Origin of the sequence: Nocardia miyunensis NBRC 108239 (genome assembly GCF_001613065.1) — a bacterium.
GTDB classification, from domain to species: Bacteria; Actinomycetota; Actinomycetes; order Mycobacteriales; family Mycobacteriaceae; genus Nocardia; species Nocardia miyunensis.
This window is the reverse complement of the sequence record NZ_BDBQ01000001.1, coordinates 286907-344577: the sequence shown is the minus strand read 5'-3', so window position 1 is coordinate 344577 and position 57671 is coordinate 286907. Positions and strand designations below refer to the sequence as shown.

55 protein-coding genes (1 of these 55 cut by a window edge) are annotated in these 57671 nt (G+C 66.6%); 41 read left to right on the top strand and 14 right to left on the bottom strand.

Annotated elements, in window-relative coordinates:
• Positions 1–43: 43 nt before the first annotated feature.
• Both NM2_RS01570 and NM2_RS01565 read right to left on the bottom strand, forming a co-directional pair.
• The gene (locus NM2_RS01570) at positions 44–247 is read right to left on the bottom strand and encodes a hypothetical protein (RefSeq protein ID WP_067662780.1); all 204 of its coding nucleotides are present in this window, start codon (positions 245–247) and stop codon (positions 44–46) included.
• A 34-nt stretch (positions 248–281) separates the two neighbouring features.
• Positions 282–1436 (bottom strand): amidohydrolase family protein, encoded by a 1155-nt coding sequence (locus NM2_RS01565; protein ID WP_040831090.1) that lies wholly within the window; start codon positions 1434–1436, stop codon positions 282–284.
• A gap of 216 nt (positions 1437–1652) precedes the next feature.
• On the opposite strand from NM2_RS01565, the gene NM2_RS01560 reads away from it, so the two are divergent.
• On the top strand, positions 1653–2279 hold the full coding sequence (locus tag NM2_RS01560) for a TetR/AcrR family transcriptional regulator (RefSeq protein WP_067663273.1): 627 nt from the start codon (positions 1653–1655) through the stop codon (positions 2277–2279).
• Positions 2280–2342: 63 nt separating this feature from the next.
• On the opposite strand, the gene NM2_RS01555 is transcribed toward NM2_RS01560, so the two are convergent.
• Positions 2343–3413 (bottom strand): acyl-CoA dehydrogenase family protein, encoded by a 1071-nt coding sequence (locus NM2_RS01555; protein ID WP_067662776.1) that lies wholly within the window; start codon positions 3411–3413, stop codon positions 2343–2345.
• A 170-nt stretch (positions 3414–3583) separates the two neighbouring features.
• On the opposite strand from NM2_RS01555, the gene NM2_RS01550 reads away from it, so the two are divergent.
• The 4 genes from NM2_RS01550 to NM2_RS01535 are packed head-to-tail and all read left to right on the top strand — an operon-like array spanning position 3584 to position 8239.
• The gene (locus NM2_RS01550; RefSeq protein WP_067662774.1) at positions 3584–5128 is read left to right on the top strand and encodes a class I adenylate-forming enzyme family protein; all 1545 of its coding nucleotides are present in this window, start codon (positions 3584–3586) and stop codon (positions 5126–5128) included.
• 6 nt (positions 5129–5134) lie between these two features.
• The gene (locus NM2_RS01545) at positions 5135–6283 is read left to right on the top strand and encodes an acyl-CoA dehydrogenase family protein (protein WP_067662771.1); all 1149 of its coding nucleotides are present in this window, start codon (positions 5135–5137) and stop codon (positions 6281–6283) included.
• Between the two features lie 13 nt (positions 6284–6296).
• Complete coding sequence (locus tag NM2_RS01540; protein ID WP_067662768.1) at positions 6297–7442, top strand: thiolase family protein; 1146 nt, start codon at positions 6297–6299, stop codon at positions 7440–7442.
• Positions 7442–8239 carry a crotonase/enoyl-CoA hydratase family protein gene (locus tag NM2_RS01535; protein ID WP_040831096.1) on the top strand — a complete coding sequence of 266 codons (798 nt, stop codon included), beginning with the start codon at positions 7442–7444 and terminating at the stop codon, positions 8237–8239. Before NM2_RS01540 ends, NM2_RS01535 begins: the two co-directional genes overlap by 1 nt.
• A gap of 525 nt (positions 8240–8764) precedes the next feature.
• Here NM2_RS01535 and NM2_RS01525 read toward each other — a convergent pair.
• The 3 genes from NM2_RS01525 to NM2_RS01515 are packed head-to-tail and all read right to left on the bottom strand — an operon-like array spanning position 8765 to position 13531.
• A complete protein-coding gene (locus NM2_RS01525) occupies positions 8765–9490 on the bottom strand; it encodes an ABC transporter ATP-binding protein (RefSeq protein ID WP_067662762.1) in 726 nt (241 codons plus the stop codon).
• The gene (locus NM2_RS01520; RefSeq protein ID WP_067662759.1) at positions 9487–12243 is read right to left on the bottom strand and encodes a branched-chain amino acid ABC transporter permease/ATP-binding protein; all 2757 of its coding nucleotides are present in this window, start codon (positions 12241–12243) and stop codon (positions 9487–9489) included. Before NM2_RS01520 ends, NM2_RS01525 begins: the two co-directional genes overlap by 4 nt.
• A 43-nt stretch (positions 12244–12286) precedes the next feature.
• Positions 12287–13531: an ABC transporter substrate-binding protein gene (locus tag NM2_RS01515; RefSeq protein ID WP_067662757.1), complete on the bottom strand. Its 1245-nt coding sequence runs from the start codon at positions 13529–13531 to the stop codon at positions 12287–12289.
• A 367-nt stretch (positions 13532–13898) separates the two neighbouring features.
• Between NM2_RS01515 and NM2_RS01510 the strand changes: the two genes are divergently transcribed.
• From NM2_RS01510 to NM2_RS01445, 13 genes are all read left to right on the top strand, one after another.
• Positions 13899–14690 (top strand): enoyl-CoA hydratase/isomerase family protein, encoded by a 792-nt coding sequence (locus NM2_RS01510; protein WP_245717781.1) that lies wholly within the window; start codon positions 13899–13901, stop codon positions 14688–14690.
• A gap of 9 nt (positions 14691–14699) precedes the next feature.
• Positions 14700–15686 carry an NAD(P)H-dependent flavin oxidoreductase gene (locus NM2_RS01505; protein ID WP_040831102.1) on the top strand — a complete coding sequence of 329 codons (987 nt, stop codon included), beginning with the start codon at positions 14700–14702 and terminating at the stop codon, positions 15684–15686.
• A gap of 21 nt (positions 15687–15707) precedes the next feature.
• Positions 15708–16559, top strand: coding sequence for an alpha/beta fold hydrolase (locus NM2_RS01500; protein WP_067662754.1), 852 nt, complete (start codon positions 15708–15710; stop codon positions 16557–16559).
• Between the two features lie 18 nt (positions 16560–16577).
• Positions 16578–17357 (top strand): enoyl-CoA hydratase-related protein, encoded by a 780-nt coding sequence (locus tag NM2_RS01495; RefSeq protein WP_083896330.1) that lies wholly within the window; start codon positions 16578–16580, stop codon positions 17355–17357.
• A complete protein-coding gene (locus NM2_RS01490) occupies positions 17350–18186 on the top strand; it encodes an acyl-CoA thioesterase (protein ID WP_067662751.1) in 837 nt (278 codons plus the stop codon). Before NM2_RS01495 ends, NM2_RS01490 begins: the two co-directional genes overlap by 8 nt.
• Positions 18183–18851 (top strand): PaaI family thioesterase, encoded by a 669-nt coding sequence (locus tag NM2_RS01485; protein ID WP_067662748.1) that lies wholly within the window; start codon positions 18183–18185, stop codon positions 18849–18851. Before NM2_RS01490 ends, NM2_RS01485 begins: the two co-directional genes overlap by 4 nt.
• Positions 18848–19279 (top strand): acyl-CoA thioesterase, encoded by a 432-nt coding sequence (locus tag NM2_RS01480; RefSeq protein ID WP_067662745.1) that lies wholly within the window; start codon positions 18848–18850, stop codon positions 19277–19279. The genes NM2_RS01485 and NM2_RS01480 overlap by 4 nt, the downstream gene beginning before the upstream one ends.
• Before the next feature lie 121 nt (positions 19280–19400).
• Positions 19401–21704: an acyl-CoA dehydrogenase family protein gene (locus NM2_RS01475; RefSeq protein WP_439956821.1), complete on the top strand. Its 2304-nt coding sequence runs from the start codon at positions 19401–19403 to the stop codon at positions 21702–21704.
• Between the two features lie 22 nt (positions 21705–21726).
• The gene (locus tag NM2_RS01470) at positions 21727–22251 is read left to right on the top strand and encodes a DoxX family protein (protein WP_040831107.1); all 525 of its coding nucleotides are present in this window, start codon (positions 21727–21729) and stop codon (positions 22249–22251) included.
• 352 nt (positions 22252–22603) lie between these two features.
• Positions 22604–23653, top strand: a complete 1050-nt coding sequence (locus NM2_RS01460; protein WP_067663264.1) for an aldo/keto reductase — start codon at positions 22604–22606, stop codon at positions 23651–23653.
• Complete coding sequence (locus NM2_RS01455) at positions 23650–25269, top strand: class I adenylate-forming enzyme family protein (protein WP_067662739.1); 1620 nt, start codon at positions 23650–23652, stop codon at positions 25267–25269. The genes NM2_RS01460 and NM2_RS01455 overlap by 4 nt, the downstream gene beginning before the upstream one ends.
• Positions 25266–26231: an NAD(P)H-dependent flavin oxidoreductase gene (locus NM2_RS01450; protein WP_067662736.1), complete on the top strand. Its 966-nt coding sequence runs from the start codon at positions 25266–25268 to the stop codon at positions 26229–26231. Before NM2_RS01455 ends, NM2_RS01450 begins: the two co-directional genes overlap by 4 nt.
• Before the next feature lie 114 nt (positions 26232–26345).
• Positions 26346–27851, top strand: a complete 1506-nt coding sequence (locus NM2_RS01445; protein WP_439956825.1) for an acyl-CoA synthetase — start codon at positions 26346–26348, stop codon at positions 27849–27851.
• Between the two features lie 403 nt (positions 27852–28254).
• Here the strand turns inward: NM2_RS01445 and NM2_RS01440 are convergent, their stop codons facing one another.
• Complete coding sequence (locus NM2_RS01440; RefSeq protein WP_067662730.1) at positions 28255–29016, bottom strand: 3-hydroxyacyl-CoA dehydrogenase; 762 nt, start codon at positions 29014–29016, stop codon at positions 28255–28257.
• Between the two features lie 705 nt (positions 29017–29721).
• Here NM2_RS01440 and NM2_RS01435 point away from each other — a divergent pair.
• The gene (locus NM2_RS01435) at positions 29722–31233 is read left to right on the top strand and encodes a class I adenylate-forming enzyme family protein (RefSeq protein WP_245717780.1); all 1512 of its coding nucleotides are present in this window, start codon (positions 29722–29724) and stop codon (positions 31231–31233) included.
• A 43-nt stretch (positions 31234–31276) separates the two neighbouring features.
• Here NM2_RS01435 and NM2_RS01430 read toward each other — a convergent pair whose 3' ends face one another.
• Positions 31277–32155, bottom strand: coding sequence for an acyl-CoA thioesterase (locus NM2_RS01430; protein WP_067662724.1), 879 nt, complete (start codon positions 32153–32155; stop codon positions 31277–31279).
• A 245-nt stretch (positions 32156–32400) separates the two neighbouring features.
• Here NM2_RS01430 and NM2_RS01425 point away from each other — a divergent pair, with 245 nt between their 5' ends.
• The 8 genes from NM2_RS01425 to NM2_RS01390 all read left to right on the top strand — a co-directional run bounded on the left by NM2_RS01425 (position 32401) and on the right by NM2_RS01390 (position 39298).
• Positions 32401–33030: a TetR/AcrR family transcriptional regulator gene (locus tag NM2_RS01425; RefSeq protein WP_067662720.1), complete on the top strand. Its 630-nt coding sequence runs from the start codon at positions 32401–32403 to the stop codon at positions 33028–33030.
• A 112-nt stretch (positions 33031–33142) separates the two neighbouring features.
• The gene (locus NM2_RS01420; protein ID WP_067662717.1) at positions 33143–34477 is read left to right on the top strand and encodes an aromatic ring-hydroxylating oxygenase subunit alpha; all 1335 of its coding nucleotides are present in this window, start codon (positions 33143–33145) and stop codon (positions 34475–34477) included.
• A 15-nt stretch (positions 34478–34492) separates the two neighbouring features.
• A complete protein-coding gene (locus NM2_RS01415; protein ID WP_218025820.1) occupies positions 34493–34843 on the top strand; it encodes a 2Fe-2S iron-sulfur cluster-binding protein in 351 nt (116 codons plus the stop codon).
• Positions 34840–36486: an FAD-binding protein gene (locus NM2_RS01410; RefSeq protein ID WP_067662711.1), complete on the top strand. Its 1647-nt coding sequence runs from the start codon at positions 34840–34842 to the stop codon at positions 36484–36486. The genes NM2_RS01415 and NM2_RS01410 overlap by 4 nt, the downstream gene beginning before the upstream one ends.
• Entirely contained in the window at positions 36483–37472 is a 990-nt protein-coding gene (locus NM2_RS01405; RefSeq protein ID WP_067662708.1) for a thiamine pyrophosphate-dependent dehydrogenase E1 component subunit alpha, read from the top strand. Before NM2_RS01410 ends, NM2_RS01405 begins: the two co-directional genes overlap by 4 nt.
• A gap of 2 nt (positions 37473–37474) precedes the next feature.
• Entirely contained in the window at positions 37475–38473 is a 999-nt protein-coding gene (locus NM2_RS01400; protein WP_439956411.1) for an alpha-ketoacid dehydrogenase subunit beta, read from the top strand.
• 40 nt (positions 38474–38513) lie between these two features.
• Positions 38514–38744, top strand: coding sequence for a biotin/lipoyl-containing protein (locus NM2_RS01395; RefSeq protein WP_067662702.1), 231 nt, complete (start codon positions 38514–38516; stop codon positions 38742–38744).
• Between the two features lie 182 nt (positions 38745–38926).
• Positions 38927–39298, top strand: a complete 372-nt coding sequence (locus NM2_RS01390) for a hypothetical protein (RefSeq protein ID WP_067662699.1) — start codon at positions 38927–38929, stop codon at positions 39296–39298.
• A gap of 294 nt (positions 39299–39592) precedes the next feature.
• Here the strand turns inward: NM2_RS01390 and NM2_RS51255 are convergent, their stop codons facing one another.
• The 4 genes from NM2_RS51255 to NM2_RS01375 form a co-directional block, all read right to left on the bottom strand.
• Entirely contained in the window at positions 39593–39766 is a 174-nt protein-coding gene (locus NM2_RS51255) for an LLM class flavin-dependent oxidoreductase (protein ID WP_245717779.1), read from the bottom strand.
• 11 nt (positions 39767–39777) lie between these two features.
• Positions 39778–41313 (bottom strand): acyl-CoA synthetase, encoded by a 1536-nt coding sequence (locus tag NM2_RS01385; RefSeq protein WP_067662696.1) that lies wholly within the window; start codon positions 41311–41313, stop codon positions 39778–39780.
• A 49-nt stretch (positions 41314–41362) separates the two neighbouring features.
• Positions 41363–42415, bottom strand: coding sequence for an alpha/beta hydrolase (locus NM2_RS01380; RefSeq protein WP_084530363.1), 1053 nt, complete (start codon positions 42413–42415; stop codon positions 41363–41365).
• A gap of 88 nt (positions 42416–42503) precedes the next feature.
• The gene (locus tag NM2_RS01375; protein ID WP_067662690.1) at positions 42504–43736 is read right to left on the bottom strand and encodes an FAD-dependent oxidoreductase; all 1233 of its coding nucleotides are present in this window, start codon (positions 43734–43736) and stop codon (positions 42504–42506) included.
• A 101-nt stretch (positions 43737–43837) separates the two neighbouring features.
• On the opposite strand from NM2_RS01375, the gene NM2_RS01370 reads away from it, so the two are divergent.
• From NM2_RS01370 to NM2_RS01345, 6 genes are all read left to right on the top strand, one after another.
• Positions 43838–44485, top strand: coding sequence for a TetR/AcrR family transcriptional regulator (locus NM2_RS01370; RefSeq protein ID WP_218025819.1), 648 nt, complete (start codon positions 43838–43840; stop codon positions 44483–44485).
• Positions 44482–44823, top strand: coding sequence for a nuclear transport factor 2 family protein (locus tag NM2_RS01365; protein WP_067662684.1), 342 nt, complete (start codon positions 44482–44484; stop codon positions 44821–44823). The genes NM2_RS01370 and NM2_RS01365 overlap by 4 nt, the downstream gene beginning before the upstream one ends.
• A gap of 112 nt (positions 44824–44935) precedes the next feature.
• Positions 44936–46051, top strand: a complete 1116-nt coding sequence (locus tag NM2_RS01360; RefSeq protein ID WP_067662681.1) for an acyl-CoA dehydrogenase family protein — start codon at positions 44936–44938, stop codon at positions 46049–46051.
• A gap of 57 nt (positions 46052–46108) precedes the next feature.
• Positions 46109–47251 carry an acyl-CoA dehydrogenase family protein gene (locus tag NM2_RS01355; protein WP_067662678.1) on the top strand — a complete coding sequence of 381 codons (1143 nt, stop codon included), beginning with the start codon at positions 46109–46111 and terminating at the stop codon, positions 47249–47251.
• The gene (locus NM2_RS01350) at positions 47251–48387 is read left to right on the top strand and encodes an acyl-CoA dehydrogenase family protein (RefSeq protein ID WP_067662675.1); all 1137 of its coding nucleotides are present in this window, start codon (positions 47251–47253) and stop codon (positions 48385–48387) included. Before NM2_RS01355 ends, NM2_RS01350 begins: the two co-directional genes overlap by 1 nt.
• The gene (locus NM2_RS01345; RefSeq protein WP_067662672.1) at positions 48384–49577 is read left to right on the top strand and encodes an acetyl-CoA hydrolase/transferase C-terminal domain-containing protein; all 1194 of its coding nucleotides are present in this window, start codon (positions 48384–48386) and stop codon (positions 49575–49577) included. Before NM2_RS01350 ends, NM2_RS01345 begins: the two co-directional genes overlap by 4 nt.
• Before the next feature lie 39 nt (positions 49578–49616).
• On the opposite strand, the gene NM2_RS01340 is transcribed toward NM2_RS01345, so the two are convergent.
• Positions 49617–50789, bottom strand: a complete 1173-nt coding sequence (locus NM2_RS01340; RefSeq protein ID WP_067662669.1) for an acyl-CoA dehydrogenase family protein — start codon at positions 50787–50789, stop codon at positions 49617–49619.
• Positions 50790–50954: 165 nt separating this feature from the next.
• Here NM2_RS01340 and NM2_RS01335 point away from each other — a divergent pair, with 165 nt between their 5' ends.
• The 6 genes from NM2_RS01335 to NM2_RS01310 all read left to right on the top strand — a co-directional run bounded on the left by NM2_RS01335 (position 50955) and on the right by NM2_RS01310 (position 55729).
• Positions 50955–51725 (top strand): SDR family oxidoreductase, encoded by a 771-nt coding sequence (locus NM2_RS01335; RefSeq protein WP_067662666.1) that lies wholly within the window; start codon positions 50955–50957, stop codon positions 51723–51725.
• A gap of 20 nt (positions 51726–51745) precedes the next feature.
• Positions 51746–52171 carry a Zn-ribbon domain-containing OB-fold protein gene (locus tag NM2_RS01330; RefSeq protein ID WP_067662663.1) on the top strand — a complete coding sequence of 142 codons (426 nt, stop codon included), beginning with the start codon at positions 51746–51748 and terminating at the stop codon, positions 52169–52171.
• 11 nt (positions 52172–52182) lie between these two features.
• Positions 52183–53325 (top strand): thiolase family protein, encoded by a 1143-nt coding sequence (locus NM2_RS01325; protein WP_067662660.1) that lies wholly within the window; start codon positions 52183–52185, stop codon positions 53323–53325.
• A gap of 52 nt (positions 53326–53377) precedes the next feature.
• Entirely contained in the window at positions 53378–54556 is a 1179-nt protein-coding gene (locus NM2_RS01320) for an amidohydrolase family protein (protein ID WP_157120829.1), read from the top strand.
• A 7-nt stretch (positions 54557–54563) separates the two neighbouring features.
• Entirely contained in the window at positions 54564–54779 is a 216-nt protein-coding gene (locus NM2_RS01315; protein WP_067662654.1) for a hypothetical protein, read from the top strand.
• Positions 54780–55018: 239 nt separating this feature from the next.
• The gene (locus NM2_RS01310) at positions 55019–55729 is read left to right on the top strand and encodes a FadR/GntR family transcriptional regulator (protein WP_067663261.1); all 711 of its coding nucleotides are present in this window, start codon (positions 55019–55021) and stop codon (positions 55727–55729) included.
• Positions 55730–55733: 4 nt separating this feature from the next.
• Here the strand turns inward: NM2_RS01310 and NM2_RS01305 are convergent, their stop codons facing one another.
• Complete coding sequence (locus NM2_RS01305) at positions 55734–56555, bottom strand: enoyl-CoA hydratase/isomerase family protein (RefSeq protein WP_067662651.1); 822 nt, start codon at positions 56553–56555, stop codon at positions 55734–55736.
• A 106-nt stretch (positions 56556–56661) separates the two neighbouring features.
• On the opposite strand from NM2_RS01305, the gene NM2_RS01300 reads away from it, so the two are divergent.
• Positions 56662–57183, top strand: a complete 522-nt coding sequence (locus NM2_RS01300; RefSeq protein WP_067662648.1) for a MaoC family dehydratase — start codon at positions 56662–56664, stop codon at positions 57181–57183.
• Between the two features lie 133 nt (positions 57184–57316).
• On the top strand, positions 57317–57671 hold the beginning of the coding sequence (locus NM2_RS01295; protein ID WP_067662645.1) for an amidohydrolase family protein. Its footprint extends 860 nt past the window's final position; only the first 355 of its 1215 coding nucleotides appear in the window; its start codon is at positions 57317–57319; the stop codon falls past the right edge of the window.

The following is a 57671-nucleotide window of genomic DNA, read 5'->3' as shown; positions in this document are numbered from 1 at the left end:
CCGGCCCGGGGCCCGATGCGGATGCGCGTCGTATTCGGTTGTGCTACTGGGTTTCCGCGGTGTGGGCGCGGGCGAGGGTCAGGCCCTCGTCGCGGGTGGGGGCTTCGACGTCCCAGCGGCCACAGGTGCAGTGGCACAGGTACTTTCCATCGACGGGCAGGATGGACTGGGCATCGCAGTAGCCCGAGGCGGCGGCCATGTCGGCGAAGAACTCGGTCGGCAGGTCGTAGAGAACGCTGTCTTCCATGGGGTGTTCTCGATTCTGTCGGGGACGGCCGCCGTCAGGCCGTCGCTGCGGCCGGGTTGAGGGTGCCCGGGGCAGGCGGCAGCGGGGCGTCGGGGAACAGTTCCCGGAATGCGCCGAAGGTGATCCGGTCGCGGGTGGCCTGATCGACATTGTCGAACAGATGGTGGAGGGTCTTCTGGGTGTGGCCGTAGGTGCCCTCCATGTGCGGGTAGTCGCTGCCCCACATCACGTTGTTGAAGCCCATGGCGGTCATCGCGTGCACGGCCGATTCGTCGTGCTGGAACGACGCGTACACCTGGGAGTAGATGATCTCCTTCGGCGAGCGGTTCAGCTTCGGGCGCACCACCTGGGAATGCTGGCGGTAGCCCTCCTCCATCCGATCGGCGATGAACGGTACCCAGGTCGCACCGCCTTCGGAGACAAGGACTTTCAGGTTCGGGTGCCGGTCCAGCGCTCCGGAGGCGACCAGTTTCATCACCGCGCGCTGGCCGCCGAAGGTGGTCTCGGTGTAGTTCAGCACCGCGCCTCCGGGTCCCCGGTACATGACACCGGCCGCGCCGCCGCTGGCCATATCGATCGGCTCGGTGCCGATGTGGAACGAGATGACCATGCCGATGTCCTCGGCGAGCGCCCAGAACGGTTCCCACGCGTCGTGGTTGTAGTCCTTCTGCTGCGGGTGCGGGGCGACGGTCAGGAAGACGGCCTTGAAACCCAGTTCGCCGCAACGCTTCAGCTCGGCGCACGCGTCCTCGATGGACAGGGTCGAGACCTGAGCGGTGGGGAGCAGGCGTGGCGAGTAGTCCATGATGACCTCTTTGGCCCAGTCGTTGGACGCCCGGGTCGCCTCCCGCAGCACCTCGGGAGTGCGGAACGACGACGCCCACATGCCCAGCGACGGGAACACCAGCTCCGACCAGATGCCCTCTTCATCGAGGTCCGGCAGGCGCTTGGTCACATCGGCGGAGCCGGGCGCGCGGTGACTCGCGGCGAAGAACTCCTCCTGGGAGATCGTAGGCAGTCGGCGCCGGAAGGCCTGCCCGTCGACGAACACGGTCTCCCACTTGCCGTCGGGGTCCTTCTCCGACCGGGGGACGAGTTCGGCCAGCCGCTTGGGCAGCCGGCTGCGCCACAGATCCTCGGGCTCGAGGAAGTGCGAGTCCGCCGAGTTCGCCCACAGCTTGATTGTCATGTGATGCCTCCTGATCTCTCCACCGTGACGGTGAGAGGAAATGCGCGGCTGATGTGGGACGGATGCGTCCCCGGGTCGGCCACAACGATCCCGGTCGTCGGGAACCGCTCCGTCTGGCCAGAATCAGTTTCTAGAATGGTATTTTAGAATGTAAGGTGATTATCACCACGGAGAGTGGGAGAAGTCAAGGCGCGGATCTCGGGCGACGGAGGATCGATGACGGATACCAAGGGCCGCACCCGCGGCTGGACGAGTTCGCCGGAAACCAAGGACCGGGTACTCGATGCCGCCGCGGAGATCTTCGGCGAACGTGGATTCACCGCGGCGACCATGGCCGATATCGTCGACAAATCCGGAGTCAGTGTCGGCAGCATCTATCACCACTTCGGCGGTAAGGCCGAGGTCTTCCTGGCGATCTGGAGCGATCTGGTCGAGCAGATCGACGGGCGGGTGCGGGAGGCCGTGGAGTCCGCGCGCGCGGATGGTGTCGACAACCCGATGCAGTTGTATGGGGTGAGCACCCGGGCATATCTGGAACTGTTGTGGGAGAACCAGTCCCGGGCCCGGGTGGCGGCCATGGGCGATACGCCACCGGGTTTCGACGCGATCCGCCGGGGCCAGGCGCGCCGGGGTGGCGACCACGACATCGCACTACTCGGCCTGGGGTCCTCGCGCCGGGAGAAGCTGCTCCGTGACTTTCTGCTGGCGATGCGCGCGGAGTCCGCCCGCGTGGTGCTCAAATGCCGCACCCGTGCCGAACTGAACGAGGCGATAGATACCGCGATCGAGTACCTCGAGTGCCTGGATCCCGCGAAATTCGGGCTGGGCGTGCGGCGGGCGTGAACCGGCACCGGCTCGCCGGCGAGCCGGAACTCGAACCTGCCGCATGGCGGAATGCGTTGTCGCTCAGGCGCCTACGAGCCGTCGGCGGTGCCAGCTCACCGAACCGTTGAGCAACTCGTCCACCTTGATCCGGCGGGTCAGCAGATGCAGGTCGTGCTCCCAGGTGAACCCGATCCCGCCGTGCACCTGCAGGGCGATCGAGGCCACGGTGCTGGTGGCTTCGCCCGCATAGGCCGCCGCCGCGGAGACCGCGGTGCTGCGGGCGGCGGCGTCGCTTCCGTCGAGTGCGACCGCGGCGGCCCACAACGACGCCCGGGACGCCTCGGTCCGCAGGGCCATATCGGCGCAGTGGTGTTTGACGGCCTGGAACGAGCCGATCGGCTGACCGAACTGGGTGCGCTGACCCGCATACCCGACCGTCTGTTCCACCAGACGCTCGGCAGCGCCGAGCGCGTCCATCTTCCGGTAGAGGGCCAGGGCATCCGCGAGATACGCGACGGTCCCCGTCGGGACACTCGTCCAGCGCTCGGCGGGCACCGCCAGATCGAGGTCGAGGATCGACCAGGACCTGGTGAGGTCGAGTGTTTCCAGGGTGCGCACACCGGCGCCTTCGCTTCCGGCCGCGATGTGGACGAGAATTTCGGTGCGGTCGGAAGATGTTGCGGCGAGCAGGAATCCGGTGGCGTCGAGCAGTGCTGTGGCAGGTGTGGTGGAGCCGCTGATGCGCAACTGCTCGCCGACGGTCTCGGCGGTGAGGGGGGAGCCGTCGACCGAGGCGAGGACCAGCGGAATCGACTCGGTGCCGTTCGCGTTCGCCTCGGCCTGCGCGGCCAGCGGGTGGTCGAGCTTGGCGAGTTCGGCCGTGGCCAGGGCCAGCTCGGCGAGTGGTACGGCGCTGGCGGCTCGGCCGTGTTCTTCGACCAGGACCGCCAGATCGACATGGGTGCCACCCATGTCGGCGGTGAGCAAGCCGATGAGCCCCGACTCCACTACGTGTTGCGTGGCGATGTCGGGCACTCGCGCCGGACCATCGTCGATGGTCGGCCGTCGCGCCGCGATCGGGTCGTGTTTGGCCAGCCATGCGCGCTCACTGGCGGCCAGGTCTTCCTGTTCGGCACTCAATGCGAAATCCACGACGTTCCTCCTTTGAATGTTGACCTAGTTAACCATGTCAGCTATCTTCTGAATAGAGCATACGACAGCCGGGATTCCGGACTGCGTGATCACGGCGATCGATACGGCCGGGAGCCGGAGTGCGGCGCCCCGGCTCGGTGGCCCGCTACCGCAAGAGTGGGAGGAAAACAATGACGAGCATCAGAGGCGCGTTGGCGCGGCTGTGGGAGGCCGACGACGACGCGCCCATGATTCAGCAGGGTGACACCTGGTTCACCTGGGGGGAGGTCCGGGCACTTGCGGAGACCCTGGACACCGCACTGGCCGAGGCCGAGTGCAACGAGGGCAGCAGAGTCGGCGTGGTGCTCGACAATCGGATGGAGTCGATCGCCGCGCTCATCGCCATCCTGGGCAAGGGGCGCACAGTCATCACCCTCAACCCGATGCAGCCGGCTGCGCGGCTGACCGCCGATATGGCCAATGCGTACCCCCGTGCTGTTCTGGCATCCGAATCTCTGTGGAGCGAACCGTTGTTCCGGTCCGCGGCCGAGAAAGGCGGCATGATCGGATTCGCCGTCGACGGCCAGCAGGTCGCCGCCACCACCGAGGCGACCGCGGCCACCCCGCCCGAGAGTGACGGCGAGATCGCCGATCCGGTGGGCGTGGAGATGTTCACCTCGGGCACCACCGGCCCGCCCAAGCGGATTCCGCTCACCTGGCGTCAGCTCGAGGCCGCGCTGACCGCCGTGCACGGCCATACCGGCGCGGCCGGCCCGCCCGACCGCAAGCTCCTCACCGGCCGTGTCGCGCTGGTCACGCTCCCGATCGTGCATATCGGCGGTCTGTGGGGTGTGTTGCAGAACCTTGCCGAGGCCAGGCCGTTCGTGATGCTCCCGCGCTTCACCGTCGAGGGCTGGTGCGCGGCGGTCAAAGAGCATCAACCGAAGGTCGCCGGTCTGCCGCCGGCCGGAATGCGTGCGGTGATCAGCGCCGACGTCCCGGCCGAAGATCTGGCCAGTCTGCGTGCGATCACCGCGGGAACGACATTCGTCAACCCGGACCTCGCCGACGAATTCACCGCCAAGTACGGCATCCCGGTACTGATCATGTACGGGGCCACCGAGTTCTCCGGCGCGATCGCCGGGTGGACGAAACCGATGCATGCACAGTGGTGGACGAAGAAGCGTGGCAGCGTCGGGCGGGAAATGCCGGGAGTGAAGCTCCGGGCGGTCGCCGAGGACGGCACGGTCCTGGCGCTCGGTGAGTCCGGGCGGCTCGAGGTCAGCTCCAGCCAGACCGGCACCGGCAAACACGAATGGGTTCGCACCTCGGATCTCGGCCACCTCGACGAGGACGGATTCGTCTATATCGACGGTCGCGCGGATGATGCGATCATCCGGGGCGGATTCAAGATTCAGCCCGAAACCGTCGCCGAGGCGCTGCGCGCGCACGACGCGATCCTGGACGCCACGGTGTACGGCCGCGACGACGAGCGACTCGGAAAGGTGCCCGTCGCGGTCGTGGAGCTACGCGAGGGCGCCACGGAGGTCCCCGAGGCCGAGCTGAAGGCATTCTGCCGTGGCCAGCTCACCGCCTACGAGATCCCGGTGCGGATCTACACGGTGCCCGAGTTGCCGAGAAGTGTGTCGCTGAAGGTGGATCGGCGTCGCCTGCTCGAAATGGTCGGGGCGATAGACGAATCCGCGTCGGTGCCAGCGGTCGCATCGGGAAGGTAGCCACAGATGCAGCGAGAAATCTTCGAAGCCGAACACGACCAGTACCGCGAGACGGTCCGTGAATTCCTGGCCCGCTACGCGACTCCCCATCAGCGGCAGTGGGAGTCCGACGGCATCATCGACAAGCACTTGTATGTCGATGCTGCCAAGTTCGGAGTGATCGGCTTCTCGGTTCCGGAGGAGTTCGGCGGCGGCGGGGTGGCGGGCGATTTCCGCTACAACGCGATCGTCGCCGAGGAGCTGGCCCGGGCGTCCTCGGGCGGTCCGGCCTTCACCCTGCAGAACGACGTGCTCGCCCCCTACATGCTCGAGCTCACCAACGACGAGCAGAAGGCGCGGTGGCTCCCGGCGTTCGCCAGTGGTGAGCTGGTGGTGGCGGTTGCGATGACCGAACCGGGCGCGGGCAGTGACCTGCAGGGGATTCGGACCTCGGCGCACAGGGACGGCGACGACTGGGTGCTGACCGGATCGAAGACCTTCATCTCCTCCGGTATCCATGCCGACCTGGTGATCGTGGTCGCTCGCACCGACCCCGATGCGAAGGCCAGCGCAGCGTTCACCCTGCTGGGTGTCGAGCGTGGGATGGCCGGGTTCACCCGCGGCCGCAACCTCGAGAAACTGGGCATGCACTCCCAAGACACCGCGGAACTCACCTTCGATCAGGTGCGGGTCCCGTCGACGAATGTGATCGGTGAGGTCGGCAAGGGATTCCTGCACCTGATGCGCAACTTGCCGATGGAACGGCTGTCCATCGCGGTCACGGCCGTCGCCTCGTGCCGGACGCTGCTGGATATGACGCTCGAATATGTGAAGTCCCGCAAGGCATTCGGGACAGCGATCGGGTCCTTCCAGGCGAACAAGTTCGAGCTGGCGACACTCGAGACGGAGGTCGATCTCGCCCAGGTGTACGTCGACCGGTGCATCACCGCGTTGAACGCGGGCACTCTCGACGGCACCGATGCCGCCAAGGCGAAATGGTGGACCACCGAACTGCAGCAGCGCCTGATCTACACCTGTCAGCAGCTGCACGGCGGCTACGGATTCATGATGGAGTATCCGATCGCCAAGGCCTACGCCGACGCTCGGATCCAGACGATCTATGGCGGCTCGACTCAGATCATGAAGGAAATCATCGGGCGCTCGCTCGGACTGTAGAAAGGAAAACCCAATGGGTGCTGTAATTGTCGAGGCGGTGCGGACTCCGGTCGGCAAGCGCAACGGCGGGCTGTCCGGAATTCACCCCGTCGACCTGTCGGCGGTCGTGCTGCAGGAACTGGTCAAGCGGGCGGGTATCGCACCCGAGCTGATCGAGGACGTCATCTGGGGCTGCGTGGGGCAGGTCGGCGAACAGACCCACGACATCGCTCGCAATGCGGTGCTCGCCGCGGGCTGGCCGGAATCGGTGCCGGGTGTGACCGTCGACCGCCAGTGCGGCTCGTCGCAGCAGTCGCTGAACTTCGCCGTGGCCAGCGTGCTCGCCGGTCACTACGAGGCCGTGGTCGCCGGTGGGGTCGAGTCGATGTCGCGGGTGCCGATGGGTGCGGCGGTGGCCGGTGGCGGCAGCCCGCTCAGCCCCAAGTTCACCGAGCGTTATCACGCCTCGCCCAATCAGGGCATCGGCGCGGAGATCATGGCCGAGAAGTGGGCCCTGTCGCGGGCCGAGGTGGACGCGTTCTCGGCCCGTTCGCACGAACGCGCCGCGGCCGCGCAGGACGCCGGCCTGTTCGACGCGCAGATCGTGCCGGTCACCCTGCCCGACGGCACCGTGGTCTCGAAGGACGAGGGCATTCGCCGCGGCACCACCGTGGAGAAGCTGGCCGGCCTGAAGACCGTCTTCAAGGAGGACGGCGTCATTCACGCGGGTAACTCGTCCCAGATCTCCGACGGCGCGGCGGCACTGCTGATCGTCAGCGACGAATTCGCGAGCAAGCACGGGCTGACGCCGACCGCCCGGGTGCACACTGCGGTCGTGGCGGGCGCGGACCCGGTCATGATGCTCGGCGCCCCGATCCCCGCGACCGAGAAGGCGCTGCAGCGCTCTGGTCTGACGATCGATGACATCGGTGTGTTCGAGGTCAACGAGGCCTTCGCGCCGGTGCCGATGGCGTGGCAGAAGGAGATCGGCGCGCCCGATGAGAAGCTGAACCCCAACGGCGGCGCCATCGCCCTGGGCCACCCGCTCGGTGGCTCCGGCGCCCGCATCCTGACCGACCTGGTATTCCACATGCGCCGCAACGATATTCGCTACGGTCTGCAGACCATGTGCGAGGGCGGTGGGCAGGCCAACGCCACGATCCTCGAGCTGGTGAAGTGATGACGGCGGCAACCCAGGCCGGGGCACTGGTCGAGCGCAAGGGCAACGTCCTGCTGATCACCATCAATCGCCCCGAGGCCCGCAACGCGGTCAACGCGGCGGTCAGCACGGCCGTCGGCGCGGCACTGGTGGAGGCCGAGAACGACCCGGAGATCCGGGTGGTCGTGATTACCGGCGCGGGCGACAAATCCTTCTGCGCGGGAGCGGATCTCAAGGCGATCTCGCGCGGCGAGGGACTGTTCGCACCCGGCAACGAGGACTGGGGCTTCGCCGGCTTCGTTCGGCACGTCATCAGCAAGCCGACCATCGCCGCGGTCAACGGCACCGCACTCGGCGGCGGCACCGAACTCGCCCTTTCCGCCGATCTGATCGTCGCGGCGCAGAGCGCCAGCTTCGGACTGCCCGAGGTGAAGCGTGGCCTGATCGCGGGTGCAGGCGGGGTCTTCCGGCTGCCGGCGCAGATACCGCAGCGCCTGGCCATGGAGATGATCCTGACCGGCGACCCGATCTCGGCGGCGACGGCTCACGAGTACGGCCTGATCAACCAGATCGTTCCGGATGGCACCGTGGTCGAGGCCGCGCTCGCGCTGGCCGAACGGATCGCGGTCAACGCCCCGCTGTCGGTGCAGGCCAGCAAGCGGATCGCGCTCGGTATCCAGGCGGGCGACCGTCCCGCCGAGAATGACCGGTGGGCTCACTCGGAGGACGAGTGGCAGGTTCTGATGAACAGTGAGGATGCCAAGGAGGGCCCGTTGGCCTTCGCCGAGAAGCGTGCCCCGGTGTGGAAGGCGCGGTAGCCATCGAGAGGCTGCGGTAGTCATCGAAAGGTATTGTGCGCCGGCTCGAGTCGAGCAAAGGCGTCGAACAGAGTCCGTTCCTGCCGAATCGGCAGGGACGGATTTCTCGTCTGTGCGCGGTACCGATACCTGTCCTGACCGTCGATCCGGCGCTGCCGATATTGCGGCGCGAGAGAGATCCGGCCGCACTGATCCTCGACCGGTCGGGCCCCTGACCCATACTCCCGCTCCATGTCTGAGGGGCCGCGGCCTCGAGCGGGCCGGAGGCGGTCACCGAGCCCGGTCGCTCGCAGCTGACGATTGCGGGTCGAAAGGGAGAATTCATGTCGCACAAGGACAACGGTGACCCCTACGATGCCAGCCCGCTGTCGGGTGAAAAGGTGGCGGTGGTTGCCGAGAGTGCGCAGCAATTGCGCTGCGGCCGGACAGCCCTGAGCGCGATTACGCACGGTGACCGAGTTCGCCTGTGTCACACCGGATCATGTTTCGTGAACCGGTGTGACATCGAGGAACTGCGGGGGCGGGTCAGGCGCTCGCCGGGGCCTCCACCGTGCCCAGGTAAGCCCGTTCGATCTGCTCCGGGTCGGCCGCCAGTTCGGTCGCGCTGCCGCGTAGTACATCGCGTCCGTGGGCGAGAACGATTGCCGTGTCGGCGATTTCGAGGGCCAGCCGGACATGCTGCTCGACGAGGATGACCGCGGTGCCGTTGTCGTCGGCGACCCGGCGGATCACCGGGAGCAGTGATTCGACGATCACGGGGGCGAGCCCCATGCTCAGCTCGTCGATCAGCAGTACCTTGGGCTTCTGCATCAGCGCCCGGCCGATCGCGAGCATCTGCTGCTCACCACCCGAGAGCATGCCCGCGGTGACCCCCAGTCGTTCGCCGAGCCGGGGGAAGTAGTCGACGATGTCGGTGACGGCCGGACCCGAGCGTTTGCCCGCGAGCTCGAGGTTCTGTTCGACGGTGAGTCCGGTGAACAGTGAGCGATCGTCCGGCACCAGAACCAGCCCGGCCCGCGACGCCGCCCGTGCCTGTCCTGGTTTGACGGAGGTCCCGGCGATGGTGACGGTGCCCCCGAGGCCCGGTAGCAGTCCGGCGAGGGTCATCAGCAGAGTGGTCTTCCCGGCGCCGTTGGGGCCCAGCAGACAGAGCACTTCGCCGTCGGCGAGCGAGAGGTCGAAGCCGCGCACACACGGCCGGCCCTTGGCATAGCCGGCGTCGACTTCGGTACATCCGAGGACCGTGGTCACGGGGACACCTCCGTGGGGGAGTGGGTGGTGCCGAGGTAGGCGCGCACCACATCGGGATCGGACTGGATTTGCTCGGGTGTGCCCTGGGCGATGACGCGGCCGAGGTCGAGTACCACGATCCGGTCGCAGACCTCGAGTACCAGCTCCATGTCGTGGTCGACCATCACCACCGTCACTCCCGCGTCTCGCACGGCTTTCAAACGTGCACCGAGCCACTGACTTTCGGTGCTGTCGAGGCCCGCGGCCGGTTCGTCGAGCAGGACGATGCGGGGGCGTCCGGCCAGGGCGCGCGCCACCGAGACCAGCTGGCGCTGCCCCTGTGACAGCTCGCTGACCGAACGATCGGCGACCGCGTCGAGATGGAGCACCCCGAACAGGGCGTCGATATCCGGTGGTGTGGATCTCTCGCCGGGGCGTTTCGCCGCCGCGACGGTGCCGACAGCGACGTTCTCACGCACCGTCAGATCGTCGTACAACTCGATGCCCTGGAAGGTCCGGCCGAGGCCGAGCTTGCTTCGTTTGTGCGGTTCGATCCCGTCGATGCGCCGCTCGCCGAGCGTTACCGCGCCCGAGGAGGAAGCGAAGCCGCTGAGGGCATCGATACAGGTGGTCTTACCGGCGCCGTTGGGTCCGATCAGCCCGACGATCTCGCCCGCCCGGACCTCGAAGGTGACGTCGTCGAGTGCCACCACTCCGCCGTATCGCACGCCTATGCCTGTGGCGGACAACAGGACCTCCTCCGAGACCTCCCGCATTGGCGGTGGTGCGGCGAGGGTGGGCGCCGACTCGTGGTGCGGAGGTGCGGTCGGACGAATTCGGCTGAGCCACCGGCGGATTCGTGCCGAATGCTGATGCAGGTGGCCGACCAGCCCCTCGGGGTACTGGATGACCGTCAGTACCAGCAGGATGCCGGAGATGATCGAGTAGTAGTCGCCGAGGTGCAGGACGCGGTCCATCACGATGAAAACGATTCCGCCCGCGCCGATGATCCCGGCGAGAATGCCGCCCGAAACACACGTGATGCCCGCGATGTAGACCATCGCGAACAGCCCGATGCCAGTGAGGACCGAGAACGATTCCGCGGTCGCCACTGTCTGCTGATACCCCATCAGCGCCCCGCCGAGCCCCGCGATGAAGGCGCTGATGGCGAACGCCTTGATCTTGGTGCGGGATACATCGATTCCAGATGCCGCCGCAGAGCGCTCGTTGGCCCGCACCGCGAGCATCGACGCGCCGAGACGGCTGGTCCGCAGCTTGGCGACGCCCACCGCGACCAGGACCAGCACCACCAGGCATACGATTCCGAATGCGATCCGCGGATATGCCTGTCCCGCACCGATACCGAGATCAATGCCGAACAGGCTCGGATTCTTGATGTGTGCGCCGTTCAGCCCGCCGTTGAGATTGCTGTTGCGGAACCAGAACGCGTCGAGAAACACCGCCAGCGCAAGCGTGACGACGGCGACGGGCAGTCCCCGGATCCGCAGTGCGGGCAGTCCCACGACCACACCGATCACCGTTGCCGCGAGTGCCGCCAGAACGGGGGCGATCGGGAACGGGATACCAAGGTCGTTGGTCAGCCGACTGAGGGTGAACGCGCCGATCCCCGCGAGCGTCAGCTGTGCCAGCGAGATCTGTCCCGCGAACCCGGTGACCACGACCTGCGACAGCGCGACCACCGCCAGGATCAGGGTGGTGATGACCGCCGCGCGGTAGCTACCCGAGGTTGTGAGCAGTGCTACCAGGGCCACCACGACCGAGGCAACAGTGGGGACGAGCAGTCCTTTCGGTCGCGGCGCCCGGCCCAGCGTCTGGACGATGATGGCACCGCGCGACGGTAGCGGCCGACCCCGGACCACCAGGAAGACGAGGATCAGCAGCAGCGGAACCAGTTCGGCCATACCGGATTTCGGGAACCAGTCGATGGTGCTCTGCAGATGTGTCGTCTCCGACTGCACCATGCCGATGCAGAGACCGGCGACCACCGTCAGGCCCAGCGCGGTGAAGTTGCCGACCAGCGCCGCCGCGAGCGCGGGCACGATGAACAGGGTGTAGGAGACCGGGATGAGCGGCACGATCGGTGCGATCAGGATCCCGCTCAACCCGGCCACCATCGTGCTCAGCGCCCAGTTGCCGAAGGCGATGCGTTCGGGGGACAGACCGGTGACCAGGGCTCCCTTCTCCGTCTCCGCCGCGGCGCGGGTGGCCAGGCCGAATCGCGTCCAGCGGAACGACATGGCGAGAATCACCGCGAGTACCAGGATCACCGCGGCGAACCACAGCCGGTCCGCGGGGATGCGGGCGGTGCCGATCGACAGCGCCCCCGACGGCAGAATCGCCTTCACCGACACCGGGGTGGTGCCGACCCGCACCGCCAGCAGGGCCTGCACGAACAGCATCACCCCGATCGAGGCCACCGCCTTCGCGACCGGAGGCGCGGTGCGCAACGGTCGAAAGACGATGGCGTAGATCAGGATTCCGAGCACGGCGGCGATGACGAGTGATATCGCTATCGCGGGCCACAAGTCGAGGCGCCCGCCGAGATGAACCGTCGTCGCCATCCCGGGAATCGGGTTGAGCAGTTCGCCCTTGCGCAGGAAACCGTACGTGTATGCCACGTACAGAGCCACTGCGCCGGTGCTGAAGTTCACGACGCCCGAACTGCGGAACGTCATCACCAGTGCCAGGCCCAACGCCGCATACACGGCGCCGTTGCCCAGTCCCAGTGCCAGGAACACCACATGATCAGTCACGGAAAGCTCCTCGAATACCACACATTTCGCTGAGGCCAGGGACCTACTTGGTGATCTGCGGGTCGGTGGGCTTGCCGTCGTCGACCGTGACCGTTACCAACTGCGTGCTGCAGATCGAGGGCAGTTGCGCGATCGTGCTGCCGTTGCAGGTGAAGGTGATGCCGTGTCCAGCGGGCAACGGCACGTTCTGGGCGGATTTGATGGCGGTGGAGATCGCCGCGGCGTTCGGATCGCCGGTCACCCCCTGGGCGGCGCGCACCAGACCGAGCATGCCCTGGTAGCCGATGTAGGTGTAGCCGCTGAGATCGGTGTGGGGTGCGTACATCTTCATCACCCTGCGGTAGAGCACCGCCTCGGGATCATTGGAGACCAGGTCCGCGGTGGTGAAGACGTGGGCGCCGTTCATTGCGTCGCCGACAGCCTCGACGGTGGCGGGATCCAGGCACGGCTGGATCAGCATCTTGTCCTGCGTGGCGCCCAGGGCGCCCAGTGCCTCGACCACCGAGGTACACATCGTCGCGTCGCCCACTACCGCGATGGCGCCGACATTGCCGGAGATCCCGGAGCTCACCTGCGGGGTGGCATCCGGTGTGCCCAGTGGAATGGGTACGACCTGCAGGTCGATGCCCGCGGCGCTGAAGGCGGCCCCGCCCATGGTCTTCGTGGTGGCGGGCGCGGTGCCGGAATCGGTGACGAAAGCGGTGACCTTCTTGTACCCCTTGCCAGCAGCGTAGACCGCCATCGATTTCAGGGAGCCGGGGAATCCTCCGGTGAGAGCGAATGCGCCGGGAGTGGTCATCTCCGCGGCGCTCGCCCCGGCCGGGGTGAGGTAGGGGATGCCTGCTCCGGTGATGACCGGGACCATCGCGTCGCCGTAGGCGGTGGTGGTGACGACGACAGCGGAGACCTTCGCCTCGACCATCTGGTTGGCACAGTCGCGGTTGGACGCGGGGTCTTCTTTCGCCGCACAGGTGACGAGTTCGACGCGATGTCCGGCGATACCGCCCAGGTTCGCGTTCGCGTACTGCACGACCGCCGCGGCTGCCTCACGGTTCGACGGTTGCGACACCGCGGGTCCGCCTTCGGGATTGATCAGTCCGATCTTGATCGGGCTGCCGGTCGCCGGTTTGTCGGGGAAGGCGCTGCTGGGAGCCTCGGCCGAGGTGCCGGAGGAGTTGTCGCCGCTGCTGCAGGCGGTGGCGAGTGCGATCGCGGGCACGAGCGCGATCAGGGCCAGCCTGCCGACTCGGGGCTTGATGGATCGCCGATTGTCACGCTTATCGGTCATGGTTCCTTCTCTCAGGCTGAGCAGCACTGCTCGTCGGGTGATGTGGATCACAAACCCTGGGTGAGGTAAAGGTAGGTGCGAAGATGAGATGTGTCAATAAGCAATCTAAGTACACCAGGTGCGCATTGAGTTTCGGAGAATGTCAGTGCGTGGCTGCGGATTTCGAGCGTCCGGTCGACTCGGCGGCTGCGATCGAAAACGTCGCTCGAGCGTCGAAATCGCTGATTATCGCCGATGATTTCGGTTCGGCGAGAGTGATCTCGTCGACGTGCTCACCTCGATCTTGCGTGCCCATGACATAGTGAACTATGTTATCTAGGTAAGGTTCTGGCGGCGCTGCCAGCAGGTCGGCGGAGAGGTAGGCACGGTGCAGACGTTGAAAGTCGAACGCCACGACGGGGTGGTGACGGTTGTGATGTCACGGCCGGAGAAGAAGAATGCCGGCAGCCCGGCGATGTGGCGTGAGCTCGCCGAAACCTTCACCGAGATAGAACGCAGACCAGGCGATCGGGTGATGGTGCTGACGGGTGCCGGCGGAGACTTCTGTTCCGGAGCCGACCTGGACGGAATCTCCGATGACGCACTGGACTATATGAAGCGCGCCAGTCACGCCGCCGAGGCGTTGTCCGCGCTGACCATCCCCACCATCGCCAAGGTGGACGGCGTCGCGGTCGGCGCCGGCTGGAATCTCGCGCTCGGCTGCGACCTCGTCGTCGCCACCGACCGAGCAAGGTTCTCCCAGATCTTCATCCGCCGCGCGCTCTCGCTCGACTTCGGGGGCAGCTGGCTGCTGCCCCGCCTGGTCGGCCTGCAGAAGGCCAAAGAACTCGCCTTCTTCGGTGAAATCCTCTCGGCCGCAGAGGCTTCCGAGCTCGGCCTGGTGACCCGAATCGTGCCTGCCGAGGAACTCGACAGTACGGTCGAGTCCATGGCCCGGCGATTGGTGCACGCGCCCGCCCAGGCGCTCTCGCTGACCAAACAGCTGCTCGACGCCGCCGCGGACGGTGGCAGCATCGAGGCCGCGCTGCAGCGGGAGAACCACGCTCAGGCCAACAACATGCTCGGCGCCGATGCGCAGGAGGCCCGGGCGGCCTTTTCGGAGAAGCGCGAGGCCGTCTTCTATCGGCCCGACTCACAGGCCACCACCGCACACGTCTAGGAGTCCTCCATGTTGAAGACGCGATTCACCGAAGAGTTCGGCGTCGAGCATCCGATCGTCCAGGGCGGCATGATGTGGGTCGGTCGCGCCGAGCTCGCGGCCGCGGTCTCCGAGGCCGGCGGCCTGGGCATCATCACCGGACTCACTCAGCCCACGCCGGAGGATCTGGCCAAAGAGATCGCGCGCGCCCGGGAGATGACCGACAAGCCGTTCGGCGTCAACCTCACCCTCACGTTGTCGATCAATCCGCCGCCGTACGAGGAGTACCGGCAGGCGATCATCGAGTCCGGGATACGGATCGTCGAGACCGCGGGGTCGAATCCGCAGGTGCACGTCGAGCATTTCAAGCAGCACGGCATCAAGGTGATCCATAAGTGCACCAGCGTCCGGCACGCACTCAAAGCGCAGAGCCTCGGCGTCGACGCGCTGAGCATCGATGGCTTCGAGTGCGCCGGACATCCCGGCGAGGACGACGTCCCGGGGCTGGTGCTGATTCCGGCGGCGGCGGACGAACTGACCGTCCCGATCCTCGCCTCCGGCGGTTTCGCCGATGGCCGGGGCCTGGCTGCCGCGCTCGCGCTCGGAGCGGACGGCATCAATATGGGCACTCGCTTCATGTGCACCGTGGAGAGCCCGATTCACCAGCGGGTCAAGGAACAGATCGTCGAGGCGAGCGAGCTCGATACTCAGCTGATCTTCCGGCAGCTGCGCAACACCATGCGCGCGGCGAAGAACTCGGTGAGTGCGGAAGTCGTCGAGATCCTCGGTAAGGGTGGACGATTCAAGGACGTGCAGGAGCTGGTCGCGGGCACTCGCGGCCGTAAGGTCTACGAGAACGGTGATCCCGAGGCTGGCATCTGGACCGTCGGAATGGTGCAGGGCCTGATCCACGACATCCCGACCGCCGCCGAGTTGGTCACCCGGATCGCGGCCGAGGCCGAGACCGTCCTGCGTCGCAACGCAGCGTTGATCTCGGATCCGGTCGTGGTCTCCTGACACTTTCGGACAAGGAGCGCAATGAGTATCGCTACCGCTGAGCAGGGCCGCCCCGTGGAATTCCGCGGGGCCGGTGATCTGCGGCTGGCGGGGGATTGCTGGGGGAAGGACGGTGACCCGGTGGCGCTGCTGCTGCACGGAACCGGGCAGACCCGGCACTCGTGGAAGAGGACGGGTATTCACCTGGCGGCCAAGGGGTTTCGCGTCATCGCGATCGATACTCGCGGCCATGGGGACAGCGCGTGGGCGCAATCGGCCGCTGAATACGGATGGGACATTCTCGCTCAGGACGTGCGCGCGGTCATCGACGAGATCGGGGAACCGGTCACGCTCGTCGGAGCGAGCCTCGGCGGATTGACCGGTCTGCAGGTCGCCGGTGACCTGGGCGCCGACCGAGTCCGCAAGCTCGTCCTGGTCGATGTGGTGCCGCGGATCGAACGCAGGGGCGGAAGCCGGATCAGGACCTTCATGGAGGGCAATCCGGACGGCTTCGCCAGCCTGGAGGAGGCAGCGGACGCGGTTGCGGCGTACCTGCCGCATCGAACCCGTCCGCGTAGTCCGGAAGGCTTGCGCCGCAACCTGCGACAGCGCCCGGACGGACGTTGGCGATGGCATTGGGACCCGCAGTTTCTCCGCAAGCCGGACCAGGACGTGCAGGCGCGAGTGCGCGAACTCGAGTCGGCCGCAGCCGGGCTGGGAGTGCCGATACTGGTCATCCGCGGCGCGATGTCCGACGTGGTCAGCGCCGAGGCCGTCGAGGAGTTCCTGGCGGTGGTGCCGAGCGCACGGTTCGTGGAGTTGAGCGGTGCGGGTCATACCGCGGCAGGCGACGACAACGACGCGTTCACCGAGGCAGTAGTCGAATTCGTTTGAGAATGTTAGGGAGTCGCGATGGGTGAGAAGAACGACGATTTCGACGCCGAACCGGTCGTGGTGACCCGCGAGGGCCACGTCGCGATTCTGACGCTGAATCGGCCCGATCGGCGCAATGCGATCAATCGGGCGATGCGCAAGGCGATCAAGCGGGAATTGTGGAAGGCCGATGCCGACGACGACGTACGGGTCGTGGTCATTACCGGCGCGGGAACAGCCTTCTCTGCGGGCGTCGACTTGCCCGAGGCGCTGACCGGTCCGCCGCCGCGCACCGAGGGAACCACGCCGACCCAGGTCGTGCGCGCGATCGGCAAGCCGGTGATCGCCGCGGTCAACGGGCCGTGCTACACGGGAGCTTTCGAGTTCGCGGTGAACTGCTCGTTCATCATCGCCTCCGAGAAGGCCGTGTTCGCCGACACGCATGCCTCGATAGGACTGCTGAACGGGTGGGGCGGCAGTGCGATGCTGCCCCGGATCGTCGGGTTGCCGGCCGCGATTCAGATCATTCTCAGCGGCGATCCGATCGACTCGGCGACCGCACTGCGCATCGGTCTGGCGAACGAGGTTGTGCCGCACGAACAGTTGATGGAGCGCACCCTCGCGATCGCCGCATCGATCGCGGCGAGCCACCCGGTCGCGGTGCAGCGCATGCTACGCCTGCTCAAGGAGGGCGCAGGTGCTTCGGTCGCACACGCGCTCGGCCTCGAGGCGGAGGCGTCGGCGTCGTGGCGGCCGGACGGTAAGGACATCGGCGACCGCTTCGACAAGCGCCCGGCCAAATCGAGTTCGGATGCCTGAGGTGGCCGCGCCGAGCTCTGCGGACCAGCTACGGACGGTCCCGCTCACCGATGTGCTCGAGCTCGACCGGATCGACCGGGGGCTGTTCCGGTCGGTACACCTTTTCGAGGTCGATCGCGCACTGTACGGGGGCCAGGTGATGGCGCAGGCCCTGCTCGCCTGCGGGGCGACGGTCGAGCCGGACCGGCTGCCGCACTCGTTGCACGGATACTTTCTGCGCCGGGGCAACGGCGCTCGCCCGGTGCTCTTCCGGGTCGACAACGACCGGGACGGCAGGTCGTACTCGGCGCGCCGAGTGGTCGCGCTGCAGGAAGGTGAGGTGATCTTCAACATGTCGGCGTCCTTCCGGACAGTGGCCGACGGTGAGGAACACACCGTGTCGGAGGTGTCGCCGCGCCTTCGGCCCGAGCAGTGCCCGGCCATCACGCCGGATCCGGAACTGGCCCTGCGGGTTCGGGTCCAGGACTGGTCGAGTCCGGACGAGTTCTTCCCGACGAGGTTCTGGGTTCGACCCAATGGTGAACTGCCGCAGGATGATCCGCTCGGGCATGCCGCGGCGATCGCCTATATGTCGGATTTCTCCGCGGGTCTGCAGCGCACGGTCGGCAGTGAGGTCCTCGGCCCGAGCCTGGACCACGCGTTGTGGTTCCACCGCACGCCGCGCTGGGATGACTGGCTCTTTGTCGATCTCGGGAAAGGTGTGTCGGCGGGCAGACGCGGTTGGTACTCGGGCACGGTTGTCGACAACGGCGAGATCGTGGCGAGCCTGACCCAGGAAATGGCCTACACCGATAGACCCTCCCGACGCGAGGCTCCGGACGGGCGATGATCGACTGGACCGTGCCGGCGCGCCGAAAGTTGTTGTCCCGCTTCACTCCCGGTGAGTCATGCCTGACCGCGCCGCGGATCGACGATCCGCTGAACGATGCTGTGACCGCGGTCCGGCGGATCATCGGCGCATTGGCGCGAACAGCCCCCGACGACGGCGGCCTGCCGGCCGCTGCGGCAGAGTTGCAGCGTATCGCCGAGGCCCTCGAGGGTCGTACTCGTCCCGTTCCCGCCCATCTGTCGGAGATGTGGCGTGGCGAGGGAATCGCCCGGCACGATCCGGCGACGGGTCCGGAGAACCCGCTCGCGCCGCCGCTGACGATGCGGGACGTCGGCGATGGATGGGCGGAAGGGGTTGTCACCCTGGGGCTTCCGTATCAGGGTCCGCCCGCCCTCGTGCACGGCGGGGTATGCGGACTGCTGCTCGATGCGGCGCTGGCGGTGGCGAACCAATTGGCCGGTGTCGGCGGCATGACCGCGCAACTCGATATCACCTACCGGAGGCCGACGCCGCTGTACGTCCCGCTGACCGTGCGCGCCCGGCAGCTGCGTCGCGAGGGGCGCAAGCTGTTCACGATCGGCGAGATCGTCGCCGACGGGCAGGTGACGGTGTCCGCCCGAGGATTGTTCATCTGCGCGGCCGATTCCGTAGGAATAGTGACATGACCGAACACTTGCCGCTCGAGGCGTATCCCTGCCGACGTGAGATCAGTCTGATATTCGCGGATATCGACCCGCTCCGTCACGTGAACAATGTGGCGATCGCGCGCATGTTCGAGGAAGGCCGCGTCACGCTGTCTCGCGCGACCAGCGATCTGCTGGCCGATGAGGTACCGCTGCGGATGGTCCTGGCCCGTCTCGAGATCGACTACCTCGCCGAAGTGATGTATCCGGGCGAGGTTCAGCTCGGGATCGGCCTGGGTCGGATCGGCCGGTCCTCGATCGAGCAGCGGGCAGGGCTGTTCCAGGCGGGCCGTCTGGTTGCGGCGTCACGGTCGATCGAGGTCAACACCGTCGAGGGTGTGCCGGGGTCCGCACCGCTGACCGAGGCGTATCGGACCGCGGCGCACAAGCTGCTTCTGCCCGGCGCCTGAGAATCCGAATTTCCCCGGGGCGTCGAACGGCGCTTCCCCACCCGGGACTTCCGCTGTGCACAAGAAAGCTGTAACCTATCACTAGGTTAACCTAGTGATTATTGAGAATGGTCGAGGAGGCGTGGTGGAGGGATCGACGACGGGACCGCTGGAGGGACCGGCCGCACCGGACGGTTGGCGCGAGCGCTTGACCGCCCTGCTCGAGGCCTACGCCAAGCGTCCGCGGCCGAAAACCCCGAAGGAACGCGCCGAGGCCGCGCGCGCCTGGCAGTCGGAGATGGTCGACGCCGGGGTCGCCGCGCCGGGCTGGCCCAGCGCGGTCGGCGGTCTCGAGCTCGGTCTCGAGGACCAGCTCGACTACTACCGGATGACCAGCGCCGCAGGCGTGCCCAAGCATCCGAACCCGATCGCCTTCATCGTCGCGTCCACCCTGATCGTCTACGGCACCGAGGTGCAGAAGAAGCGCTTCCTCGAGCCACTGCTGCGCGCGGACGAGCGCTGGTGCCAGGGCTTCTCCGAACCCGGTGCGGGCAGTGACTTGGCCTCGCTGTCCACCAAGGCCGTGCGCGACGGCGACACGTATCGCGTCACCGGTCAGAAGATCTGGACAACTCAGGCGGCCGAGGCCGATTGGATGTTCGCGCTCGTGCGTACGGGTCCTGCAGGCCGGGGGACGGCGGGCATCAGCTATCTGCTGATCCCGATGAACTCGCCCGGTATCGACGTCCGCCCGCTCCGCGACGCGGCCGGCGGTCACCACTTCGCCGAAATCTTCTTCGACGATGTCGTGGTGCCCGTGGAGAATCTGGTCGGGGAGGAGGGCAGCGGCTGGTCGGTGATGCGGACCTCCCTGGGCCACGAGCGCGCGACCGCATTCCTGGCCGACGAGTTCCGCTATCGCGGCCTGGTGGACAAGGTGTTCGCCCTCGCGATCGACCAGGGTTACGCGGACAACTCGCTGATCCGCCAGGAACTCGCCTACGTCGAGACCGGTGTGCGCGCTATCGCCGCGAACAGCGCGCGCGCGCTCGATGCCGTTCTGCGCCAACAGGATCCGGGCGGCGTCGCATCGGTGAACCGGCTGGTCAAATCGGAGTTCGAACAACAATTGCACCGGCTCGCGCAGCGGCTGACCGGATCGGGCGCTGCGCTGAGCAACCGGTCGGAGGGCGCCGTCGACGGCGGGCGCTGGACGTACGGCTATCTCATGACCCGGGCCTCGACCATCGGCGCGGGCACCGCGGAAATCCAGCGCAACGCCATCGCCGAGCAGGTTCTGGGCCTGCCGTCGCATCGTGGTGAGGGCACCCGCCCCGCCGCGGTCGCACCGGGCCGCCCGCTCACCGCGCCCGAGGAGGACGAGGCCGCGCTGCGCGAGGTGCTGCACAAGGCCCTGGCATCGCACACCGGCACCGAACAGCTGCTGTCCTGGGCGACCAAGCCCGCGGACTACGACATCGGACTCTGGGACGAGTTGATCAGGTTCGGCCTGCCCGGTCTCGCCCTTCCCGAGGACCTCGGGGGCGCCGGCGCGAGCCTTCGCCTGCTCGCGGCCGCGGTCGAGGAGGTCGGCTACGCCCTCGCGCCGGTGCCCTTGGTCCCGACGCTCATCGCGCTCGAGGTGCTGCGGCAGGCCGGTGCCGTCGAGGCCGTGCGCGCGGTGTGCGACGGTGCCACCGCCGCGTTCGTCGTCCCCGTCGACGACGGTGGCTGGGTCGTCGACGATCGCTTGCCGACGTTGGACGGGACTCGCCTGTCGGGTTCGGTCGAGCGGGTGCCCGGTGCGCCGGTCGCCGACCAACTGGTGGTGCTGGCCCGCGAAAACGCCACCGGCGAACTCGTTCTGGGCACGGTGAAACCCATCGAGGCCGAGATCGACCCCCAGGAATCGGTGGACGTCACCGCAACCATCGGCACGGTTGTGCTGGACGGTGTCGAGCCGGAGATCATCGCCCGCGGAGCGGAGGTGACCCGAATTCTCGATGCCGCCAGGCGAGTGGCCCAGGTAGCGCTTGCGGCGGATTCGGTGGGCGTCGCCAACCGAGCCCTGGCACTCGCGGTCGACTGGGCCGGGCAGCGCGAGCAGTTCGGCCACCTGATCGGCTCGTACCAGGCCATTTCGCATCGCTGTGCCGACATGCTGGTCCGAGCGGAGGGTTCGCGCGCACAGGTACTGTCCGCCGCCGAATTCGGACCCGACGATGCCGAAGCGCGGCTGTCCGCGGATATCGCGGCCGCGGCCGCACTCGACGCCGCGGTGTGGGTGGCCGAGAACTGCATCCAGATCCACGGCGGTATCGGGTTCACCTGGGAGCATCCCGCGCACCTCCTGCTGCGCCGCGCCACCGCCAACCAGGTGGCGCTCGGCCGCCCCGAGAACCTGCGCGATCGCGCCGCCGGTGCGGTGCTGGCCCGACTGTCCTGATTCGACCCGGCAAGGAGATCTCGTGACCTCGATCGATGCGGGCGTGGCCCTGCTTCGGGTGTGCCTGGGACTGACCATGGCCGCCCACGGCTACGGAAAGCTGTTCCGCGGCGGGCGAATTCCCGGCACCGCGAGATGGTTCGACAGCATCGGCATGCGTCCGGGCACGGTGCAGGCGTGGCTTGCCGCGGGCACCGAGGTGGGTGCCGGAATCCTGTTCGCGCTCGGCCTGCTCACTCCGTTCGCGGCCGCCGCTTTCGTCTCGCTGATGGCGGTTGCCGCGTGGACGGTGCACCGCGCGCACGGTTTCTTCATCGCCGCAAACGGCTGGGAGTACAACTTCATCCTCGCGATCGGCGCGGTATCGGTCGCGGTCGGCGGCGCCGGGCGGATCAGCCTGGACCGGGCATTGTTCGGGCAGAACATCTTCGACGGCTGGGCCGGGCTGGTGATTTCGGTGGTGCTGGGTCTCGCGGCGGCCGCGGCACTGCTGGGCGCGTGCTACCGCCCCGTGCGCGAACCGGACATTGCGAACCAGCCGACCTGACCGGTTTCGTCCGAAAGGAAGCAGATGGAAGCGACGGCGGAATCACCTTCGACCGATCACGACCGGTTGGTGCGTCTGCGTGACGTGGGCGGCGGTGTCGCGCGGACCGCCGAGGACGCCGTCCGATCACGGACGCGTTCCTCCGAGCGCCTGCCGAGGCGATCGCCGGGGTCGCCAATGCCCCGCGAGGCGCGCAACGATGGCTGACGGATCGTGGCGCCGACAAGGCCGACGTGGTGCTCTGGCGTGTACTCACTTCGAGCACGAGAGCATTCATCAGTCCAGGGACGCTCAGCACATGCCGCGCGCATTCGTCCGGTAATCGCGCGTCCGTTCGGAAGGGACGATGAATATGGAATTCGACCACCTGGGGCGCAGTGGCGTCACCGTCTCACGCCTGTGCCTCGGCGCGATGTCGTTCGGTGCTCTGGGCAATGCCGATCACGACGATTGTCGCGAGATCATAGATCGCGCACTGGATGCCGGCATCAACTTCATCGACACCGCCGATGTGTACTCGCGGGGGGAGTCGGAGGAGATCGTCGGTAAGGCGATCGCCGGGCGGCGCGACGATGTGGTGGTCGCGACCAAATTCTTCAATCCCATGAGCCGCGACCCCAATCATCGCGGGGCGTCGCGGCGGTGGATCGTACGGGCCTGCGAGGACAGTCTGCGCCGCCTGGGCACCGACTACATCGACCTGTACCAGGTGCATCGCCTCGACGAGGCCACCGATCTGGACGAAACCCTCGGCGCGCTGTCGGATCTGGTGCGCGCGGGTAAGGTGCGTGTGGTCGGTACCTCGACGTTTCCCGCGGAGGCGATCGTCGAGGCGCAGTGGGTTGCCACCGATCGCGGTCATATCAAGCCCCGCTGTGAGCAGCCGCCCTACTCGATCTTCGTTCGAGGGGCCGAGCGGGACGTATTTCCGACCTGTCAGCGGTACGGCATGGGCACGATCGTCTGGAGCCCGTTGAACGGCGGCTGGCTCACCGGAAAGTACCGCAGCGACAACACACCTGACGATGCGTCGCGGTTCAGCCGCCTCGGTCGCGGATCCTGGCGGATCGACTCCGAAGGCGCGCGGCGCAAATTCGCGGCAGTGGAACGGCTCGCCGAGATCGCCGCCGAGGCGGGCACGGACCTGATCACCCTGGCGCTCGGGTTCACGCTGGCACACCCCGCCGTGACCTCGACGATCATCGGCCCGCGCACGATGGATCAGCTGGAAAGCCAATTGCGCGTGGTGGGCACCGTATTGACCGATGAGGTGCTCGATCTCATCGACGAGGTGGTCGCCCCGGGTGTGACCATCGCGCGCGCCGACCTCGCCTACGAGCCGCGAGCGTTGCGGCACAAGCACTTGCGCAGGTCCTCCCGAACGATCGGAGCGAATCCATGACGACCACCGAGAGCCCGGGCCGTGACCGGGAGGCGTTGCGCGCCAAGTGGTATCGCGAGGGCTGGTATTCCGACCGCACGTTGCTCGACGCGTTCGAGGAGGGTGCGCGGAAGCATGCGAGCACCACAGTGGTATTCGCCGGTGCCGAGACGGTGATCGACACCTCGGTGGGCGAGATCCATCGTGAGGCGCGGCGAATCGCCGCGGCGTTGCAGGGCATGGGCGTCGGGCCCGGCGAGGCGGTGGTGGTGCAATTGCCCAGCCGGTTCGAATGCGCGGTGGCTTACCAGGCGGTGCTGCTCGCCGGTGCGACGCTGGTCCCGGTCGTGCACATCTACGGCACGGCCGAGCTGTCGTTCATTCTCGGGGAGTCCGCGGCGAAGGTCCTGATCATGCCCGAGCGGATTCGGTCCACTCGCTACACGGATCGGATCGCGCAGCTGTCCGCGATTCCCACCCTCGAACAGATCGTGGTGGTCGGTGGCGAGCACCACGCGGGGGTGACTACCTGGTCGCAGCTCGACCGCGACGGCGAGTATCACAGGCCGCGGGTGCGCTCCGATGACGTGTGCCTGCTCGTCTATACCTCCGGGACCACTTCGGCACCGAAAGGTGTTCAGCACAGCCATAATTCGGTGCTCGCGGAGCAGCGCACGATGCCGCACCTGCAGGATACGAGTCCGGGGGCGGTGCATCTCGTCTCGTTTCCGCCCGGTCACATCGCCGGTGTGGGCGGCATGTTGCGTCCGATCCTGCACGGCACCGACACCGTCTACCTGGAGAACTGGGACCCCCGCGTCGCGGTCGAACTGATCGGCCGGTACCGGGTCACCTCCACGGTGGGTACCCCGTTCCATCTCACCGGGATCCTCGACGTCCAGGACCGGGACGAGAAACTGGCCAGCCTGCGGGAAATGATGCTGGGCGCGGCAACGGTTCCCGATGAGTTGGGCAGACGCGCTGCGGCGGCCGGTATCACGACCTACCGGTGCTATGGCGCGAGCGAGCATCCGACCATCACCGTCTGCGATATCGGCGACCCGCAAGAGGCGCGCATTCATACCGATGGTGCCCCGCTGCCGGGCGTGCAGGTCCGTGTGCTGGACCCGCAGGGCCGGGACGTGCCGGTCGGTGTCGACGGCGAGATCGTCACCCGTGGGCCCGACCAGTTCGTCGGTTACCGCGACTCCTCGCTCGAGGAGGCCGCGTTCACCGAGGACGGCTGGTTGCGCACCGGAGATCTGGGCCATTTCGACGCCGACGGCCGGATCTCGATCACCGACCGGATCAAGGACGTCATCATCCGCGCGGGTGAGACGATCTCCTCCGGCCAGATCGAGGAGGTGCTGTGCACTCACCCGGCCGTCGCCGAGGGTGTGGTGGTCGCCGCGCCGGACGAGCGCTACGGCGAGGTCGCCGCGGCGGTCGTCGTGCTGACGCCCGGTGCCGAACTCGATCTGGACCGGCTGCGAGGGCATTTCGCCGCCTCCGGTCTGGCCAAACAGAAGACGCCGGAAAAGCTGGCGATCGTGGACGAATTGCCGCGAACCGCGGTGGGCAAGATCCGCAAGAGCGATCTGCGGACGACATACTTCGGCAAGGTGGAGAACGCATGATCAACTGGAACTCGCTCAGGATCCCGGTGATGGCGGCGCCGATGTTCATCGTCTCCAATCTCGACCTGATCATCGCGGCCTGCCGGGCCGGGGTCATCGGTGCCTTCCCCTCGGCCAATCCGCGCCGCCCGGAAACCCTGGACACGTGGCTGCACGCGATCCGCGAGGCGGAGCAACGGACGGTGGATTCCGGCGGCGATTTCGCGCCGTTCTGTGTGAACCTGCTGGCCTCCGCTGCGGCGGACAAACAGGCACGGGACCACGCGCTGGCCACGCTGCGCAAACATCGCGCACCGCTGATCCTGACCAACATGGGTGACCCGCGCGAGGTCGTCGAGACGGCGCACGAGTGGGGCGGCATGGTTTTCCACGACGTGACGACCATCCGGCACGCGGAAAAGGCGATCGAGGCCGGTGTCGACGGGCTAATGCTGGTGTGCGCGGGTGCGGGCGGGCATGCGGGAACGCTGTCGCCGTTCGCGTTCCTCCCGAAGGTGCGCGGCATGTTCGACGGCCGGATCATGCTGGCCGGCGGTATCGCCGACGGTAACGGCATCGCCGCGGCCCTGGCGCTGGGCGCCGACATCGTCGTGATGGGCACCCGCTTCATCGCGACGGCCGAGTCGGGCACCGTCGAGGATCACAAGCAGATGCTGGTCACCTCCAAGAGTGAGGACGTCTTGTTCACCGACGCGATCGCCGGTCTGCCGGCCAGTTTCCTCGAGCCCTCGATCGTCCGCGCCGGTCTCGACCCGCGGAATCTGCCGCGCCCGACCGGCAGACACCGCCCGAACCTGCCCGAGGGAATCAAACCGTGGAAATCGGTGTGGAGCGCCGGTCACTCGACCGCCTTGATCACCGATGTGCCGAGTGTGCAGGCGGTCGTGGACCGGCTCGCGGCCGAACTCGCCGCCGCGCGGGTGCCCGGGGATTGGCGAAAGGCGCTGTCGGACAAGGGCTGAACGAGCTCCAAGCCGTATTCGACAGGAGGGGGCCGAACTCGACGAGAAGGAATGGGATGCGGTGTGAATCTCACGGAATTGGCCGCCCGGTACGAGGACAAGCCCGCGATCGTCATGGGCGCCGGCGGTGAGACGCTGACCTATCGCGAACTCGAAGAACGGTCGAATCGAATCGCGCACCTGTTCCGGTCCCGTGGGCTGCGTCCCGGCGACCGTATCGCGATCCTGATGCGCAATCAGCTCGAGGTCTTCCCGGTCGTGTGGGCCGCACAGCGGTCCGGCCTGCTCCACACGCCGGTCAACTGGCACCTGAGCGCCGAGGAGGCGGCCTATATCGTCGCGAACTGCGGTGCGCGCCTGCTGATCCACTCGGCATCGCTGACCGATCTCGCCGAGGCGGCCGAGGCGGCAGCTCCGCAGCTGCGATGGCGACTGGTGGTCGGTGGCAGCGCCGCCGGGGCCGAACGTGTCGAGGAAGCGATCGCGGATCTGCCGAGCACACCCATCCGGGACGAGTCCGAGGGCTATTACATGCTGTACTCGTCCGGAACCACCGGACGCCCCAAGGGAATTCTCCCCACGCTGACCGGGCAACCGTTCGGCGTCGGACTCGGCATCGACCACCTGATGGGCACCGCATTCGGTTTCGGACCCGACTCGGTCTACCTGAGCCCCGGACCGCTCTACCACGCCGCGCCCCTGGGCTGGACCTTCGGCACGGTGCGCAACGGCGGCACCGCGATCGTGATGGAGAAATTCGACGCCGAACAAACCCTCCGGCTGATCGACCGGTTCCGGGTGACCCACGCACAGTTCGTGCCCACGATGTTCGTGCGAATGCTCAAGCTGCCCAGCGATATTCGCGAGCGCTACGATGTCTCCAGTATCCACCTGGTCGTGCACGCCGCGGCACCGTGCCCGGTGGAGGTCAAAGAGCGCATGATCGAGTGGTTCGGGCCCAAGCTGACCGAGTTCTACTCCGGCAGTGAGGGAACCGGTTTCTTCATGATCGACACACCCGAGTGGCTGACCCACCGAGGATCGGTCGGCAAGGCCGTACAAGGCGTCGTGCACATCTGCGACGACGACGGCAACGAGCTCGCGCCCGGCGAGGTGGGCACCGTCTGGTTCGGTGATATCCGGCGATTCGAATATCTCGGGGACCCGGCCAAGACCGCGGAGGCGTTCAACGACAAGGGCTGGAACACCCTCGGCGACCTCGGTCATGTCGACCGGGACGGCTACCTGTACCTGTCGGCCCGCCGCTCGGATCTGATTCTTTCCGGCGGCGTGAACATCTACCCACAGGAGATCGAGGACGCCCTCACCCTGCACCCCGCGGTACTCGACGTGGCGGTGATCGGACTACCCGACGACGAGATGGGTCAGCGGGTACACGCTGTGGTCCAGCCCGCGCCCGATGTGACGCCGGGCCCGGACCTCGCGCGGGAGTTGATCGACTACTGCCGCGACAGGCTCGCGCACTACAAGGCACCCCGGTCGGTCAGTTTCGGTGAGGTGCCCCGGTTGCCCAGCGGAAAGATCCTGCGCCGTCAACTGCTGGCCGATTACGTCGACCCGCGGCGGCCTCACTCGGCCGGAAACCCTTCTCGCCCATGATGGCCGGGAGCCGATCGATTCAGGGTCGGTTCTCCGCTCCGCATCTCGCCCGGATCTGATTGCCGTGAAAGCCGTTGTCACCCATACAATATGCTCGAGTGAGATCGAATTCCTTGCCGCGTTACCGGCGGGTCCGGTGAGTAGGTCGTAGCCGACGAAGGTGAACAGGGCTGGTGCGCGATTGCGGCGGTGTCGGTGAAGCGGTGCTCGGACTCCGAGCGGCACCTCGGGGTCGGCGACCCGCACCTGCTCGAAACCGCGTATGAACCAGTCGCAAATCTGTGGCCGTGACCGCGCTCCGCCGGGCCGGTTGCGGAACATCCTGCGGCTCCGGCATTTTCGAGCCGAGCAGCGCCGGGCACTGTACCGTGCCCGGCGCTGCTCGGCTCGAACTCGGAGATTCTCAGTGCGGTGCCATGCGGATCGCGCCGTCCAGGCGGATGGTCTCGCCGTTGAGCATCGGGTTGGCGACGATGTGCGCGGCGAGAGCGCCGTACTCGGAGGGATCGCCGAGCCGGGACGGGTGCGGGACCTGGGCGCCGAGCGACTTCTGCGCCTCATCGGGCAGCGTGCCCAGCAGTGGTGTCTTGAACAGTCCCGGCGCGATGGTGTTCACGCGAATCAGCAACGATGCGAGGTCGCGCGCGATGGGCAACGTCATTCCCACCACGCCACCCTTGGACGCGGAATAGGCGGCCTGGCCGATCTGGCCCTCGAAGGCGGCGACCGAGGCGGTGTTGATGATGACGCCACGTTCCCCGTCGACCGGTTCGGTCTTGGCGATGCGTTCGGCGGCCAGGCGCAACACGTTGAACGTACCGATCAGGTTGACAGTGACGACCTTGGTGAAGGCGTCGAGTGGGAAGGGGCCCTTCTTGCCGACAGTCCTGAGCGCATTGCCGATCCCGGCGCAGTTGACCGCAATCCGCAGCGGCCCAAGTGATTCGGCGACGTCGAGGGCCTGCGATACCGCGCTCTCGTCGGTGACATCGGCAGCGGCGAAGCGCACCCGCTCGCCGAGCTCCTTGACGACGGCCTCACCGTTGGAAGAGGGGAGGTCGATGATGACGACGTACGCGCCCTCGGCGAGCAGCGCCTTGGTCGTGGCCAAACCGAGGCCGGAGGCGCCGCCGGTGACGACGGCCACGCTGTCGTTGATCTGCATTCGAATGTCCTTTCACAGCGGCGATCTCCTCGCCCACTATTGCAACATAGTTCACTATGTAATCTACCTGATGTTGTCGGGGCTTTGTGCGGCACGGACAGTTGCGGCAGCCGGTGGATCGGTGAAGTGAGCGGCCGGAATTCGCATCGGTGTGGGGCCCGCTACCAGAGTCGTGAACCACTACTTCCGGTGATTCGTCGTCACGGCGCTGATCGCCGGGAAGACCGATGCCCGTTTTCCGGCCGGGATTTCCGCGGGAACTCAGGAAGAAAGCACGTCCAGCGCGTTCTGATATGTGGCGACCGGACGGCCGACGGCGACGCCGCCGATCATGTCGAGCCGACGACCTCGGCTCGCATTTCACACTGAGTCGTTTCGAGATCCCAACTGGGAGAAGAGGTTCGATAGGAGCATTCGCGGCGACCTGCGTACGGTAGCCGCGAATGGCGCGGGCATGTTGACACTCGCTGCGCCACAGACCGTCCACCATCGCTATAGAGGGCGACGAGCCGGCGCTCGGCGGTCCCTCGGATCGCGCAGTTGACGTCGCGGAGCCGGATCGTCTCGGAATCAGGCATTGAGTTAATAGTCAGATCTTTTTACTATATGTTGAGACTGTGCCGCTCGCCACGGCCTGGTGAAAGGATTCCTCTGATGCTGGTCGATCCCGCTGCTTCGCCTCTGAGTAACACTGATAATTTTGCGGTGGAAGGGGTTTGGGACCTCGTCCGTGAGCGCGCGGAAAGGTCGGCGCGGCAGCCGATGTTGGTCGATGAACATGGCACCACACTCACTTTCGGCGACTTCCGGTTACGCGCCGAGCGGGTCGCGGCCGCCCTGCATGCCGAGGGAATCGGTCCGGGATCGCGGGTGGCCTGGCAGCTGCCGACGCGAATCAGCACGCTCTTGGTGATGGCCGCACTGGCCCGCCTCGGGGCGTTGCAGGCGCCGATCATCCCGATCTATCGGGAACGCGAAACCGGGGTGGCGGTGGCCGCCGCCGAGGCCGACACGATGCTGATACCGGGAGTCTGGCGTGGTACCGACTACCGAGCGATGGCTGAAGGATTGCCGGGGAGCCGGCGCGTGCTGACCATCGGGATGGTCGCACCCGAGTTGGCGGACGTGGCGGCCCTGCCTCCGGAACCTGTCGTCTCGGAAGATATCCGGTGGGTCTACTTCACATCGGGATCTTCCGGGCAGCCCAAAGGGGCCTGTCACGGCGACAGCTCGTTGCTGGCCGCGGCGCGCGGGTTCACGCAGCGGGGCGGGCTGGTACCGGACGAATTCGGCGGGATCCCGTTCCCGGTCGCGCATATCGGTGGCGCGATCTATCTGCTGTCGGTGTTACTGGTCGGGTTCCCCGCCGTTGTGGTCGAGGCGTTCGACCCGGCCGCCACCTCGGAGCTGTTCCGCCGACATGGGGTGACATTCACCGGTGGCAGCACCGTGTTCTACACCGCGCTGCTCAACGAGCAGCGCAAGCTGGCCCCGGGTGAGCGGCTGCTGCCGAGCCTGCGTCTGCTCAAGGGCGGCGGGGCGCCGTGTCCGCCGAGCGTTTATCACGCGGTGCGCGCCGAATTGCATGCGACGGTCGCGCACGATTACGGCGCGACCGAGGTGCCGATGATCTGTGTAGCATCCCCGGACGACACCGACGAGCAGCTGGCACAGACCGAGGGCCGCCCGATTCCCGGTCTCATGCTGCGGGTCGTCGCCGACGACCAGGAGCTGCCGGTCGGTCGGGACGGGGAAATTCAGGTCAAGGGCGCGTCGGTATTTCGCGGTTACACGGATCCGGCGCTGACCGCGTCGGCGTTCACTGCCGATGGCTGGTTCCGTACCGGCGACCTGGGGCACCTGCGTGCGGACGGGTATGTCGAGGTGACCGGCCGCCTGAAGGACATGATCATTCGCAAGGGCGAGAACATCGGCCCCGTCGAGGTGGAGGCACTGCTCGCCGAACATCCGGCCGTGGCGGAGGTGGCGGTGATCGGCCTGCCCGACGCGGAACGCGGTGAACTGGTGTGTGCGGTGATCACCGTCCGTCCGAATACGGCGACGCCCACCCTGAGCGATATCGCCGCACGGCTGCGAGAGGCGGGCCTCATGCCGCAGAAACTGCCCGAGCGCCTCGAGATCGTGGCGGAGCTGCCCAAGACCGGACTGGGAAAGCTGGACAAGCAGTCCCTGCGCCGGACGTTCTCCGGAGCCTGATTCGGACGCGCCCGCCGCGAGTGTCGGCGGGCGCGTCCGGCGATCATTCCGGCGTGACCCGGATCAGCCCTTCCTGAACGACGGTTGCCGCTAATTCGCCGGTGCGGCGGAAGATCGAACCACGGCAGACCGCGCGCGCCGACCCGGCCCAGATGCCTTCCTGTTCGTACCACAGCCAGTCGTCAGCGGGGCATGCCGAATGGAACCAGACGCTGTGGTTGATGGTGGCGAACTGTATGTCCGGATCCTGCAGCGTCTTGCGATGGGGGCCGAGAGATGTCGAGAGCAGCAGCGCATCGGACAGATACCCCAGGACAGCGGCATGCACCGAGCTGTCCCTGGGGAGCGGGCGGACCGGGCGGACCCAGAATTTCTGGTGCGGATCCACGGCAACGCCGCGCTCGGCGGATATCCGGATGGGGGCGTCGGGGAATCGGAATTCCAGCATGGTGGTCTGCTCCAGAGCCGAAAGCCATGAGCTGCTGCGAGATTTGCCCACCGTGCGTGCGCCCGGCTCGATATCTTCCGGGCGGGGCGCGGACAATGTCGTAAATTGATGTGCCAGACCGTGTTCGGGCTGGTGGAATGACGCGATGCCGGTGAAGATGATCCGGTCGTGCTGGGTGGCGGTGATCAACCGGGTGGTCACCGACGCGCCGTCGTGCAGCGGATCGACGCGATAGGTGACGGGTGAGTCGCTGTATCCAGGGCGCAGAAATGTGGTTTGCAGGGCGTGGATCGGGCGGCGGTCGGTCACTGTTGCACGGGCGGCGAGTAGGGTCTGTCCGATCGTGACGCCGCCGAAGATGCGCGGTGCCGAGGTGGTCCTGGCGGGGCCGAGGAATTCGGATCCGCTGACCCGGTGGATGCTCAGAACGTCGGCCAGGGAGACCGGATCGGCCGTCTGTGTCGCCATACTCATGGCGGAACCTCTTCTCTCGGTAGCAAGTTCGCGCGGTCCTCGCCAGATCACATTTTCCGCTTAACTATCTAACTATATACAGTGGAGTGGGGGCGTTGCCGATCAGGGCGGGATGTCATCCGTCGCGGCTCGTGGCGGCCGTGGGTCCGGCTTGTTCGCGGGGGCGGGCCGCGGTGGGGGACGATGGCATATGTCCGAGATGGAAGAATGGGAGCTCGATACTGTCCTCGTAGGGAGGAGATGCGATGTCGGCGCCGGCCAGGATGGGTCGTCCGGTGAATGCGGACGGGGAGCAGACACGCCTCCGGATCATGACCGCGGCGATGGATCACATCGCGGAGGTCGGCTATGCCAAGGCGACCATGAAATCGATCGCCGAACAGGCGGGGCTGACCAGTGCGGCGATCTACCACTACTTCCCGTCCAAGGTGGACCTGGTCACCGCGACGCTGAACGCGCGCATCGACGAGGTGATGGGCCGCTTGGCGCGGGCGGTCGAGTTTCCCGGGACGCTGCGCGAGCATTTCGTCGCACTGCTGGACGAGGCGATCGCCTGCGTGCGTGACTATCCGTCGGTGGCCAGGTTCGATGCCACCGTCTACCTGGAGTCCGCGCGCTATCCGGATCTGGGTGCCGCGGTGGCGCGCCGGGAGCGCGCGGAGAACGAGCTGTACTCGCAGCTGGTCGCCGAGGCGGTGCGGGCCCACGAGGTGGCGCCCGGTATCGATCCCCGGTCCGTGGTGGACATGCTGACGTCGCTGACCTGGGGGTTGGCTCACCTCTCGGCGACCGCCACCGCCGAACGGCATCGAGCGGCGGTGGGCGCGACCGAAGCGCTGCTGGCCGGAGTCCTGCTGATCGAACGCAATGATTAAACGAATTTAGGTAATTTTGCCGGAATCGTTGACGTGACCGGGGCCACATCCATAAAGTAACTCATCAATTAGTTACTTACGTCGCAGCCCTGTCACAAGGAGGTGGCTGGCCATGACCATCCACACCGAACGCCGGATCGAGCAGCCGAGCACCGGAGTCCCGTTCGCAATCACCGATTCCTCCAAAGTTCCTGCGGGAAGGTATTTTTCGCCGGAGTTCGCGCAGCTCGAGAAGGAGAAGCTCTGGCCGCACGTCTGGCAGATGGCGTGCCGTCTGGACGAGATTCCGCGCCCTGGAGACTTCACCGAGTACAAGATCAACGATCAGTCGATCATGGTGGTGCGCCAGGCCGACAATACGGTCAAGGCATATTTCAATGCGTGCCGCCATCGTGCCACCGCCCTGGCCACCGACACCGGAACCTTCCACGGCGGCCAGATCGTCTGTCCCTACCACGGCTGGCGCTGGAACCTGGACGGTTCCAACTCCTACGTCTTCGCCGAACGCGGTTTCGCCCCCCATTGTGTCGAGCGAGACTCGTTGCGGCTGAGCGAATGTCAGGTCGGCGAGCTGTTCGGGATGGTGTGGATCAACATGGATCCCGAGGCCCCGCCGCTATCGGAGGCGATGGGTGAGATCGCCGAGGTGATGGCCCCGATCGGCTTCGAGCGGATGCAGGTGCGGTGGTGGCGGCATCTGATCCTGCCGGGGAATTGGAAGGTCGCCCAGGAGGCGTTCCTGGAGGCATACCACGTGATGCAGGCGCATCCGTCGCTGGCCATGGGAGCTGCCGACGACGACTTCAACCTCGATGCCTTCGGTGGCACGTTCGAGTGTTTCAAGGGTGGCCACGCGCATATGTTGCCGCTGTCCGGCGAGGTTCCGGTCGAGGGGATGACCGTGGCCGATTACTTCATCCAGTTCAACAACGCGCTGTACTTCGGCACCGACGCCTACGCCACCGAGCGGGAGATGTTCATCCAGCAGGGTCTGCTGGAACGTGGCATCGATCCCGAACAGTTCCCGTTGGCCTTCTTCGGCGCGCTCTACGAATACGCGCAGGGCGCCGGCATCCCCTTGCCGCCGCCGCCGACCAACACCAGCGGCTATGGCCATATCTTCCCGAACATCACCGTGTTGCCGGCCTACGGGAACTCGATCATGTACCGGGTGCGCCCCAATGGCGACGATCCCGAATCGTGCATCTTCGAGGTGTGGGCGCTGCAGATTCCGGCGGCCGGTGAAGATAGCGAGGATCGGCCCGAACTCGAGGGGCCGATTCCGGTCGAGGACTGGCCCCAGATCTTCAAAGAGGATTTCGCCAACATCACCGCTCAGCAGAAAGGGCTCAAGACCCAGGGCCTCGACGATCTGGTGCTGTCCGAACGGTACGAGGCCATGATCGTCAACAGCCACCAGACCATCGACCAGTTTCTGGCGCGGTGATCCGAGGTGGCAGTCGTGCGGGTGGATCCCGCCGGGTTCGACCTGGCCGTTCGTGACGGTGAGACCGTCTTCGAGGCGGCGCTGCGGGTCCAGGCCCGCTGGCCGACGATCTGCTTCGGTCAGGCGCGCTGCACCGCGTGTGCGGTGCGCGTGCTCGACGGGCACGAGAACCTAGGCCCGATCCTGGACGAGGAGCGAAATATATTGCGGCAGCTCACAAATCGCCGCAGGGGTTGGTCGATGCGGGATACCCGGCTCGCGTGCCGGCTGACGGTGACCGGTGACATCACGGTGGAAAAGCGGGCGGCGCGGCCGCCGTCGGCGGAGTCGGCAGAGATATCCGACAGTGAGGAGCAGGTGCGGTGAGCGAGCGGGAACCGGAGACCCGGCCGGAACAGGTCTACGACGTCGTCATCGTGGGATTCGGTGGCGCCGGTGCGTGTGCGGCGATCGCGGCCGCGGATGCCGGCGCCTCGGTGCTGGTATTGGACAGGTTCTACGGCGGCGGATCGACGACGCATTCCGGCGGCGTCGTCTACGCCGGAGGTGGGACCGCCACCCAGCGGGAGGCGGGAGTCACCGACTCCGGCGAGGACATGTTCGGCTATCTCGCCCGGGAGGTCGGTGACGCGGTCGGCACCGAGACGCTGCGCCGGTTCGTGGACGGCAGTCCCGCGATGATCGAGTGGCTCACCGCGCAGGGCCTGCCGTTCGAGGGCAGCCTGTGCCCGTACAAGACGTCCTACCCGACCAATCGCCACTTTCTGTACTACTCGGGCAACGAACAGGTTCCGAAGTACGCGGAGAATGTCGCCCCGGCCGCGCGCGGGCACCGGGTCCGGGCGAAGAATTTCAGCGGGGCCGCATTCTACGCCACGCTGCGAGATGCCGCGCTGGGCAAGGGCGTCGAGTTCCGGCCGCTGGCCGAGGTACGCGAGCTGATCGTGGCCGACGGTGCGGTGGTGGGCGTCGAATTCGACGCCCCGGCCCCCGGTGTCTTCGGGCGCCGGCACAAGGTCCGCACCGAGATCGCCGCCAAGGCAGAGGTGTGGCATCCGCCGCTGGGCGACCGCTTGATGGCGAAAGTCGTTTCGGCCCAGCGCAAGCGGAGCGCTCGGCACAGGGTCCTGGCCCGCGGCGGGGTGGTGCTGTCCACCGGCGGCTTCGGGCAGAACAAGGAGTTGGTACGACGCCACGCGCCCGCCTGGACCGAAGTGTCGCCGCTGGCCGCCGGCGGTGACGACGGCGCGGCTCTGCGGCTGGGTGCGCAGGTGGACGCCGCCACCAGCCACCTGCACAAGATGTCTGGCTGGAAGTTCATCTCGCCTCCGTCGGGATTTCTCGAAGGGGTCGCGGTCGGTCTGTCGGGCGACCGTTTCGCCAACGAACAGCTCTACGGCGCGACCATGTCCGAGCCGCTGATCGAGCGGCAGGGCGGGCGCGGATTCCTGATTCTGGATGCGGCCGGGTGGCGCAAGGCCCGGCGGCAGGCGCGTTCGCAGTGCGCGTTCTTCCAGGTCCCGCAGAGCCTCTACATCTTCAGCCCGTTCGGTCATCGCCGGGCCGCCACCGTGGCGGGGCTGGCCTCGGCGTGTGGTATTGATCCGGCCGGTCTCGAGGCGACCATCGCGCAGTACAACCAGGACATCACCGCAGGGCAGCCAGACCGGTTCGGTAAGGCGGACCCGTATCGCCGGGTGTTGGACCGCGGGCCGTACTTCGCTGTGAATCTGGCGCCGCAGGTCAGCCCCGCCTACCCGTTCCCGTTCATCACCCTCGGCGGTTTGGCGGTGGATGAGGACACCGGGGCGGTGCGCCGGGCGAGCGGCGGTATCGTGCCCGGCCTCTATGCCGCCGGACGCGCGGCGGTCGGAATCTGCAGCAACAGTTACGTTTCCGGGCTGTCGTTGGCCGATGCGGTCTTCTCCGGCCGCCGTGCGGGTGAGCATGCGGCCGGGTCAGGTCGCGACGTCGAAATTCTCGAATCGAAGAATCAGGAGATCAGGTGAGTTCATCGACCCCCGCGCCAAGCCCCGAGGCGCAACTGGACATCTTCGCGACGGCAACGCGAATCGCGTTGTCGGACGAGAAATATCGCTCATACATGTTGAGCGGCAAGATCGGCGGCATGTACTACTCGCCGCGCGGACAGGAGTTCGTCGCGGCTTCGGTCGCGGCGCATCTACGGCGCGACGACTACGTGGTGACCACTTATCGCGGACTACACGACCAGGTCGCCAAGGGGGTGCCGCTGCGAGATCTATGGGCCGAATACCTCGGAAAGGCCGCCGGAACCTGCGGCGGTAAGGGCGGACCGATGCATGTGACCGCGCCGGAGTACGGGCTGATGGTCACCACCGGTGTCGTCGGCGCCGGCCTGCCGATCGCGAACGGACTGGGCCTGTCCGCGCAGATGCGCGGCACCGATCAGGTGACCGTGGTGAACTTCGGTGACGGCGCGTCCAATATCGGCGCCTTCCACGAGGCGCTCAACCTGGCGTCGGTGTGGCGGCTGCCGGTCGTATTCGTCTGTCAGAACAACAAATACGCCGAGTACACGCCACTGCGCGAGGGCACCTCGGTGGAGAGCATCGCCACCAGGGCAGCCGGTTATTCGATGCCCGGTGTCACTGTGGACGGGAACGATCCCATTGCGATGTACCAGGTCGCGGGCGACGCGATCGGCCGGGCTCGCCGCGGTGCGGGGCCGACGTTGCTGGAGGCCATGACCTTTCGCTTCCACGGCCATGTCATGGGCGATCAGCAGGGGTACATGCCCAAGGAGGAACTCGCGGCGGCGATGGCGAACGATCCGCTGCCGCGCTTCCGGGCTCAACTGATCGAGTCGGGCGCGGCCACGGTCGAGCAGATCGAGGCCGTCGAGGCGGCGGCGGCCGCCGAGGTTGCCGATGCCGCCGAGTTCGCGTTCGACGCTCCACTGCCGGATCCGGCTGAACTCACCACCGATGTGTATGCGGAAGGAGCGGCGGCATGACCATCGCAGAACAGCCTGTGCAGACCCGGACCCTGGGCTTCGTCCAGGCGATCAACGAGGCACTGGATATCGCGCTGGAGACCGACGAGCGGGTTTTCGCCCTCGGCGAGGATATCCAGGAGCCCGGCGGCGGCGGTTTCGGTGTGTTCAAAGGCCTGGGTAAAAAGTATGGGACACAACGGATTCGGCATACCCCGATCTCCGAGCAGGCGATCATGGGGGCCGCGATCGGCGCGGCCATCTCCGGACTGCGGCCCGTCCCGGAGATCATGCTGATGAACTTCACCCACGTCTGCATGGATCAGCTGGTCAACCATGCCGCCAAGTTGCGCTACATGTCCGGTGGCCGTACCCCGGTGCCGATCACCGTACGCACCGCCACCGGGGCCGGCGGTGGATTCGGGGCACAGCATTCGGACATGCTCGAGGCTCAGCTGGTGCATGCCGCCGGGCTCAAGGTCGTGGTGCCGAGTAATCCGGCCGATGCGAAAGGCCTGTTGCTGTCGTCGATTTTCGACGACGACCCGGTGGTCTTCGTGGAGATGTTCGGGCTCTACTTCGCCTCGCGTGGTGAGGTTCCGGTGGGGGATTATCGAGTTCCCTTGGGTAAGGCCAATATTGCGCGCGCCGGATCGGACGTCACCATTCTGACCTACGGTCGCCAGGTGGTGGATTGTCTGGCCGTCGCCGAGCAGCTGGCCGGGGAGGGGATCGATGTCGAGGTGGTCGATCTGCGGACGTTGCAGCCATTGGACACCGAGACCGTACTCGCCTCGGTGGCCAAGACCAAGCGCGCGGTCGTCGTGCACGAAGCGGTGCGGCGCAATGGATTCGGCGCGGAACTCGCCGCGACCATTCACGCGGAGTTGTTCGGTGAGCTGGCCGGTCCGGTGGCACGCGTGACAGCGCCGAACACGCCGGTGCCGTACGCCAAATCGCTGGAACAGGCCTACATTCCGGGCCCGCCGCAGATCGAGGCGGCAGTACGCGGACTGCTGTGAGCCCCGATCATCCGATTCATCGCGAGAGGAGACGCCTTCCGTGGCGCACGAACTATTGATACCCCAGCTCGGTGTGACGATGACCGAGGGAACGATCACGGAGTGGTTGGTCGAGGACGGCGAAGCCGTACAGGAGGGAGACGTCCTGTACACCCTGGCCACCGATAAGACCGAGACAGATATCGAGTCGCCCGCCGCTGGAACGCTGATCATCGTCGGCGAGGTCGAGGTGGAGTACCCGGTCGGAACGGTTGTCGGCCGGATCGAATAGGCATCTCGGACCGCGCGGCACGGTGATCTCGTTGCCGCCAGGCGCCTCGGTCCCGCGCGGCACGGTGATCCCACTGCCGGGCGGGACCGCCGCCGCCCAGGGGGTTCTCCTGGGTAAAAGTACTTGAAATATATTGTGCAACAGCTAGTTCGGACATAATCGCTGAATCGGAAGGAACTGCCGTGGCCCGAGGAATCCTGTACGTCGAGACGCGGCCCAGTGCCCCGCAGCGCACGGCGGAATACCACACCTGGTATGACGAGACTCATCTGCGCGAGGTGGTGGCGATGGACGGGTTCGTCTCGGCCCGCCGGCTCGAGCCGATCACCGATGACGGCCCCTTCGTCGCACTGTACGAGATCGAGGCAGACAATCTGCAGGCGGTGGCCGACCGGCTGTTCGCCGCCGCGGTGGGAGGTGCCCTGCACATGTCCGACGCCCTGTGTACCGATCCGGCACCCGTCGTCCGTCTGCTGCGTACGATCACCGTCCACGAATCCGAGTCCGGTCCCGGTCGGCTTTCCCCGGCCGATTCGGGCAGAGCCCCGCACTGATCCGGTCCGGCTCCGGTCGCACCCCCACAGCTGCGGGGTGTGCGACCGGATGGGTTCGCGCCTGACCCCTTTCCACGCCGGAGTACCGAGAGTGTACGGATGATGTTGCGGCAGCTGGACTATCGCTCTGCGGCCGCATCGCGACGCAACGGCGTGGCGACGGGTGGACCAGGCCGACCGGATATCGTGCGGATATTCTGGCCCCACCGCGCAGCGGCGCCAGCTTGTCAATGCGCTCGCGGGCGCCGGCGACGCAATTCCACCAGTCGGCATGCTCGCCAACCAGTGGCATCGTCAGTGTCGGCCCGGCACATTCACCGGCGGAGCTCCGGGCCCGTAGAGATGGTCCATGACCCAGAAGGAATCGAAACCCGTGCGTTCGGCCGCGCGGGCGGTGGCGATCCCGGCGTCCGGGGTGGTGTTGAGCTGCGGGACGAGAATCCCGAATTGTGGAGTTCGCGGGTGCATCGGTTACCGCCTCACCTGGCCCAGTACGGATCGCGGAGCACCTTCTTGTACAGCTTTCCGTTGTCCTGCCGGGGGAGTGCCCGAGCGAAATCGATGGATCGCGGCCATTTGTAGGGGGCCAGCCGATTCTTGCAGTGGTCGAGTAGCCGCTGCGTCAGCTCCGGGCCCGCGTCGGCCCAATGGGCAGGCTGGACAACGGCTTTCACCTGTTCGCCGAGTTCCGGGTCCGGCACCCCGAAGGCGGCCACATCCGCTACCTCCGGGTGCAGGATCAGCACATCCTCGATTTCACGGGGATAGATGTTGACCCCGCCCGCGATGATCGTGAAATCGCGGCGGTCGGTGAGATACAGGTAGCCGTCGGCATCCAGCTGGCCGATATCGCCGAGGGTATGCCAGCCCGGATGTTTCGGATGAGAGACCGCTGCGGTTCGCTCCGGGTCGCGGTGATAGCTGAAATTCGCGGCGGCGGTGTCGAAATATACGGTGCCGACTTCGTCGACCGGCAGTTCCTCGCCATTCTCGTCACAGATGTGGACGTTGCAGCCCACCGGCCGGCCCACCGAGCCCGGATGTTCCAGCCATTGCTCGCTGGACAGGGCGGTGGTGCCGAAATTTTCTGTCCCGGAGTAGTACTCGGTGATGATCGGTCCCCACCAGTCGATCATCTGCGATTTGACCTCGATCGGGCACGGCGCCGCGGCGTGCACGGCGATTCGCATGCTGGACAGGTCGTAGCGGGACCGGATCTGTGGTGCCAGCTTCAGCATACGTACGAACATCGTCGGCACCCATTGACTCGAAGTGACCGAGTACCGCTCGATCGCGCGCAGGGCGGCCTCGGCATCGAATTTCGGCATGATCGCCACCGTGCCGCCGGTGCAGTGCACCAAGCACGAAACACGCAGTGGGGCAGCGTGATACAGCGGGGCCGGGGACAGGAATACGGTGTCGGTATCGAGACCGAAGAGGGCGCGTCCGCTGGGCAGCAGTTCCGCGTCGCCATCGGCGGCCGGATGCCCCGGGAGTGGGTAGCGGATACCTTTGGGGCGGCCGGTGGTTCCGGAACTGTAGAGCATGAAGGTGCCGCGGGCCTGTGCGTCGTCCTGCTCACCGGATTGGTGCGGGACCGCGGCGTCCAGCGATTCGTAGGACGCGCTGGTGCCATCGAGCATGAAACGCCGGACGACACCGGGGGTGAGCGCGACGATCTCCTCGGCCACCGCGGCCAGCGCTGTGGTCGTGATGACCACCTTCGCCGTACTGTCGTTGACCAGGTAGGCGACCTCGGCGGCGGTCAGGTGCGAGTTGACGGGCGTGACGTACAAACCGGAGTTGAGTCCGGCCCAGACCAACTCGAAATATCGCAGGTGGTTTTCGGCGAGAATCACGTAGTGGTCACCGGGCCGCAATCCGATCTCACGAAGCAGCCGGGCAAGCCGGTTCGCACCGGCCACCAGGTCGCCGTAGGTCTGTACGGCGCCGGTGGCGGTGTCGATCACCGCCGCCTTGCCCGGCGTGGATCCGGCGAAGTGGGCTGGATACACGAAGTCTCCCCTCTCTGCTCCAGGCGATCTTCGATCATGGTGCGCCGCTTCATGATTCGGCGACGTGGTGCACCCATTCGTTGGCACGGTCGAAGAATTCCGTCCCGTTGAGCGCCAGGTTCATCGAATGGCCCGCTCCCGGCAGCGCATATGTCTCGAGCTTCGCGCGAGGGAAGAACGGGCGTTCGGAGCCGTACAGCGTGGCGGCAGTGGAGCAGTCGGTGAGTGAGCCGCCGCCCCCCTGTTCGCAGAAGACTTTGTCCGCGGTCCCGTTCGCGATGAGCACCGGCACCGCGATATCGAAGGTGGCGGGGATGAACACCGGAATGGTGGCCAGGATGCCGACCGTCCCGGCGGTGCGTGAGGCTTCGTCGGCGGCCACGACCCGGGGATCGGAGTCGGCCGGTGCGTAGAAGGCGGCCCGGCGGGCGCCGGGAACGCTCAGGTAGCCGAGGTCGCCGGCGGGTACCTGCCCCGCGGTGGCGGGATCGTTCAGGGCCGGACGTACCGCGCCGATGATGGTGGCTATGCCTCCGGGGCCGGGTGCGTGTGACGCGCCGCTGATCAGCAGCCCGTCCACGTCGCGATAGGTACCGGCCTCGAGCATCGAGGTCAGTGAACCGAACGAGTGGCCCACCAGCACGACCTTGTTCCAGGTGCGGCCGAGGGCGCCGGCGCGGGTGGCCCGGATGACCTCGTGCACGGCCTGTGCCGCCGACAACGCCGAGACCTGTAGCCCGATCGGCTTGGAGCTCTTGCCGACACCGATCGGATCGATGGCGAGGGTGGCCAGTCCGGTGCCGGCGGCATGCCGCACGTAGGAGTAGCGACCGCCGAATCCGGGGAAATCCCAATAGGTTCGGTCGTAGGTGGCGCCGGGCACGAGTATCTGCAGCACGGGAGACGGATCGGCCGGGCGGCAATATGTTCCGGCGATGTGGGCGGCATTCTCGCCACTCGGGTCCAGCGTGACGGGGATCGAGACCTCCGTGCACCGGACCTCGGCCGACGGTGCGGCGGTGGCCGGCGGCGCCATGGCCGCCAAAGCCACGGCGGCGATGACCACCTGCCAGAACCGCATTCCCCGCAGACTTCTCGTCATTGATAGTCCTTCCGTTGCTCCCCGTGCCGAGCATGCTAACAGGCAAGAGTCAAATAAGATTACTAATTCATCTAATTAAATCGTGAGGTCAGGTCAGGGCGAGTGTGGTCAGGATGTCAGGAGTGAAAGCGGCGGCCGGTGGCACCCAGGGGCCGGAGTGGATGCCCGCGAGCGCCGCCGTCGTCTCCGGTCGCTCGGCCACCAGTTTCAGCATGCGAGCCCGCTTGGCGGCGCGGTCGGGTAGCCCGAAGGCCGAGAGCAGGTCGGTGAGTGCGGTGGCGAAGCGCAGCCGGGCCATGCGTACGGCGCGTTCCTCGGCGTAGCCACGCAGTGTCGCCGGTGTCCACGTCCGATTGTCGAGCAGCGCTTCGGCGAGCAGCCGGGCGTCGCGCAGGGCGACGCTGAGACCTTGTGCGCCGATGGGGTTGCTCCAGCCGGCCGCGTCGCCGATCAGGGCTACGCCGGGGGCGACGGGGGTATCGGTCCAGGCGTCGGTCAACGGGAAGGTGGCGCAGGGGCCGATCGGGTCCGCGGCGGCCAGGGCGTCGCCGCACGGTAGCGCCGGGGTTCGGTAGGCGTCGAGAAATCGGCTGGTCCGGTCCGGGCCGCTGATGCGGTCGGGGTCGGTGGTGCGGCGGCCGACGTAGAGCCGGATCCGGCCGTCGGCGCGCGGAATGACGATGTACTGATTGCGACCGCTCACCGCGATCGTGGTGTCGCTGCGATCCCACGCACCGTGGTCGTCGACCAGCATGCCCGACAACATCACTCGCGGGGTGGTGATGGTGAACGGGATGCGAGCCGCGGTCCGGGTGGCCGAGGTCTTGCCGTCTGCCCCCACCGCGAGCCGACAGTCCAGACGATGCTCGGTTCCCAAGCTCTGATAGCTGACCGATGGTGCGTCGCCGGTCTCGATGACGCAGCGAGTGACGCCGCGGACGACTGTGGCGCCCGCCTTCGCCGCCGCGGTGGCCAGCGCCTCTCGCAGTTCGGGATGGCCGACCCCGATGACGCCGGGCGCGCCCGGCACCGCCGCGCTGAGATCGATCGCCCCGCGGCGCGCACGGGTGATCTCGAGCGTCTCGTCGTACGGCACCATGCGGGTGATTACCGAGGCGCCGTCCGCGCCGGTGACGGCTTCGGCTACGCCTAGCTCGGCCGCTTCGAGAAATCCCCACGGCACCAGGGCCTCACCGCGAACCTGATCCCGATATACGGGTTCCCGCTCGAGTACGGTCACGGCCCGGCCGGCGGCCGCCAGCCGGGCCGCGAGAGCGCATCCGGCCACGCCGCCGCCGATTATCACTGCATCACAACGCATTTCGTCCTCCTGAATCTCATTTACTAGGACATAATGAGATCTCATTTACTGTGACATAATGGTTCGCGGAACGCGAGAGGTCCGAGTGCACGGAGGTGTCGGTGGCACGTCAGCGTGGTGGAACGCAACCGATCCCGTTGTCGGCGCAGGACATCCTCGAAGCCGCACTGCGGCTCGTCGAGCGGTGGGGCCTGGATGGGCTGACGGTGCGCGGTGTCGCCGCCGAGCTCGGGGTCACCCCGCCGGCGGTGCACTATCATCTGCGCGGCGGTCAGGATCTGGCCGATCGCGTGATCGAAGCGGTGGCCGCGCGGGTCGAGATGGATACGGACTCCGGCGCGCACTGGGTGGATCAGTACGTCGATCTGGTGTCGAGTATGGACCGCACGTTCTTGCGCTATCCGGGAACGGGTACGCGGGTTCTCGCGGCCTCGCGCAATTCCGCGGCTGCCGGACGCTTGACGGGTGCGGCACTGTCGATTCTGCGTGCCGCCGGCTTCTCCGAGGCGGTCGCTGTCGAGATCTTCACGGCCACCTATCTGTTGTTCGCCGGATGGCTGGTCACCCGCGGTCTCCGTGAGGCCGGCGGCACCCATCCAGCGCTGGTAGCGGCCGGTGTCACGGCACCGGATCTGGCGGACGGCGCAGTGCTCGACCGGGCACTGCGGCGGCTGCTGGAAAGCTCCGCGGCTTCCCGACCGAGTGGGCGGGATGAGCGAAAAACCGTACGAGACAGGAGAAAACAATGACCGAGAACGCTACGCTCGATCGCTACTTCGCCGCATGGAATGCCGGTGACGCCGACGCCATCATGGACACACTCAGCGCGGGGGTCGTCCTCGAGGATGTGCCCAGCGGTCACCTCGCGCGGGGCGCGGACCAGGCACGGGCGTTCGTCGAGGGGGCGTTGCAAAAGGCGCCTGGGGCCCACTACGACGTGGTGAGCAGTCATGTCAGCGGCGACGTCTTCGTCGTCGAGTGGGTCATGCGACCAGTCGGCCTCCGCGGCGCCTCCGTCGGCTCGCTGCGTGACGGTCGGATCAGCGCGAATCGTGACTATTGGAATGCTGGCGCCGCACCGGCCTGACCGTGACATTCGCCGGGGCCGATCTCCGGAGCGGAAGGTACGACTTGCCTCCTCGGGTTATATACTGCTTAATTATATAACTGTTACACCTACTTCGAGGGGTTGATCTCGGGTGCTGACCGAGGAGCAGGAGTACCTGCGCGAAACCGTGCGCAAGCTGCTTGCAGAGCGTGCGTCCCGAGACTCGGTGCCCGCGCCGGACGCTTCGGCCGATTACGACCGGGAGCTGTGGGCCGTGATGGCGCAGCAGGTCGGACTGCACGGACTGGCCATCGCCGAGGAGTTCGGTGGCGCCGGATACGGACCGATGGAATTGGCGGTCGCGTTCGAGGAAATGGGCGCCGTATTGTTGGACGCACCGTTCTTCGCATCCGTCGGGCTGGCCGCCACCGTCATACAGGCTACCGGCGATCGCAGTGTGTGCGCCGAATATCTACCCGGGATCGGCTCCGGCGACCTGGTGGGTGCACTGGCTTTCACCGAGGCGCACGGGTGTTGGGATGAATCCGAAATACAGCTTGCCGCAACGAAACTCGACGATTCGTGGCTACTGTACGGTCAGAAGCGCTATGTCGTGCACGCACATGTCGCGGATTTCTTCGTGGTCGCGGCCAGGACCGCGCGCGGAGTGAGCCTGTTCCTGGTCGATGCCGGCGCCGCGGGGGTGGAGGTCACCGCACACGACGCCCTGGACCCCACCCGGCCGCTGGCGGCGATCCGCTTCGCGGCGGCCCCTGCCCGGCTGATCGGCGAGGAGGGCGCCGGCTGGCCGGCGCTGCGTCAGGCGTTCGATCTGGCGACGGTCTATCTGGCCGCCGAGGAACTCGGCGGCGCGGCGCGGTGCCTGGACATGTGTGTCGGTTATGCGAAGTCGCGCATGCAGTTCGGCCGGCCGATCGGCTCGTTCCAAGCGATCAAGCACAAATGTGCGGACATGCTGGTCGCCGTCGAGATGGCACGTTCGGCTGCGTTGTCGGCGGCGGATGCCGCGGCGTCGGAGCGGCCGGACGCCGCGGTCCTGGCGAGTTTGGCCAAGGCGGTGTGCTCGGAGAGTTTCGTGTATTGCGCGACCGAGACCATTCAGATTCACGGCGGAATCGGTTTCACCTGGGAGCATCCGGCGCACTTGTACTACAAGCGGTCTCGTGGCGGTGAGGTGCTGCTCGGTTCGCCGCAGCGGCATCGCGAACTGCTGGTCGCGCGGGCCGCGCCCGAACTGCCGCTGTGACAGAAGAAGTAGCTGATTTTTTCGGATCCAGAGATGGAAAGCAATGGAGGTCGATCGATGCGCCGCAGCATCTTCACCGAGGATCATGACCAGTTCCGCGCGACGGCGCGGGCTTTCTTCGAACGGGAATGTGCCCCGCACACCGAGGAATGGGAGCGTGCGGGCAAGGTCAGCCGGGAGGCGTGGCGCAAGGCGGGGCAGGCCGGGCTGCTGGGCTGGGAGGCTCCGGAGGAGTACGGCGGTCTGGGCATCCGGGATTATCGGTTCAACACCATCGTCAGCGAGGAGATGTTCGCCACCGGCTCCGTCGGTATCGGCCTGGGCGTGCAGAACGACATCCTGGCCTCCTACCTGGTCAATTTGACCACGCCGGAGCAGAAGAAGCGGTGGTTGCCGGGGTTCACCAGCGGCGAGATCGTCACCTCGATCGGGATGTCCGAGCCCGCAGCCGGATCGGATGTGGCGGGGATCAAGACGACCGCACGGCGCGAGGGTGACGACTACATCATCAACGGCCAGAAGACGTTCATCAGTAACGGGTTGCTGTCGGATCTCGTACTTGTCGCGGCCAAGACCGACCCGTCCGCCGGCCACAAGGGCATCAGCCTGATCGCGGTGGAAACGACGATTCCCGGATTCCGTCGTGGCCGCAAGCTGGACAAGATCGGGCAGTGGTCGGCCGATACGGCCGAATTGTTCTTCGACGATGTGCGGGTTCCGGTCGAGAATCTGGTGGGGGAGGAGAACCGTGGGTTCTACCATCTGATGCACAATCTGCCCGCCGAGCGGCTCGGGATCGCGACCTATGCGCTCGGCGCGATGCGCCGCGCGTTCGACCTGACCGTCCAATACGCCGGGGAGCGTAAGGCTTTCGGGCAGCCAGTCGGCAACTTCCAGGTCAATCGCCATTTCCTGGCCGAGATGAAGACCAAACTCGATGTCGCCCAGATCTACCTCGACCAGTGCATCATGGCCGCGAACGCCGGTGAGCTGACCCCGCAGGAAGCTGCGGGGTTGAAGTGGTGGACCACCGAGGTGCAGTGGGAGATCATGGACCGCTGCCTGCAATTGCACGGCGGCTACGGCTATATGAACGAGTACGAGGTGGCACGACTGTGGCGCGATTCGCGCGTGCAGCGGCTCTACGGCGGCACGACCGAGATCATGAAGGATCTCATCGGCCGCGGTATGGGGTTTTGATGGGCGCGCCAGGGCAGCGGTCGAACGATGCCGGTGCGGCATTCCGCGCCGAGGTGCGTGCGTGGTTGTCGGCCGCGCCGCGCCCCGACGGTCTGCACGATTACGGCGGCACACCGGAAGTCGCGGATGTTCCCGCGGGCCGTCGGTGGCATCGCCTGCTCGCCGACGCGGGATACGCGTGCCTGCATTGGCCGTCGGAATATGGCGGTCGGGACGCCTCGGTGCGTGAGCAGGCGATCTTCGCCGAGGAGGCGGCCCGTGCGAGGGTGCCGCGCCAGCTCAATATCGTCGGGCCGGATCTGGCGGGTCCGGTGATCATGCGGTTCGGTACGCCCGCGCAGCGAGAACGCCTGCTGCCGGGAATTCGCAGCGGTGACCACCTGTGGTGTCAGTTGTTCTCCGAGCCGGAGGCCGGTTCGGACCTGGCGTCGTTGCGGACCAAAGCCCGCCAGGACACCGATGGCTGGCTTATCGACGGCCAGAAGGTGTGGACGTCCGCGGCCGCGGTCGCCGACTACGGCCTGCTGATCGCTCGGACCGGGGATGAGCGTCACAAGGGTTTGACCGCGTTCGTCGTGGACATGTCGTTGCCTGGCATCACTGTGCGTCCGTTGCGGCAGATGGACGGCGAGAGCAAGTTCAACGAGGTGTTCTTCACCGGGCTGCGGTTGCCCGTGGAGGCGGTGCTCGGTGCGGTCGGTCAGGGCTGGTCGGTGGCCACCGCCACGCTCGGGCAGGAGCGGCTCTCGCTGGGTGCCCAGGCGGTCGGGATGTTCGAGGCGTTGCGCACGGTCGCGGATGCCGCGCGCGACCGCGATCGGCTCGATCCGCTGTTGCGCGACAGGATCATTCGCCTGTGGGCCAGGATCTGGTTGTTGCGCGATACCTGGTTGCGCGCGGTCGGCACCGACCCCGAACCGAGTTCGTCGGCCTTCTCGGTGCTGAAACTGATGAGTTCGGAAATCTACCGGGACCTGGGTGATCTGGCGACCGCCGCGCTAGGGGTAGACGCACTCGTTGCCGGGGCGCCTCTGGTACAGCGCATGCTGGTCGGCCGCGCGCAGACCATTTTAGGGGGGACCAGCGAGATTCAACGCAATATCCTGGCCGAACGTGTGCTGGGGCTGCCCCGATGACACCGCTCGCCGAACTCGTTCGGCCCGGCGCGACCGTTGCGGTCGGTGACGGTTTCGGCGCGCCGCGCGGTATCTCGGCGGAGTTGAGCGCTGCCGCCGCGGCGGCCGGGGGAGTGCGGCTGATTCTCGGCTGGCTGCCGAAACCCGATGCGGCGCTGGATTTTTCGGCCTTCGACGAGGTTGTCACCGTCATGCCGGGGTGGGGACTGCGTGACGGTGTGGCCTCCGGTGCCGTGCGGTTTCCGCCGGTTCGGCTGTCTACGATTCCGGCGCTCCTGCACGGTGCGTGGCGACCCGACCTGCTTATCGCGAGCGTGGTCGGCGCCGGGAGGGGATTCATCTTCGGTAGTGAGATTTCGTGGCAGCGCGCGGCTATCGATGCCGGTGCCGTGGTTGCCGGAGTGCTCGCGCACAGCAGGCCACGCTGCGATGCAGGCCCGGCGCTGCCGCCGGATCAGGTAATCATGGTCGGGGAGAGTACCGCTGCGCCGCTGGCGCTCGCCCCCTATCGGCCCGGACCCGAACACGCGGCGATCGCGCGGAGGCTGGCGCCGTTGATTCCGGCCGGGGCGCGGCTGCAAGTGGGGCCGGGTCCGGTGGCTACCGCGCTGCTCGCGGAATTGTCCGTACCGGTGCGCATCGATTCCGGGATGCTGCCGGATCCGGTGGTAGAGCTCGCCGAACGCGGTCTACTGCAAGAGAATCCGACCTGTACCTATCTGGCCGGTGGCCCTCGGCTTTACGCGTGGGCCGACGGCCGGCCGCTGCTGCGTTCGATCGAATACACCCACGACATCGGCCGCCTGTCGGCCGACCGGTTCTTCGCCGTGAACACCGCGATCGAGATCGACCACGACGGGCAGGTCAACGTCGAGGGCACCGCCGCCGCGGTGCTCGGCGGCATCGGCGGCCACGGTGACTATGCCACCGCGGGCGCCCGATCCATCGGTGGGCTCAGCATCATCGCGATGACGACCGCACACGGCGGGAGATCCACCTTGGTGCCCACGCTCTCGTGCCCGGTCAGCACACCGTCCCATGACGTCGACATGGTCGTCACCGAGGTCGGTGGGGTCGACCTGCGGGGACTGTCCAGACCGGAGCGCCGAGCCGCGCTCGTCGACCTGTGGAGTCGAAATCGGGAACTGCCGCAACACCGTTCACGCGCCGGGCACACAGACTCGCTCTGAACCTGTAGTTCGCTCGTCGCGACCACTGTTGTTCGCAGCTCACGATCGGTTGCCGAGCAGGAAGTCCGCGGTCAGCAGGCGGTGGATCTCGTTGGCGCCTTCGACCAGCTGAAACACCTTGGCGTCGCGGTAGATTCGGGATACCCGGTATTCCGGTGAGGTGCCGTAGGCGCCGTGTATCTGTACCGCGTCGGTGGCGACTCGCTGCAGCACGTCGCTGGCGTACTGCTTGGCCATCGACAATTGGGCCCGTGCCCGGTCGCCGGTGTCGAGCAATCGCGCCGCGGCATGTGTCAGCAGGCGGGCGGTGACCACCCCGGTGGCCATATCGGCGAATTTGGCCTTGGTGAGCTGGAATTCGGCGATCGCCTGGCCGAACACCACCCGGTCCTTGGCATAGCGCAGGCTGTCCTCGAGGGCGGTGTGGGCCTGGCCGACCGCGCGTGAGGCCACCGCCAGCCGCCCGCTCTCGACCGCGGACATGGCGATCGCGAAGCCCTGCCCCTCGGCGCCGATCAGATGATCGGCGGGCACACGGACCTGATCGAGGAAGACGTCGCCGGTGCAGATGGAGCGGAAGCCGAGTTTGTCCCGATAGGGCCGCAGGGTCAATCCCGCACTGTCGGTGGGGATGATGAACGCGCTGATGCCCTTGCGGCCCAATGCTTTATCCCGGGTAGCGAAGGTGATGAGAAAGTCGGCGCTGTCCAGGTTGGAGATCCATGCCTTCGCGCCGGACAGGACGAAGCCGTCCCCGTCGACGCGGTAGGTGGTGGTGATACCCGCGACGTCGCTGCCGGAGCGAGGCTCGGTGACGCCGCCCGCGCCGAACAGCTCACCCTGCGCCAGCGGCCGCAGCCAGCGCTGCTTCTGTTCCTCGGTGCCGAAGCGGAGCAGCCCGGCGCCGACCAGACTCGACGGCATACTCATGTAGACCGCGGCGATGTGGTCGATCCGGGCCATTTCCTCGATGACGAGCGAATAGGTCAGGTGGTCCAGACCCATCCCGCCGTATTCTTCGGGAACCAGTCCGCCCAGCAGGCCGAGTTTGCCCATCTCGGTGAGGATTTCGCGCGGGAAGCGCTCCTCGGCATTGGCTTCGGTGACCAGCGGAGCGACCCGGTCGGCGGCGAATTCGCGCACCATCGACTGCAGGTCGCGCTGCTGTTCGGTCAGTGGCGTGCAGTCGGCCAACACGGGGATGTCTGGCATGGGGCCCTCCGGAGTGCTCGAAGAATCGACAGCTGAAGAATTAGCATATTTAGATAACTAATTCTACTATAGGGTGACCTGGTCCACCGTCGCGGCCCGGCAACCGGCGCGAGTGCGCGGCGGCGGCCGGGCCGACGGACGATCGGATCGAGACAAGGAGCAAATATGAATCTGGCCGACAGTGTGGTCTTGGTGACCGGTGGTGCGGGCGGTCTCGGCGAGGCCGTTGTCCGGGAGGTCGCTGCCGCGGGAGCCGCGGTGGTCATCGCCGATCTCGCCGACGAAAAGGCCGAGAAGCTCGCTGCCGACCTCGGTTCCAGGGCGAAGTATGTCCGAACCGACGTCACCGACGAGGACAGCGTGCGCAATGCGGTGGCCGAGGCCGGAAAACTGGGTACCTTCCGCTTCGCGGTGGTTGCCCACGGTGGTTTCGGTGTCGCGGAGAAGGTAGTCGGCAAGGACGGCGAGTCCGCGAGCCTGGCGGGCTTCACCAAGACCGTCGATCTGTACCTGACCGGCACCTACAACGTATTGCGCATCGCGGCGGCGGCCATCGCCAAGACCGACCCCGACGAGGACGGGCAGCGTGGCGCCATCGTCGCCACGGCCAGCATCGCCGCCTTCGAGGGCCAGATCGGCCAGATCGCCTACTCGGCGGCGAAGGCGGGTGTGGTGGGCATGACCATCGTGGCCGCCCGTGACCTGGGCTCACTGGGCATCCGGGTGGTCACCATCGCGCCGGGCACCATGCGCACGCCGATCATGGAGTCGGTCGGCGAACAGGCCCTGGCCAAATTCGCCGCGAACATCCCGAATCCGAGGCGGCTCGGAAAACCGGAGGAATACGGCGCGCTCGCCCGGCACATTCTGGAGAACGCCTACATCAACGGCGAGACCATCCGGCTCGACGGCGCGCAGCGGTTCACCCCACGGTAAACAGATCGGACAGGAGCTCGATGTCGAAGCAAATTCCCCTTGCGCCAGGACTTTTCACCTGGCCTGCGGACGAACCGGCACTGCTGGGCGGCCGGTGTGCGTCGTGCGGTCATGTGGCGTTCCCGGTCGGGAAGTACTGCCTGGCTTGTGGCCACGCCGACGTGGCCGCGATCGAACTGCCTCGGCGCGGCCGGTTGTGGACGTTTACCACTCAGCAGTTCCGGCCCCCGGCCCCGCCGTATGCGGGTGCGGACAGTCCGGAGACGTTCATGCCCTACGGGGTGGGCTATGTGGAGCTACCCGGGGCCTGCAAGGTCGAAAGCCGGCTCACCGAGGCCGATCCGGCCGCACTGTCCATCGGCCAGGAGATGGAGCTGGTCGTCGTGCCGTTCGGTACCGCGCCGGATGGCAATCAGACAGTCACATTCGCTTTTCGGCCGGTTTAAGGAGTAATGCTGTGGACGTTGCGATCGTGGGTGTGGGGTTGCATCCATTCGGGCGCTATGAAGGGAAGTCGGCGCTGGAGATGGGCGCCGACGCGGTCCGGGAGGCGCTGGCCGACGCCGGTGCCGAGTGGCGCGATGTGCAGTGCGCGTACGCGGGCAGTATGGAGGTCACCAACCCGGAGGCCGTCGTCGGACTGCTCGGGCTGACCGGCATTCCGGCGCGCGCGGTACTGAACGGGTGTGCCACGGGCAACACCTCGTTGACCATGGCGGCCCAGGCGATCGCCAGCGGTGAGCATGATCTCGCCATCGCGATCGGGTTGGACAAGCATCCCCGCGGGGCCTTCGCCGCCGATCCGTCGGTGTCCGGGCTTCCCGGCTGGTACGGGGAGGCCGGCATGTTCCTGACCACGCACTTCTTCGGTATGAAGATCACCAGGTATATGCACGACCACGGCGTGAGCGCCGCGACCCTGGCCAAGGTGGCGGCGAAGAACTTCCGCAACGGCGCGGCCAATCCGCGGGCGTGGCGGCGCAAGCCGATCTCCGAAGCGGAGATCCTCGCCTCGACGGTGGTGAATCACCCGCTGACCCAGTACATGTATTGCTCACCGGACGAGGGTGCGGCGGCGGTGCTGCTGTGCCGGGCGGATCAGGCGCACAAGTACACCGACAAGCCGGTGTACCTACGGGCCAGCGCCCTGCGCAGCCGGCGGCTGGGCGCGTTCGAATTGCTCAGCCCCTCACTGCCGCTGGACTCGGTGCCGAGCCCCACGGTGGATGCCTCCCGTGCGGCCTACGAGCAGGCAGGCATCGGACCCGAGGACGTGGACCTCGCGCAGTTGCAGGACACAGACGCGGGCTCGGAGGTCATCCATATGGCAGAGAACGGCTTCTGTGCCGACGGCGAGCAGGAACAGTGGCTGGCGGAAGGCTGTACGGAGATCGGTGGGCGGCTTCCGGTGAACACCGACGGCGGCCTGATCGCCAATGGTGAGCCGGTCGGCGCCTCGGGCCTGCGCCAGGTGTACGAAATCGTCACCCAGCTGCGGGGACGGGCGGGGGACCGGCAGGTTCCGGGCGATCCCAGGGTTGGCTACGCCCATTTGTATGGCGCGCCGGGAACTGCGGCTGTGGCGATCCTCAGCATTTGACCGTGATTCAAGTCATATAGTTAAATAGATTGAATCATTTTGAGGAGTAGTAATGCCACTTCAGCCTTGGATGAAGCTCATTTCGGTGGACGATCACCTGATCGAACACCCGATGGTCTGGCAGGACCGGCTGCCCGCCGCACTTCGTGAGCGAGGTCCGCGAATCATCGAGATTCCGCGTGAGGGCCTGCCGCCGATCCAGTCCTGGGAATACGAGAGCCGGCCGTACCCCTACATCGGACTCAATGCCGTCGCGGGTAAGAAACCCGAGGAGTACGGGCTCGAGCCGGTCCGCTACGACGAGATGATCCCCGGCTGCTACGACCCGAAGGCTCGCCTGGCCGATATGGATATCGACGGAGTGGAGGCCATGATGTGCTTCCCGTCGTTCCCCCGGTTCTGCGGCACCGTATTCCTCGAGGCCGAGGACAAAGATCTGGCGCTGCTGTGCGTCCGGGCCTACAACGACTTCGTACTCGATGAATGGTGCGCAGCCGGGCCGGGGCGCTTGATTCCGGTGGTCATTCTCCCGCTGTGGGACGCGCAGGAGGCGGTGCGCGAGATTCACCGGACCGCGGCCAAGGGTGCCAAGGCGATCACGTTCCCCGACCTTCCGCACGCTCTCGGACTTCCCTCGGTGCACAGTGATTTCTGGGATCCGATCTTCTCCGCCGCGGAGGAGACCGGCATGCCTTTGTGTCAGCACTTCGGCAGTGGGGGAGCCACATCGATCCCGCAGGTCGCGGCCGACGCACCGTTCGCTGTGATGATCAACCTGATGGGCACCAACAGTATGCACGCGACCGCGGACTGGATGTTCTCGCCGGCGCTGCACAAACATCCCAACCTGAAGATCGGCCTGTCCGAGGGTGGTATCGGATGGATGCCCTACATCGTCGAGCGTGCCGACTACGTGTGGCGGAAGCATCGCTACTACCAGAACATCAACCAGGAGGTTCCGCCTTCGGAGTTGTTCGAGCGGCACTTCCACGGCTGCTTCATCGAGGATGACTTCGGGATCGCCAACCGGCACGTCATCGGCGTCGACCGGATCACCTGGGAGTGCGATTATCCGCATTCGGACTCGTTCTGGCCGGCAAGTCGCAAGCGCGCCGAGGAGACGTTCGCCAGTGTGCCCGATGACGAGGTGCACAGGATCGTCGAGTTGAACGCTCGCCGGTTCTACAACCTGCCCGCGGCTGCCCCGGCGCCCGTGGGCGCGGCGAACTGAGTCCGCGATGAGTCACGACCAGCAGATCGCCGCGGACGATTGGACCGATACCGACCTGCTGACCAAACAGGAGGCCGCCGAACGGCTCGACGACGAGATCGTGCTCGCCACAAGCGAATTGGCGAAACTGAACACGGTCGGCGGTGATGCCGCCGCCGCCGTCGAGTTGCTGACCCGGCGGCTGGCGGCCATGCAGGACGCCCGCGACGCACTGAGCCGCTGATCTCGCTGCGGCGCTCGACCCGGCCGGGTCGAGCGCCGCAGCGTATTCCCCTGCCGGTTCGCCGCGCGGCGGCACTGCCACGGACTCGGCGGCAGATAGAAATCAACTTTAATATGTAGATCATCTATCGTTTTGGTTGATGGCTGGAGGTAAGCGTGGCAGTCGAGAAGACAACCGGGTTGCCGCGTAACGCGCGGTCATCCCCGGGCGGTGCTACTCAGCGGGTTCGTGTGCCGAAGATGGCCGAACTCGTCGCCGCCGAGCTGCGCAAGCAGATCATTCGGGGCGAGTTGCCCGAAGGCGAGGCATTGTCGTCGGAGACGGAGCTGATGAACCGGTTCGGTGTGTCGCGGCCGACCTTGCGGGAGGCATACCGGGTATTGGAGTCCGAACGGCTGATCGTCATCCGCCGCGGCGCCAACGGCGGGGCTCGCGTGCAGCCGCCGCGCCGCGAAGTCGCCGCTCGCTACGCGGGTTTCATCCTCGAGTACCAGGGCGCATCGGTCAGGGACGTCTACGAAGCCCGCGCCGCGCTGGAGGTGCCCAGCGTCGGCCGGTTGGCGCGGGGTCGGTCCGAGGCCGACCTCATCCTGCTCACCGAGGCGCTCGACCGCTATGACAGCGAATATGATCCGCAGGGGTCGATCCGGCTGCACGGCGAATTTCACCAGTTGGTGGTCCGGCTGGCCGGTAACGAGACCCTGACGCTGCTGTCGGAGATGGTGCATCACATCATCGAGACCGCCAACGTGACGTTGCGGCCCAATGTCGGTCCCTCCGCTGAGCGCGCCCGGCGCAGCACCAGCAGAACCCACCGCAAGCTGGTCGAGCTCCTGCGGGACAGGGATGCGGGTGCGGCCGAGGAGCTGTGGCACCGCCACCTCGGTGAAGCGGAGGGCTATGTCCTGGGTGACGACGCGGCGGCCAGCGTGCTCGATCTGCTCGCCTGAGCGGTCACAGCCGACCGTCGCGGCGCAGTTCCTGGTGCACCCATTCCGGTGATCGCCGTTGCTTGAAAGCCTGGAACCCTTCCAAGGCTTCGGGTCCGGCGAGGCTGGCCTCCATGGCGATCCGGGCGAAGTGCCCGAGATAGCCGTCGAGGCTGGCCTTGATCTCGCGCCTCGCCGCCGGGGCGGTTCGGCAGATCTGGGCCAGCGCGTCGGTTGCGGCACCGCGAAGTTCGTCGTGCGGCACGACCCGCGAGATGATGCCCCAGTCCAGCGCTTCCTGTGCCGATAGCGTGCGGCCGGTGAGGAGCAGGTCACGGGCGCGCACGGCGCCGACGACGCGCGCCAGCACCTGGGCATAGTAGGTATCGGCGATGCCGCGCAACAGCTCCGGAACCCGGAAGGTCGCGCGGTCGCTGACCACTGCCAGGTCACTGCACATCGCGATCATCAGGCCACCGCCTTGGCACAGGCCGTTCACCGCGCACACCACGGGCTTGGCCGAGCGGCGCAGCGTATCGAACGGTGTGACGTCCATGCCGAGCGTCGCTTCGAAGTCCAGCCAGTCGTCGACACCGCGCTTGCCGAGGTCACCGCCCGGGATGAAAACCTCACCCATACCGGTCAAGAGCAGGCCGGCCAGGTCGGGGTCGCGTTCGACGCGATTGATCGCGTACCGGAGTCCGAAGTACATCGCCGGTGTCAACGCGTTGCGAGCCTCGGGCCGGTCCACCGTGCAGACCCCGAATACGCCGTTACGGTCGAACCGCACGTAGGGGGTGCCGAGCCAGTCCCCAGACGGTGGTCTGGGTTGCGCGTTCCCGGGCATGATCGTGCCTCCGTCGACGAGATTGGTCCTGATACAGTTAACTTATTCTGCTATATGAGGATCGGTTGCGCCAGTGCCTCACGTGAGTTCGGAAAGTGGGTAATCCATGTCGGATTTGACCAGTGCGGCACCCGCGGGAGTGGATCCTGTGATCTACCGCGGCATCGCCGATCTCGAGGCCGCGATGGGGCGCGAGCTCGGCCCCACCTCATGGTTCACCGTGGGCCAGGACCGAATCGACGGCTTCGCCGACGCGACCGAGGATCATCAGTGGATCCACGTCGACCCGGCGCGGGCTGTGGACGGTCCGTTCGGCGCCACCGTCGCCCATGGGTTCCTGACGCTGTCGCTGGTGCCGTACTTCGTCAACTGTCTGCGCCGGATCGAGGGGGTGCGGATGGGGGTGAACTACGGGCTGGACAAGGTTCGTTTTCCCGCGCCGGTGCGGGTTGGCAGCCGTATTCGGGCGCGCACCACCATGATTCGTCTCGATCATGTAGCGGACGACGCCGTCCAGCTCGTCACCCGGACGACCGTGGAGGTCGAGGGTGACGGCAAGCCGGGATGTGTCGCCGATCTCGTCAGTCGCTACTACTTCGACCGAGGTGACTCTCGCCGCCTGACTTGACAGTTCCATCATATCGCTGTCGCTGCTCTGTAGTGGATGATCGGCGATCAACAAGCATTAACTTGACACTTTCGTCAAAAATGGCTTACGGTGAGTGACGAGCCAGTTGTCACATTCGGATAGGGGATTTTCCGTGACCCAGTTCACCGACGCGCCGATCTTCGACGCGGACACGCATATGTACGAGACTCCGGACGCGCTGACCCGCCATCTGCCTGAGAAGTACCACCGCGCAGTGCAATTCGTGAAGGTCGGAAACGCGACTCGGATCGCGATCCTCGGCCGGATCACCGAGTACATTCCGAACCCGACGTTCGACCGAGTGGCCGCGCCGGGATCGTGGGAGAAGTTCTTCTCCGGCCGGAACGCCGAGGGCAAATCGCTGCGGGAACTGTCGATCGGCATCGACGCCGAGCCCTCGTTCCGGCAACCCGGACCCCGCATCGCGGAGCTCGACCGTCAGGGAGTGGACGAGGCGCTGGTCTATC

Bases quoted from the DNA above. Each gene is read 5' to 3' on its own strand.
- NM2_RS01305 (WP_067662651.1), bottom strand. From the start codon at position 56,555: ATGCCCGGGAACGCGCAACCCAGACCACCGTCTGGGGACTGGCTCGGC.
- NM2_RS01350 (WP_067662675.1), top strand. From the start codon at position 47,251: ATGGGCGCGCCAGGGCAGCGGTCGAACGATGCCGGTGCGGCATTCCGC.
- NM2_RS01490 (WP_067662751.1), top strand. From the start codon at position 17,350: ATGCCTGAGGTGGCCGCGCCGAGCTCTGCGGACCAGCTACGGACGGTC.
- NM2_RS01430 (WP_067662724.1), bottom strand. From the start codon at position 32,155: ATGAGTATGGCGACACAGACGGCCGATCCGGTCTCCCTGGCCGACGTT.
- NM2_RS01300 (WP_067662648.1), top strand. From the start codon at position 56,662: ATGTCGGATTTGACCAGTGCGGCACCCGCGGGAGTGGATCCTGTGATC.
- NM2_RS01450 (WP_067662736.1), top strand. From the start codon at position 25,266: ATGATCAACTGGAACTCGCTCAGGATCCCGGTGATGGCGGCGCCGATG.
- NM2_RS01545 (WP_067662771.1), top strand. From the start codon at position 5,135: ATGCAGCGAGAAATCTTCGAAGCCGAACACGACCAGTACCGCGAGACG.
- NM2_RS01365 (WP_067662684.1), top strand. From the start codon at position 44,482: ATGACCGAGAACGCTACGCTCGATCGCTACTTCGCCGCATGGAATGCC.
- NM2_RS01505 (WP_040831102.1), top strand. From the start codon at position 14,700: ATGTTGAAGACGCGATTCACCGAAGAGTTCGGCGTCGAGCATCCGATC.
- NM2_RS01380 (WP_084530363.1), bottom strand. From the start codon at position 42,415: ATGACGAGAAGTCTGCGGGGAATGCGGTTCTGGCAGGTGGTCATCGCC.
- NM2_RS01320 (WP_157120829.1), top strand. From the start codon at position 53,378: ATGCCACTTCAGCCTTGGATGAAGCTCATTTCGGTGGACGATCACCTG.
- NM2_RS01495 (WP_083896330.1), top strand. From the start codon at position 16,578: ATGGGTGAGAAGAACGACGATTTCGACGCCGAACCGGTCGTGGTGACC.
- NM2_RS01335 (WP_067662666.1), top strand. From the start codon at position 50,955: ATGAATCTGGCCGACAGTGTGGTCTTGGTGACCGGTGGTGCGGGCGGT.
- NM2_RS01345 (WP_067662672.1), top strand. From the start codon at position 48,384: ATGACACCGCTCGCCGAACTCGTTCGGCCCGGCGCGACCGTTGCGGTC.
- NM2_RS01460 (WP_067663264.1), top strand. From the start codon at position 22,604: ATGGAATTCGACCACCTGGGGCGCAGTGGCGTCACCGTCTCACGCCTG.
- NM2_RS01420 (WP_067662717.1), top strand. From the start codon at position 33,143: ATGACCATCCACACCGAACGCCGGATCGAGCAGCCGAGCACCGGAGTC.
- NM2_RS01565 (WP_040831090.1), bottom strand. From the start codon at position 1,436: ATGACAATCAAGCTGTGGGCGAACTCGGCGGACTCGCACTTCCTCGAG.
- NM2_RS01315 (WP_067662654.1), top strand. From the start codon at position 54,564: ATGAGTCACGACCAGCAGATCGCCGCGGACGATTGGACCGATACCGAC.
- NM2_RS01330 (WP_067662663.1), top strand. From the start codon at position 51,746: ATGTCGAAGCAAATTCCCCTTGCGCCAGGACTTTTCACCTGGCCTGCG.
- NM2_RS01560 (WP_067663273.1), top strand. From the start codon at position 1,653: ATGACGGATACCAAGGGCCGCACCCGCGGCTGGACGAGTTCGCCGGAA.
- NM2_RS01440 (WP_067662730.1), bottom strand. From the start codon at position 29,016: ATGCAGATCAACGACAGCGTGGCCGTCGTCACCGGCGGCGCCTCCGGC.
- NM2_RS01355 (WP_067662678.1), top strand. From the start codon at position 46,109: ATGCGCCGCAGCATCTTCACCGAGGATCATGACCAGTTCCGCGCGACG.
- NM2_RS01340 (WP_067662669.1), bottom strand. From the start codon at position 50,789: ATGCCAGACATCCCCGTGTTGGCCGACTGCACGCCACTGACCGAACAG.
- NM2_RS01570 (WP_067662780.1), bottom strand. From the start codon at position 247: ATGGAAGACAGCGTTCTCTACGACCTGCCGACCGAGTTCTTCGCCGAC.
- NM2_RS01485 (WP_067662748.1), top strand. From the start codon at position 18,183: ATGATCGACTGGACCGTGCCGGCGCGCCGAAAGTTGTTGTCCCGCTTC.
- NM2_RS51255 (WP_245717779.1), bottom strand. From the start codon at position 39,766: ATGCACCCGCGAACTCCACAATTCGGGATTCTCGTCCCGCAGCTCAAC.
- NM2_RS01480 (WP_067662745.1), top strand. From the start codon at position 18,848: ATGACCGAACACTTGCCGCTCGAGGCGTATCCCTGCCGACGTGAGATC.
- NM2_RS01550 (WP_067662774.1), top strand. From the start codon at position 3,584: ATGACGAGCATCAGAGGCGCGTTGGCGCGGCTGTGGGAGGCCGACGAC.
- NM2_RS01425 (WP_067662720.1), top strand. From the start codon at position 32,401: ATGTCGGCGCCGGCCAGGATGGGTCGTCCGGTGAATGCGGACGGGGAG.
- NM2_RS01310 (WP_067663261.1), top strand. From the start codon at position 55,019: ATGGCCGAACTCGTCGCCGCCGAGCTGCGCAAGCAGATCATTCGGGGC.
- NM2_RS01515 (WP_067662757.1), bottom strand. From the start codon at position 13,531: ATGACCGATAAGCGTGACAATCGGCGATCCATCAAGCCCCGAGTCGGC.
- NM2_RS01535 (WP_040831096.1), top strand. From the start codon at position 7,442: ATGACGGCGGCAACCCAGGCCGGGGCACTGGTCGAGCGCAAGGGCAAC.
- NM2_RS01455 (WP_067662739.1), top strand. From the start codon at position 23,650: ATGACGACCACCGAGAGCCCGGGCCGTGACCGGGAGGCGTTGCGCGCC.
- NM2_RS01500 (WP_067662754.1), top strand. From the start codon at position 15,708: ATGAGTATCGCTACCGCTGAGCAGGGCCGCCCCGTGGAATTCCGCGGG.
- NM2_RS01375 (WP_067662690.1), bottom strand. From the start codon at position 43,736: ATGCGTTGTGATGCAGTGATAATCGGCGGCGGCGTGGCCGGATGCGCT.
- NM2_RS01540 (WP_067662768.1), top strand. From the start codon at position 6,297: ATGGGTGCTGTAATTGTCGAGGCGGTGCGGACTCCGGTCGGCAAGCGC.
- NM2_RS01445 (WP_439956825.1), top strand. From the start codon at position 26,346: ATGGGCGCCGGCGGTGAGACGCTGACCTATCGCGAACTCGAAGAACGG.